53 protein-coding genes and 1 pseudogene (1 of these 54 running past the window's edge) are annotated in these 57,671 nt (G+C 46.2%); 42 read left to right on the top strand and 12 right to left on the bottom strand.

The features are described 5' to 3' along the window. Both purL and purF read left to right on the top strand, forming a co-directional pair. On the top strand, positions 1 to 2,084 hold the 3' portion of the coding sequence (gene purL / locus ACQQ6X_RS12765) for a phosphoribosylformylglycinamidine synthase subunit PurL (protein WP_305165624.1). Its footprint begins 160 nt before the window's first position; the window shows 2,084 of its 2,244 coding nt (coding positions 161–2,244); the start codon falls outside the window, past its left edge; the stop codon is at positions 2,082 to 2,084. Then, positions 2,069 to 3,550 carry an amidophosphoribosyltransferase gene (gene purF, locus ACQQ6X_RS12760; protein ID WP_305165623.1) on the top strand — a complete coding sequence of 494 codons (1,482 nt, stop codon included), beginning with the start codon at positions 2,069 to 2,071 and terminating at the stop codon, positions 3,548 to 3,550. The genes purL and purF overlap by 16 nt, the downstream gene beginning before the upstream one ends. A gap of 392 nt (positions 3,551 to 3,942) precedes the next feature. Here purF and ACQQ6X_RS12755 read toward each other — a convergent pair whose 3' ends face one another. Next, complete coding sequence (locus ACQQ6X_RS12755; RefSeq protein ID WP_305165622.1) at positions 3,943 to 4,209, bottom strand: hypothetical protein; 267 nt, start codon at positions 4,207 to 4,209, stop codon at positions 3,943 to 3,945. 59 nt (positions 4,210 to 4,268) lie between these two features. Here ACQQ6X_RS12755 and purM point away from each other — a divergent pair, with 59 nt between their 5' ends. The 9 genes from purM to ACQQ6X_RS12710 all read left to right on the top strand — a co-directional run bounded on the left by purM (position 4,269) and on the right by ACQQ6X_RS12710 (position 12,674). Further along, positions 4,269 to 5,309 carry a phosphoribosylformylglycinamidine cyclo-ligase gene (purM, locus tag ACQQ6X_RS12750; protein WP_305165621.1) on the top strand — a complete coding sequence of 347 codons (1,041 nt, stop codon included), beginning with the start codon at positions 4,269 to 4,271 and terminating at the stop codon, positions 5,307 to 5,309. Further along, positions 5,309 to 5,923, top strand: coding sequence for a phosphoribosylglycinamide formyltransferase (gene purN, locus ACQQ6X_RS12745; RefSeq protein WP_305165620.1), 615 nt, complete (start codon positions 5,309 to 5,311; stop codon positions 5,921 to 5,923). The genes purM and purN overlap by 1 nt, the downstream gene beginning before the upstream one ends. Positions 5,924 to 6,053: 130 nt before the next feature. Then, positions 6,054 to 7,601, top strand: coding sequence for a bifunctional phosphoribosylaminoimidazolecarboxamide formyltransferase/IMP cyclohydrolase (gene purH / locus ACQQ6X_RS12740; protein WP_149035446.1), 1,548 nt, complete (start codon positions 6,054 to 6,056; stop codon positions 7,599 to 7,601). 64 nt (positions 7,602 to 7,665) lie between these two features. Continuing rightward, entirely contained in the window at positions 7,666 to 8,931 is a 1,266-nt protein-coding gene (gene purD / locus ACQQ6X_RS12735) for a phosphoribosylamine--glycine ligase (RefSeq protein ID WP_305165619.1), read from the top strand. A gap of 124 nt (positions 8,932 to 9,055) precedes the next feature. Then, positions 9,056 to 9,733: a TetR/AcrR family transcriptional regulator gene (locus tag ACQQ6X_RS12730; RefSeq protein ID WP_305165618.1), complete on the top strand. Its 678-nt coding sequence runs from the start codon at positions 9,056 to 9,058 to the stop codon at positions 9,731 to 9,733. A gap of 107 nt (positions 9,734 to 9,840) precedes the next feature. After that, the gene (locus ACQQ6X_RS12725; protein WP_305165617.1) at positions 9,841 to 10,698 is read left to right on the top strand and encodes a transporter substrate-binding domain-containing protein; all 858 of its coding nucleotides are present in this window, start codon (positions 9,841 to 9,843) and stop codon (positions 10,696 to 10,698) included. A gap of 85 nt (positions 10,699 to 10,783) precedes the next feature. Continuing rightward, complete coding sequence (locus ACQQ6X_RS12720) at positions 10,784 to 11,431, top strand: amino acid ABC transporter permease (protein ID WP_305165616.1); 648 nt, start codon at positions 10,784 to 10,786, stop codon at positions 11,429 to 11,431. A gap of 14 nt (positions 11,432 to 11,445) precedes the next feature. Further along, on the top strand, positions 11,446 to 12,195 hold the full coding sequence (locus ACQQ6X_RS12715; protein WP_305165615.1) for an amino acid ABC transporter ATP-binding protein: 750 nt from the start codon (positions 11,446 to 11,448) through the stop codon (positions 12,193 to 12,195). 53 nt (positions 12,196 to 12,248) lie between these two features. Next, complete coding sequence (locus ACQQ6X_RS12710; protein ID WP_305165614.1) at positions 12,249 to 12,674, top strand: OsmC family protein; 426 nt, start codon at positions 12,249 to 12,251, stop codon at positions 12,672 to 12,674. A 295-nt stretch (positions 12,675 to 12,969) separates the two neighbouring features. Here the strand turns inward: ACQQ6X_RS12710 and ACQQ6X_RS12705 are convergent, their stop codons facing one another. The 5 genes from ACQQ6X_RS12705 to ACQQ6X_RS12685 form a co-directional block, all read right to left on the bottom strand. Continuing rightward, positions 12,970 to 13,947, bottom strand: a complete 978-nt coding sequence (locus ACQQ6X_RS12705; protein ID WP_305165613.1) for a FecCD family ABC transporter permease — start codon at positions 13,945 to 13,947, stop codon at positions 12,970 to 12,972. After that, a complete protein-coding gene (locus tag ACQQ6X_RS12700; protein WP_305165612.1) occupies positions 13,944 to 14,948 on the bottom strand; it encodes a FecCD family ABC transporter permease in 1,005 nt (334 codons plus the stop codon). The genes ACQQ6X_RS12705 and ACQQ6X_RS12700 overlap by 4 nt, the downstream gene beginning before the upstream one ends. Then, positions 14,945 to 15,925: an ABC transporter substrate-binding protein gene (locus ACQQ6X_RS12695; protein WP_305165611.1), complete on the bottom strand. Its 981-nt coding sequence runs from the start codon at positions 15,923 to 15,925 to the stop codon at positions 14,945 to 14,947. Before ACQQ6X_RS12695 ends, ACQQ6X_RS12700 begins: the two co-directional genes overlap by 4 nt. Before the next feature lie 203 nt (positions 15,926 to 16,128). Beyond that, positions 16,129 to 16,857, bottom strand: coding sequence for a response regulator (locus tag ACQQ6X_RS12690; RefSeq protein WP_305165610.1), 729 nt, complete (start codon positions 16,855 to 16,857; stop codon positions 16,129 to 16,131). Next, positions 16,850 to 18,505 carry a sensor histidine kinase gene (locus ACQQ6X_RS12685; RefSeq protein WP_326403071.1) on the bottom strand — a complete coding sequence of 552 codons (1,656 nt, stop codon included), beginning with the start codon at positions 18,503 to 18,505 and terminating at the stop codon, positions 16,850 to 16,852. Before ACQQ6X_RS12685 ends, ACQQ6X_RS12690 begins: the two co-directional genes overlap by 8 nt. A gap of 182 nt (positions 18,506 to 18,687) precedes the next feature. Between ACQQ6X_RS12685 and ACQQ6X_RS12680 the strand changes: the two genes are divergently transcribed. Together ACQQ6X_RS12680 and ACQQ6X_RS12675 are read left to right on the top strand one after the other, a co-directional pair. Continuing rightward, on the top strand, positions 18,688 to 18,981 hold the full coding sequence (locus tag ACQQ6X_RS12680; protein ID WP_017426184.1) for a putative quinol monooxygenase: 294 nt from the start codon (positions 18,688 to 18,690) through the stop codon (positions 18,979 to 18,981). 46 nt (positions 18,982 to 19,027) lie between these two features. Beyond that, the gene (locus ACQQ6X_RS12675) at positions 19,028 to 19,852 is read left to right on the top strand and encodes an aldo/keto reductase (protein ID WP_142611436.1); all 825 of its coding nucleotides are present in this window, start codon (positions 19,028 to 19,030) and stop codon (positions 19,850 to 19,852) included. Positions 19,853 to 19,943: 91 nt separating this feature from the next. Here ACQQ6X_RS12675 and ACQQ6X_RS12670 read toward each other — a convergent pair whose 3' ends face one another. Together ACQQ6X_RS12670 and ACQQ6X_RS12665 are read right to left on the bottom strand one after the other, a co-directional pair. After that, a complete protein-coding gene (locus ACQQ6X_RS12670) occupies positions 19,944 to 20,597 on the bottom strand; it encodes an SdpI family protein (RefSeq protein WP_305165608.1) in 654 nt (217 codons plus the stop codon). Then, the gene (locus ACQQ6X_RS12665; RefSeq protein ID WP_305165607.1) at positions 20,594 to 20,905 is read right to left on the bottom strand and encodes an autorepressor SdpR family transcription factor; all 312 of its coding nucleotides are present in this window, start codon (positions 20,903 to 20,905) and stop codon (positions 20,594 to 20,596) included. Before ACQQ6X_RS12665 ends, ACQQ6X_RS12670 begins: the two co-directional genes overlap by 4 nt. A 213-nt stretch (positions 20,906 to 21,118) precedes the next feature. Here ACQQ6X_RS12665 and ACQQ6X_RS12660 point away from each other — a divergent pair, with 213 nt between their 5' ends. From ACQQ6X_RS12660 to ACQQ6X_RS12615, 10 genes are all read left to right on the top strand, one after another. Beyond that, positions 21,119 to 21,730 carry an alpha/beta hydrolase gene (locus ACQQ6X_RS12660; RefSeq protein WP_305165606.1) on the top strand — a complete coding sequence of 204 codons (612 nt, stop codon included), beginning with the start codon at positions 21,119 to 21,121 and terminating at the stop codon, positions 21,728 to 21,730. A gap of 73 nt (positions 21,731 to 21,803) precedes the next feature. Continuing rightward, positions 21,804 to 22,028 (top strand): small acid-soluble spore protein Tlp, encoded by a 225-nt coding sequence (tlp, locus tag ACQQ6X_RS12655; RefSeq protein WP_013369497.1) that lies wholly within the window; start codon positions 21,804 to 21,806, stop codon positions 22,026 to 22,028. A 236-nt stretch (positions 22,029 to 22,264) separates the two neighbouring features. Next, positions 22,265 to 23,557, top strand: coding sequence for an ABC transporter substrate-binding protein (locus ACQQ6X_RS12650; protein WP_305165605.1), 1,293 nt, complete (start codon positions 22,265 to 22,267; stop codon positions 23,555 to 23,557). A gap of 27 nt (positions 23,558 to 23,584) precedes the next feature. Continuing rightward, the gene (locus ACQQ6X_RS12645) at positions 23,585 to 24,547 is read left to right on the top strand and encodes a carbohydrate ABC transporter permease (protein ID WP_305165604.1); all 963 of its coding nucleotides are present in this window, start codon (positions 23,585 to 23,587) and stop codon (positions 24,545 to 24,547) included. Between the two features lie 3 nt (positions 24,548 to 24,550). Continuing rightward, positions 24,551 to 25,390: a carbohydrate ABC transporter permease gene (locus ACQQ6X_RS12640; protein ID WP_013369500.1), complete on the top strand. Its 840-nt coding sequence runs from the start codon at positions 24,551 to 24,553 to the stop codon at positions 25,388 to 25,390. 208 nt (positions 25,391 to 25,598) lie between these two features. Then, complete coding sequence (gene ilvA, locus ACQQ6X_RS12635) at positions 25,599 to 26,885, top strand: threonine ammonia-lyase IlvA (protein WP_305165603.1); 1,287 nt, start codon at positions 25,599 to 25,601, stop codon at positions 26,883 to 26,885. Positions 26,886 to 27,082: 197 nt separating this feature from the next. Beyond that, positions 27,083 to 28,057: a glycoside hydrolase family 43 protein gene (locus tag ACQQ6X_RS12630; protein ID WP_142611444.1), complete on the top strand. Its 975-nt coding sequence runs from the start codon at positions 27,083 to 27,085 to the stop codon at positions 28,055 to 28,057. 208 nt (positions 28,058 to 28,265) lie between these two features. After that, the gene (locus ACQQ6X_RS12625; protein WP_305165602.1) at positions 28,266 to 29,351 is read left to right on the top strand and encodes a FecCD family ABC transporter permease; all 1,086 of its coding nucleotides are present in this window, start codon (positions 28,266 to 28,268) and stop codon (positions 29,349 to 29,351) included. Beyond that, positions 29,351 to 30,376: a FecCD family ABC transporter permease gene (locus ACQQ6X_RS12620; RefSeq protein ID WP_305165601.1), complete on the top strand. Its 1,026-nt coding sequence runs from the start codon at positions 29,351 to 29,353 to the stop codon at positions 30,374 to 30,376. Before ACQQ6X_RS12625 ends, ACQQ6X_RS12620 begins: the two co-directional genes overlap by 1 nt. A 128-nt stretch (positions 30,377 to 30,504) precedes the next feature. Continuing rightward, a complete protein-coding gene (locus tag ACQQ6X_RS12615) occupies positions 30,505 to 31,452 on the top strand; it encodes an ABC transporter substrate-binding protein (RefSeq protein ID WP_305165600.1) in 948 nt (315 codons plus the stop codon). Positions 31,453 to 31,617: 165 nt separating this feature from the next. Here the strand turns inward: ACQQ6X_RS12615 and ACQQ6X_RS12610 are convergent, their stop codons facing one another. Further along, entirely contained in the window at positions 31,618 to 32,049 is a 432-nt protein-coding gene (locus ACQQ6X_RS12610) for a DUF1129 domain-containing protein (RefSeq protein WP_149035466.1), read from the bottom strand. Positions 32,050 to 32,245: 196 nt separating this feature from the next. On the opposite strand from ACQQ6X_RS12610, the gene ACQQ6X_RS12605 reads away from it, so the two are divergent. The 3 genes from ACQQ6X_RS12605 to ACQQ6X_RS12595 all read left to right on the top strand — a co-directional run bounded on the left by ACQQ6X_RS12605 (position 32,246) and on the right by ACQQ6X_RS12595 (position 34,529). Then, a complete protein-coding gene (locus ACQQ6X_RS12605) occupies positions 32,246 to 32,545 on the top strand; it encodes a hypothetical protein (protein WP_305165599.1) in 300 nt (99 codons plus the stop codon). 275 nt (positions 32,546 to 32,820) lie between these two features. Continuing rightward, the gene (locus ACQQ6X_RS12600) at positions 32,821 to 33,645 is read left to right on the top strand and encodes an alpha/beta hydrolase (protein WP_305165598.1); all 825 of its coding nucleotides are present in this window, start codon (positions 32,821 to 32,823) and stop codon (positions 33,643 to 33,645) included. A 92-nt stretch (positions 33,646 to 33,737) separates the two neighbouring features. Continuing rightward, complete coding sequence (locus ACQQ6X_RS12595) at positions 33,738 to 34,529, top strand: dioxygenase family protein (protein WP_305165597.1); 792 nt, start codon at positions 33,738 to 33,740, stop codon at positions 34,527 to 34,529. 500 nt (positions 34,530 to 35,029) lie between these two features. Here ACQQ6X_RS12595 and ACQQ6X_RS12590 read toward each other — a convergent pair whose 3' ends face one another. Further along, on the bottom strand, positions 35,030 to 35,545 hold the full coding sequence (locus ACQQ6X_RS12590) for a DoxX family membrane protein (protein WP_063209786.1): 516 nt from the start codon (positions 35,543 to 35,545) through the stop codon (positions 35,030 to 35,032). A 251-nt stretch (positions 35,546 to 35,796) separates the two neighbouring features. Between ACQQ6X_RS12590 and ACQQ6X_RS12585 the strand changes: the two genes are divergently transcribed. The 6 genes from ACQQ6X_RS12585 to corA all read left to right on the top strand — a co-directional run bounded on the left by ACQQ6X_RS12585 (position 35,797) and on the right by corA (position 42,607). Beyond that, complete coding sequence (locus ACQQ6X_RS12585; RefSeq protein ID WP_305165596.1) at positions 35,797 to 36,891, top strand: DUF3048 domain-containing protein; 1,095 nt, start codon at positions 35,797 to 35,799, stop codon at positions 36,889 to 36,891. A gap of 188 nt (positions 36,892 to 37,079) precedes the next feature. Beyond that, the gene (locus ACQQ6X_RS12580; protein WP_013369515.1) at positions 37,080 to 37,694 is read left to right on the top strand and encodes a DUF47 domain-containing protein; all 615 of its coding nucleotides are present in this window, start codon (positions 37,080 to 37,082) and stop codon (positions 37,692 to 37,694) included. Between the two features lie 14 nt (positions 37,695 to 37,708). Further along, the gene (locus tag ACQQ6X_RS12575) at positions 37,709 to 38,698 is read left to right on the top strand and encodes an inorganic phosphate transporter (RefSeq protein WP_305165595.1); all 990 of its coding nucleotides are present in this window, start codon (positions 37,709 to 37,711) and stop codon (positions 38,696 to 38,698) included. Between the two features lie 241 nt (positions 38,699 to 38,939). Next, positions 38,940 to 40,388 (top strand): amino acid ABC transporter substrate-binding protein/permease, encoded by a 1,449-nt coding sequence (locus tag ACQQ6X_RS12570; RefSeq protein WP_305165594.1) that lies wholly within the window; start codon positions 38,940 to 38,942, stop codon positions 40,386 to 40,388. Then, entirely contained in the window at positions 40,381 to 41,109 is a 729-nt protein-coding gene (locus ACQQ6X_RS12565; RefSeq protein WP_025677319.1) for an amino acid ABC transporter ATP-binding protein, read from the top strand. Before ACQQ6X_RS12570 ends, ACQQ6X_RS12565 begins: the two co-directional genes overlap by 8 nt. Positions 41,110 to 41,647: 538 nt before the next feature. Next, the gene (gene corA, locus ACQQ6X_RS12560; RefSeq protein WP_305165593.1) at positions 41,648 to 42,607 is read left to right on the top strand and encodes a magnesium/cobalt transporter CorA; all 960 of its coding nucleotides are present in this window, start codon (positions 41,648 to 41,650) and stop codon (positions 42,605 to 42,607) included. A gap of 6 nt (positions 42,608 to 42,613) precedes the next feature. On the opposite strand, the gene ACQQ6X_RS12555 is transcribed toward corA, so the two are convergent. Further along, entirely contained in the window at positions 42,614 to 43,129 is a 516-nt protein-coding gene (locus ACQQ6X_RS12555) for a tyrosine protein kinase (protein WP_305165592.1), read from the bottom strand. Between the two features lie 229 nt (positions 43,130 to 43,358). Between ACQQ6X_RS12555 and ACQQ6X_RS12550 the strand changes: the two genes are divergently transcribed. From ACQQ6X_RS12550 to ACQQ6X_RS12515, 8 genes are all read left to right on the top strand, one after another. Then, positions 43,359 to 43,649 carry a YerC/YecD family TrpR-related protein gene (locus ACQQ6X_RS12550; RefSeq protein WP_007428885.1) on the top strand — a complete coding sequence of 97 codons (291 nt, stop codon included), beginning with the start codon at positions 43,359 to 43,361 and terminating at the stop codon, positions 43,647 to 43,649. Beyond that, positions 43,649 to 44,437, top strand: coding sequence for a sirohydrochlorin chelatase (locus ACQQ6X_RS12545; protein ID WP_305165591.1), 789 nt, complete (start codon positions 43,649 to 43,651; stop codon positions 44,435 to 44,437). Before ACQQ6X_RS12550 ends, ACQQ6X_RS12545 begins: the two co-directional genes overlap by 1 nt. A 173-nt stretch (positions 44,438 to 44,610) precedes the next feature. Further along, positions 44,611 to 45,492, top strand: coding sequence for a diacylglycerol kinase (locus ACQQ6X_RS12540; RefSeq protein WP_063209803.1), 882 nt, complete (start codon positions 44,611 to 44,613; stop codon positions 45,490 to 45,492). Positions 45,493 to 45,710: 218 nt separating this feature from the next. Beyond that, positions 45,711 to 47,483, top strand: coding sequence for a 23S rRNA (uracil(1939)-C(5))-methyltransferase RlmD (rlmD, locus tag ACQQ6X_RS12535; protein ID WP_305165590.1), 1,773 nt, complete (start codon positions 45,711 to 45,713; stop codon positions 47,481 to 47,483). After that, positions 47,484 to 47,753: a hypothetical protein gene (locus ACQQ6X_RS12530; protein ID WP_305165589.1), complete on the top strand. Its 270-nt coding sequence runs from the start codon at positions 47,484 to 47,486 to the stop codon at positions 47,751 to 47,753. Positions 47,754 to 48,265: 512 nt separating this feature from the next. After that, positions 48,266 to 50,308 (top strand): HsdM family class I SAM-dependent methyltransferase, encoded by a 2,043-nt coding sequence (locus tag ACQQ6X_RS12525; protein ID WP_305165588.1) that lies wholly within the window; start codon positions 48,266 to 48,268, stop codon positions 50,306 to 50,308. Continuing rightward, positions 50,305 to 51,654, top strand: coding sequence for a restriction endonuclease subunit S (locus ACQQ6X_RS12520; protein ID WP_305165587.1), 1,350 nt, complete (start codon positions 50,305 to 50,307; stop codon positions 51,652 to 51,654). The genes ACQQ6X_RS12525 and ACQQ6X_RS12520 overlap by 4 nt, the downstream gene beginning before the upstream one ends. Beyond that, positions 51,651 to 54,863, top strand: coding sequence for a type I restriction enzyme subunit R domain-containing protein (locus tag ACQQ6X_RS12515; protein ID WP_305165586.1), 3,213 nt, complete (start codon positions 51,651 to 51,653; stop codon positions 54,861 to 54,863). The genes ACQQ6X_RS12520 and ACQQ6X_RS12515 overlap by 4 nt, the downstream gene beginning before the upstream one ends. 159 nt (positions 54,864 to 55,022) lie before the next feature. Here ACQQ6X_RS12515 and ACQQ6X_RS12510 read toward each other — a convergent pair. Next, positions 55,023 to 55,142: pseudogene (locus ACQQ6X_RS12510) on the bottom strand (IS30 family transposase); the annotation flags it as partial. 639 nt (positions 55,143 to 55,781) lie between these two features. Here ACQQ6X_RS12510 and ACQQ6X_RS12505 point away from each other — a divergent pair. Both ACQQ6X_RS12505 and ACQQ6X_RS12500 read left to right on the top strand, forming a co-directional pair. Next, positions 55,782 to 56,771 (top strand): tRNA dihydrouridine synthase, encoded by a 990-nt coding sequence (locus ACQQ6X_RS12505; protein WP_305165585.1) that lies wholly within the window; start codon positions 55,782 to 55,784, stop codon positions 56,769 to 56,771. Between the two features lie 53 nt (positions 56,772 to 56,824). Beyond that, on the top strand, positions 56,825 to 57,394 hold the full coding sequence (locus tag ACQQ6X_RS12500; protein WP_305165584.1) for an SF0329 family protein: 570 nt from the start codon (positions 56,825 to 56,827) through the stop codon (positions 57,392 to 57,394). The last annotated feature ends 277 nt before the right edge of the window (positions 57,395 to 57,671 follow it).

The raw sequence follows: 57,671 nt of genomic DNA, 5'->3' as shown, positions 1-57,671 counted from the left end.
GGTCAGAGCATTGTGCTTACAAAAACTCCAAGCCGTTGCTGAGACGTTTCCCGACGAGCGGTCCGCGAGTTCTGATGGGACCCGGTGAAGGAGCAGGGATTGTAGATATTGGAGACAACCAAGCGGTTGTATTTAAAATCGAAAGTCATAACCATCCATCTGCTGTAGAGCCTTTTCAAGGGGCAGCGACTGGGGTAGGCGGCATTATCCGTGACATTTTCTCCATGGGTGCAAGACCTGTTGCGGTGCTGAACTCTTTGCGTTTTGGCAAGCTGGAGAGCGACCGTGTGAAATATCTGTTCGAGCATGTGGTATCCGGTATTGCAGGCTATGGAAACTGTATCGGTATTCCGACCGTAGGCGGCGAGGTTGTATTTGATGAAAGCTATGAGGGTAACCCACTCGTTAATGCCATGTGTGTCGGACTGATTGACCATGATAAAATCCAGCGTGGTGTGGCAAAAGGGGTCGGCAATCCGGTGTTTTATGTGGGTCCGCCGACAGGTCGTGACGGGATTCACGGAGCAACCTTTGCCTCTGTTGAGCTGACCGAGGAATCCGAAGCGAATCGCACTGCAGTTCAAGTAGGCGATCCATTTATGGAGAAGCTGGTTATGGAATCATGTTTGGAACTGATCGACAGCGGTATTGTGCTAGGTATTCAGGATATGGGCGCAGCGGGACTTACCTGCTCCAGTGCGGAAATGGCAAGCAAGGCGGGCAACGGTCTTGAGTTGTATCTCGATCAGGTACCACAACGTGAAGAGGGCATGACCCCTTATGAAATGATGCTGTCTGAATCACAGGAAAGAATGCTGTTCGTAGTGGAGCCTAAGGATGAAGCACAGGCGCTTGAAATTTTCGAACGTTGGGGCGTGATTTGTGCCAAGGTCGGCAAGGTAACGGATGATGGACGTTTGCGTTTGTTCCATCACGGTGAAGTGGTGGGTGATATGCCAGTGACGGCGCTGGTAGATGAGTGCCCGATCTATGACAAGCCTTCCGAAGTTCCTGCTTATTATGAGCAAAATGCTGCGGTTGACACATTGCGTTACCCAGAAGTGACCGATTTGAACGGTGCGCTGAAAAAGGTGCTTTCATCGCCAAGTGTAGCCAGCAAGAAATGGGTATACGAGCAGTATGATTACATGGTTCGCACCAGTACGGCTGTTCGTCCGGGCTCAGATGCGGCTGTAGTGACTGTACACGGCACGCGCAAGGGACTTGCGATGACCACGGATTGTAACGGACGTTATGTATACCTGGACCCTGAGGTAGGCGGACGGATCGCAGTCAGCGAAGCCGCACGTAACATTGTATGCTCTGGCGGCGAACCGTTGGCGATTACGGACAATCTCAACTTCGGTAACCCTGAAAAGCCGGATATTTTCTGGCAAATGGAAAAAGCCGTTGACGGTATGGCAGAAGCTTGCCGTGTGCTGGATACTCCTGTCATCGGCGGAAATGTCAGCTTGTACAACGAGAATGCCAAAGGTGCAATTTATCCAACGCCTGTAGTCGGCATGGTCGGTCTGGTACATGATACTGATCATATTACGACACAAGGCTTCAAAGCCGAAGGCGACGTCATTTTCCTGGTGGGAGAAACGAAGGCTGAGCTGGGAGGCAGTGAGTTTCAGGCTGTCGTGCACGGTGTATCCGAAGGACGTCCGCCTGAGCTGGATTTGAATGTAGAGAAAAAACTGCTGAACGCAGTACTGGGAGCGATTCAGGCTGGATTGGTACAATCCGCACATGATCTCGCAGAAGGCGGATTGGCTGTAGCGCTTGCCGAATCTGGAATTAGCGGCGGATTGGGAGCACAGGTCAACGTAGAAACGTCTTTGCGTCCTGACCATGCGTTGTTCAGCGAAAGTCAATCCCGCATTTTGTTATCCGCATCGCCGGATAAAGCGTCTGCGCTGGAGGCACATCTCCGTGGTTTGGAAGTGCCAGTTACCGTATTGGGAAAAGTTGAAGGATCACAATTGACAGTTGAGGTGAACGGACAACCCGCTTTGAACGAGGCAGTTGCTAGTTTGAAGCAAATCTGGGAGGATGTCATTCCATGTCTGATGAAATAACAGCACGGACGTTGTGGACTGGAGATTATTATAATGAGGGCTCTGGTAAAGAGGGGCTGTTTGATAAATTAAAGGAGGAATGCGGCGTGTTCGGGGTGTACAGACACTCCGATGCCGCTTCCTTAGCTTATTACGGCTTACATGCGCTTCAGCATCGTGGTGAGGAAAGTGCAGGGATCTGTGTGAGCAGTGGCGACGAGTTCCATTATCATCGTGGAATGGGACTTGTCAAAGAAGTATTTAATAAAGACCTGCTGGCTTCGTTGACAGGCGATATTGCCATAGGGCATGTGCGCTATTCGACAAGTGGAGATAGTAAGCTGACGAATGCACAGCCTTTGGTGTTCAAGTATCGTGATGGTGATCTGGCGGTAGCGACAAACGGTAATATCGTGAATGCTTTGCAAATCCGGCATGAGTTGGAGCAGGGTGGGTCTATTTTTCAAACGACCAGCGATACCGAAGTAGTAGCTCATTTGATCGCACGGTCGTCCAAGGATTTAGTGGAGGCTGCCAAGGATGCATTAAAACGTATTGTCGGTGGGTTTGCATTCCTTATTATGACCAATGACAAGCTGCTTGTGGCTTCTGATCCCAACGGCTTGCGTCCATTGACGATGGGCAGATTGGGAGATGCATATCTGTTTGCATCCGAGTCCTGTGCTTTGGAAACGATTGGTGCAGAGCTGTTGCGTGATATCGAGCCAGGTGAGCTGCTCGTTCTGGATAAAAATGGACTGCATGAAGACCGTTATACCGAAGAGAAGCAGCGTAAAGCGCTGTGTGCGATGGAGTATATTTATTTTGCTCGTCCTGACAGTGATTTGAACGGGGCTAATCTTCATGCTGCACGCAAACGGATGGGTAGCCAACTGGCGTTGGAGGCTTTTGTCGATGCTGATTTGGTTACCGGTGTACCGGATTCCAGTATTTCGGCTGCAATTGGTTATGCAGAGCAAACAGGTATTCCTTATGAACTGGGCATGATTAAAAATAAATATACCGGTCGTACCTTCATTCAACCGAGTCAGGAGCTGCGCGAGCAGGGTGTGAAAATGAAACTGAGCGCCGTACGTCGTGTGGTTGAAGGTAAGCGGGTCATTATGATCGACGACTCTATCGTTCGGGGCACCACGTCTCGTCGAATCGTAAATATGCTGCGGGATGCGGGCGCGTTGGAAGTACATGTACGTATTACCTCGCCGCCTTTCAAAAACCCGTGCTTCTACGGGATCGACACGCCGGACCGTCGGGAACTGATCGCTTCGTCCAAAACCGTTGAGGAAATTCGCCAAGAGATTAACGCTGACTCGCTTTACTTTATGAGCGCCGAGGGGTTGATTGCCGCAGTAGGCGGACATAACGAACAGGATTACAAAGGCGGTTTGTGCCTGGCTTGTTTCGATAACGATTATCCGACTCAGGTAGATTTCAAAGGTGAAGAAAAGTTCGGGTGTAGTTGTTAGTATAGGGAACAAAAGAGGTACAGTCGGTGCATGGTGTAGGTGAAGGTGGTTCTGAGGGGTTGAGGGGGCCACTCCGCGTATGGAAGGTTCTTACGATCGCTGTTGCCGCTGGATTCTTGGACTGGAATGACCCCTTACAGGGTTAGAATCCAGCGGCAAAGGCGAACGCTGCGCTTCTCCAGAATCCTTCCACCCGCTGCGTTCCTCAGGTGTGCATCACTTTACAGCAGTGCCTGTACCTCTTCTGTTCCCACGGAGAAGAGGATAGGTAAGGCAGTTAAAAACTCATGGCATAACTATTTCATGCCATGAGTTTTTAACGGGCGGCTGTAAAGCCGCCCTTGAGCCAGCGAAGCGAGGCTCAGGCAGCAGGCTGGGCGAAGCGGCCTGCCTCAAGGGGCAAAGAAGTAAGCCACCCGTTGGCGTTGCTCACTTCTTTGCCCAGCACGTTCCCGCCTTTGTGAAGCAAATAGCCCGGGACGTGCCCTCGCCGCCATTATCAAAGGCGGCCACGCACCAAAGCGTGTCCTTGTCATTTGCGGATATGACCCGCGAATGACAATGGAAAACACGCGACTCACAGCACGAACCACCACCAAGCAGCACCCAATCCTACGCATCTGACCGACTCTTGAGGGGTCCAGGGGGAGCAGCCCCATGGAATCCTCCCTGCTAGGGAGGACTTAGGAGGGTCAATCATTTGAAGGAGTGTTCATGAATGTCCGAAGCATACAAAAACGCAGGGGTAGATATCGCTGCCGGTAATGAAGCAGTAGAACGGATGAAAAAGCACGTCAAACGTACCTTCCGTCCGGAAGTGCTCACGGACTTGGGCGGATTCGGTGCGTTGTTCGGTTTGAATAAAGATAAGTACGAGGAGCCTGTACTCGTTTCCGGCACTGACGGTGTCGGCACGAAGCTGAAGCTTGCCTTCGCAATGGATCGCCATGACACCATAGGTATTGATGCAGTTGCGATGTGCGTAAACGATATTGTCGTCGGGGGCGCGGAGCCACTCTTTTTTCTCGATTATCTCGCCTGTGACAAGGTTATACCTGAGAAAATCGAAGCGATTGTCGCGGGTATTGCAGAGGGCTGCCATCAATCGGGGTGTGCATTGGTCGGTGGTGAAACTGCAGAAATGCCGGGGATGTACAGTGAGGGCGAATATGATATTGCCGGATTCACTGTCGGCATTGTAGATAAGAGCAAAATCATTAACGGCAGTTCCATTGCTCCTGGAGATACTGTAATCGGACTGGCTTCCAGTGGAGTTCACAGTAATGGCTTTTCCCTGGTTCGCAAGCTGTTATTGGAACAAGAAGGCTATGATTTGCATGATGAAATCGAGGGCTTGAACGGCAGACTGGGCGATGTATTGCTGGAGCCGACGAAAATTTATGTAAAATCTGTGTTGGCACTGCTGGATAAAGTAAAAGTAAAAGGCATGGCGCATATCACGGGTGGCGGTTTTATTGAAAATATCCCTAGAGTGTTACCGGATCACGTTAATGTGGATATACAGTACGGCACTTGGCCGATTCTGCCGATCTTCCAGCTCATGCAGGAAAAAGGCCAAATTTCCAACAAAGACATGTTCACGACCTTCAATATGGGGATTGGAATGGTGATTGTTGTCGGTGCAGAGCATGCACAGACCGCACTGGAAGTTCTGAAGGAACAGGGTGAAGCTGCGTATGTGATCGGAAAAGTAACGGAAGGCAGCTCTATCGTGACCTTTACGGGAGCCGAGGTATAATGAGCAATTACCGAATTGCTGTTTTTGCATCAGGAGAAGGGACGAACTTTCAGGCTTTGGTGGATGCGGCTGCGCGGGGTGAACTGGGCGGGGCCTCGGTAGAACTGCTCATCTGTGACAAGCCTGCGGCTCCTGCTGTAACTAGAGCACAGAAAGCTGGAATTGCCTGTCATACTTTTCGCCCTAAGGAATACCCTACCCGAGAAGACTATGAGCGTGAATTAGTGGCTTTGCTGGAGCAGAAATCGATTGATCTTGTCGTGCTGGCAGGCTACATGCGTTTGTTATCCAGTGTTATGGTTGATGCGTACGCTGGGAAAATCATTAATATTCATCCGTCCCTGCTACCGGCATTTCCAGGCAAAGATGCTGTTGGACAGGCATTGGCCTATGGGGTGAAGGTAAGTGGAGTCACCGTCCATTTTGTGGACGGGGGGATGGATACTGGGGCGATTATTGCCCAACGTGTCGTGGAGGTTCACGATCATGATACAGCGGAATCCTTATCCGCAGCCATTCAATCCGTGGAGCGTCAGCTATATCCAGAGGTAGTTGGCAGACTGGCCCAAGGCAAAATCCAATTGAATGGCCGCAAGGTGAGCTCACTTCTCTAAAGATAACTGTAATTTGTCATATCATTGTCCTAACAAGGATACTGTACAGGCATTTTCCGATATTTCTCGGGAAATAAATTAATAGAAGAGAAATTTGCGAAATTCTGAAAGAGCTAAAGGAGGAGACAGGGTGAGTATTAAAAGAGCGCTCGTCAGCGTATCAGATAAACGGGGAATCGTAGAGTTTTGCCGTGAGTTGTCCAAATTGGGTGTGGAGATCGTTTCGACAGGGGGAACGAGCAGCTTGTTGTCGAAGGAGGGCATTCCTGTCATCGGCATTTCAGAGGTAACAGGATTTCCAGAAATTATGGATGGACGTGTTAAAACACTCCACCCTGCGGTACACAGCGGTTTGCTGGCTGTTCGGGATAATGAAGAACATCAGCGTCAGATGAAGGAACTTGGATTGGATTATATAGACCTGGTCGTTGTGAATCTGTATCCTTTTGCGGAAACGATCGCCAAACCCGGTGTAACCTATGAGGATGCGATTGAAAATATCGACATCGGCGGTCCAACGATGCTCCGTTCAGCGGCAAAAAATCATGCTTTTGTCAGTGTAGTGGTCGATGCGGATGACTATAGCACTGTACTGGAGGAAATACGTAAGGATGGAGACACAGAGCTAAATACCCGTAAACGTTTGGCTGCAAAAGTGTTCCGTCATACGGCGGCATACGACGCTTTGATTTCCGATTATTTGTCGAATGTGACAGGTGATCCGTTGCCTGAGCGTTACACTGTAACCTATGAAAAAATTCAGGATTTGCGTTATGGAGAGAATCCTCATCAACAGGCGGCATTTTACCGTGAGCCATTGGCGGCCAAGGGTACATTGACAACTGCGAAGCAACTTCACGGCAAAGAGTTGTCTTACAATAATATCAATGACGCTAATGCAGCCCTGCAAATTGTCAAAGAATTCAGCGAGCCGACAGTAGTCGCAGTTAAGCATATGAATCCTTGCGGTGTAGGGATTGGCGGCAGTATTTATGAAGCGTACAGCAAAGCTTACGCAGCAGATCCGACCTCGATTTTTGGTGGCATCGTCGCGGCTAACCGGATTATAGACGGCGATACGGCGAACAAGCTGAGTGAAATCTTTTTGGAGATTATACTGGCACCGGGCTTCACTAAAGAAGCATTGGAGATTTTAACGAAAAAGAAAAATATTCGTTTGCTTGATCTGGGTGAGCTTTCCCCGGCTGAGCAGGCAAAGAGCCGCTACGTCGTGACTTCTATTGAAGGTGGTATGGTTGTCCAGCAAAATGATGTTCACGCTGTAGACCCGGATGCACTTACGGTTGTAACTGAGCGCGCTCCATCCGAGGAGGAACTGAAACAACTTTTGTTTAGCTGGAAAGTGGTTAAGCATGTGAAATCCAACGCCATCGTACTGGCGGCAGATAATATGACCATTGGCGTAGGCGCAGGACAAATGAACCGTGTCGGAGCGGCCAAGATTGCGATTGAACAGGCTGGTGACAAAGCAAAAGGTGCCGTACTGGCATCGGATGCATTTTTCCCGATGGGCGATACGTTGGAGCTAGCAGCTAAAGCGGGCATCACGGCAGTCATTCAGCCGGGCGGCTCCATCAAAGATGAAGAATCCATCAAAGTTGCTAACGAATATGGCATTGCTATGGTCTTTACAGGCGTACGCCATTTCAAGCACTAAGTTGCGTGAGTTGTAAATGCAGCACACCTGAACGATCATACTGGGAGCGGGAGGAATCACCTGAATGGATATTTTGGTTATCGGCGGGGGCGGCCGCGAACATGCAATTGTGTGGGCGCTGAAGAAAAGCCCAAAGGCCGGACGAATCTATTGTGCGCCAGGCAATGCTGGTATCGGACAATTAGCGGAGTGTGTGCCGATTCCGGTGAGTGAGTTTGACGCATTGACAGAACTGGCTGAATCCAAAAAGGTCGGACTTGTCGTGGTGGGTCCGGATGATCCGCTGGCAGACGGCATTGTGGATGCCTTTGAAGCTAAAGGCATTCCAGTATTCGGACCGCGTAAAAATGCGGCGGAAATCGAAGGCAGCAAAATCTTCATGAAGGATTTGCTGCACAAATATCACATTCCGACAGCAGCTTATCGCAAATTTTATACCTATGAGGAAGCACATGCCTATTTGAAGGAACAGTCTATTCCGGTGGTCATTAAGGCGGACGGATTGGCAGCAGGCAAAGGCGTGACAGTTGCTTACTCAATGGAAGAAGCGGAAAAGGCGCTGTCCGATATTATGGTAGCGAAGGTTTTTGGTGAAGCGGGTGCACAGGTCGTGATCGAGGAGTTCCTCGCTGGACAGGAAATGTCGATTCTCTCCTTTGTGGATGGGGAAACGGTTCGTCCAATGGCAGCGGCCCAAGATCACAAGCCGGTATTTGATGGTGACAAAGGACCGAACACAGGTGGCATGGGCACGTATTCCCCACTGCCTCACATAGCTGATTCTATTATTGAGGAAGCCATTGAGACGATTATTAAGCCGACGGCCAAGGCGATGGTTGCTGAAGGACGCCCGTTCCGTGGGGTGTTATTCGCCGGGCTGATGATTTCGCCAGACGGCAAGCCGAAGACGATTGAATTTAATGCACGTTTTGGTGATCCAGAAACACAAGTCGTATTGCCTCGACTGAAATCCGACTTGCTTGATATTTTCCTCGCTGCCGTGAACGGCACGCTGGATCAGGTGGAGATCGAGTGGAAGGATGAGGCCGCAGTGTGTGTGGTGCTGGCATCCGGAGGTTATCCTGCAGCTTACGCCAAAGGGATACCTATCCATGGACTGGATCAGGCAGACGAAGCTATCGTGTTCCATGCTGGAACAGGTATCAACGAACAGGGTCAGTGGGTCACGAACGGCGGACGCGTGTTAGGCGTGGTGGGCCTGGGACGTGATATTGCCGAGGCACGGGATAAAGCTTACGAACAAGCGGCCCGCATTACCTTTGAAGGCAAGCAAAACCGTACAGACATTGCAGCAAAAGCGTTGCTATAACAGCAATATGTAGGAAAAAGAGGACCTCTGCGGAGGTTCTCTTTTTCGTTTGACAAAAGTATACTTATCCTATAGGATTAAAAATACAAAACTGACTGACTGATCAATCGGGAGGAGGAAACCGATGCAGCCACGCAAGGCGAAACAACCCAAAACCCCTTCGAATGAACCACCTGTTGATCACGGTGGAGAAGAAACAGACCGCAGAACACAGCTACTTCACATTGCGTTAAAGCGGTTCGCCGAGCAGGGTTACCACCAAACGAAGATTTCAGATATCGTGGTGGAGGCAGGAGTAGCTCAAGGCACATTTTATTGGCATTTTAAAAGTAAAGAAGCCTTGGCGCTGGAGATTATCGCAACAGGTCGTGAACAACTGCTGTCAGCGATCGGGCAGGGGTATCGCCGTGATGCGGGAACGCTGGCTGATATGGTTAAGGCATCAGAAGCACTGTTTGTTCGGCTATTTCATTTTGCCTTGGAGAACCGTTATCTGATGGGTTTGCTGCTAATCGGCAGTGGTGTCGATGAACCCGTGCGGCAGAGCATCCGTGAGACCAGAACTGCGATGGAGCTTGCATTCCGGCGCAATATGGAGCGAGCGATTGAGCTGAACATGCTGCCTGCCGAATTAGATGTCGAATTAAGGGCAGCCCTACTTATGAGCATGATTGAAGGTGTCATTATACGCTGGCTATTCGGTTCAGAGGGAACACATGACCACATCAAGCAGGTATCGGCTACAAGATTGGCAGAAGAGGCTGCTAATTTTGAATTTTACGGACTACTAGGCCAAAGCTAGTAGACGGTCAACATCGCATCGCATGAATGAGTAGTTGGTAACAAATAATATAGCCAAATTACACATATATACTTAAACATTTACATCTAGACAGGAGAGAACGACATATGAAAACACGTAAAAAAGGGTTCTTGGTGACCACACTCATGGCTCTGGCATTGTTCAGCCTTGTGCTGAGCGCTTGTGGGACAAAGCCAGAAGCTTCTAATACTAGCAATGGAGCAGGCAGCAGTAATGAGGCAGCCGCCAATCAGCTAGAGGCCATCAAGAAGGCCGGTGTAATGAAGGTTGGGATGATGGGGACTTATCCGCCGTACAATTTTTTGAACGACAACAAGGAATTGGACGGGTTTGATGTAGATATTGCCAAAGAATTGGCGAAACGAATTGGAGTAAAAGCGGAGTTCACGGCCCAAGAATTTTCGGGACTGATTCCAAGTTTGCAAAAGAAAAAATTCGATGCAGTGGTTAGCCAGGTGGCGATTACAGGGGATCGTAAGAAGGCCATTGACTTCACAGATCCCTATATCACCAATAATGTGAATATTATCGTGAACAGCAAAACAAATGACATTACGAAGCTGGAAGATTTTAAAGGCAAAACGATTGGTGTCGGCCTGGGGACGAATGATGAATCTTACCTGCGCAACGAGGTGTTGCCGAAGGTAGGCGATTTTGAGATCAAAACCTATGATGATGTCATTACTTCATTGAAGGATCTGAACTCTGGTCGTATTGATGCAACCATTAACAATCTGTATGCTCTCAAGCCCATCATCGACAAAAACGGGTTCCAAATTAAAGCCGTAGGTGAACCGGTTAAATCAGATCAAGCGGCTGTAGCTATTAACCAGAATACTCCTGAGCTCAAGGAAGCCTTGAACAAGGCTCTGAAGGAAATGAAGGCAGACGGCACTTACAAAACCATTTTCAAAAAATGGTTTGGCGAGGAGCCAAAAGAATAACGTAAGCTTGTTACAGACGTCTGGCTCCAGTCTTGGCTTTTATGCTGACATGGGGCCACTCGTCTGAAAGAAGGGAATATAACCGATGCTTGAATTAATGTGGGAGAACGTCCCCTTTTTATTGAAGGGTGCTTATTATACGCTGTATATAACGATTGTTTCTATGCTTTTTGGTCTAATCATCGGTCTGGTTGTTGCTGTAGCCCGACTGAAAGGCAATCGACCTATTCGTTGGCTGGCCCGTATGTATGTATCGCTCATCCGGGGAACGCCGGTTTTGGTGCAGATTGCAGTCATTTATTATGGATTGGATGATTACGGAATATCATTCGGATCGCTGACGGCTGCTTGTCTTGCACTTAGTATTAATACAGGGGCGTACTTATCGGAGACGTTCCGTGGAGCTATTTTAGCCGTACCGAAGGGACAGACTGAGGCCGCTTATGCTACGGGAATGTCGCCTGGTCAAACGATGTGGCGTATCATTCTTCCTCAGGCATTACGCATTGCAATTGCACCTATGGGGAACACGTTCGTGGGTATGCTAAAAGAAACGTCGCTTGTGTCGGTTATCGGGGTCAGTGAATTGATGCGACAGGCACAGCTTTTACAGGCGCAGTATTTGCGCTACATGCCGTTTTTGCTCGAAATTGCCTTGATGTACTGGATTATGAGCATTGGATTCTCCGCTATACTGGAGCGGGTGGAAAAGCGTCTGGCTCGAGCTTACTAAGGTGGAGATGATAGATGATGATAACAACAAACGGATTAGGCAAACGATTCGGACAGGTAGAGGTTCTGAAAAGCATAGATTTGCAGGTTGCCGCTCGTGAAATCGTCGTATTGCTTGGTCCCAGCGGATCTGGTAAAAGTACCCTGCTGCGTTGCCTGAACGGACTGGAAGAGCTGTCTTCCGGCAAGTTTGAGGTGAACGGGATTGAGGTTGATGCTACGGCTTCCCCACGTGTCCGTCAAGCAGCCATTCGTGGTATTCGCAAGCAGACGGGAATGGTGTTCCAGCAATTTAATCTGTATCCGCACAAAACAGCAATCGGCAATGTCATTGAAGGACTGCTGACAGTAAAGAAAATGCCACGTGACAAGGCTATGTCTATCGGACAACAGCTACTGAAGCGGGTGGGATTATTGGATAAGCAGGATGTACATCCAACTCGTCTATCCGGTGGACAGCAGCAACGCGTAGCTATTGCACGTGCACTGGCGATGGACCCGGCGATTATGCTGTTCGATGAGCCGACTTCAGCGCTTGATCCCGAACTTGTGGGTGAAGTGCTGGGGGTTATGCGGGAGCTGGCTCAAGACGGAATGACGATGGTCGTCGTGACTCATGAAATGAAATTTGCCCGCGAGGTGGCGGACAAGGTTGTATTTATGGCAGACGGAATCATTGTGGAGGAAGCTGCGCCACAGGCGTTTTTTGATGCTCCCCAGCATGAGAGGACACAAAAATTTCTGCGTCAAATTAGCGAGTTTTAAGTTAGATCGAGAATAAATTATAGATTACGAAGATGGAAAGAAGGCAATTGAACATGAAAGTATCTACAACTTGGCACGGCAAACGCGCGTTTACTTCGGAAGGACCATCCGGTTATTCCGTAGGGATGGACGCTACGGCAGCTTATGGCGGTGATGGTAAAGGAATGACACCGATGGAACTGCTGCTGGCGGGTCTGGCGGGATGTATCGGTATCGATATTACGATGATTTTGGATCGTTTTTTGTCAGACATTCAACGGATTGATATTGATGCAGAAGGTACACGCAAGGAACAAATGCCAACGGGTTTTACAGCGATTGATCTGACGTTCCACGTAGATGGAAATATTCCGGATTACCGTGTATGGAAAGCGATTCAGATGGGTAAGGAAAAATATTGTGCTGTATCGGACTCCTTAAAAGCGGAAATTCGGATGCACCTCATTTTGAATGGAACAGAAGTACCCTATCCAGCGTAAGTGTTGATGGGTGAGGAGAGTCAGCCTGACTAAGTGTACAGGAGGGCTCTCCTTTTTTATGAAATATAAAAATATGGTATATAATGAATCTTCTGTACTTTAGTTTCGACTGAAACAAAACTCCGATTATAAAGCGGGAAAATAAACTTGTGTGTGAAATGTGGCATATAAAAGTTGCTGTAGGATGAATCGTTTAGAAAAGAAATGAATCAGCGGTTCGGTGTACAGATGGGAGGTAATCCAGCTAAACGCTACGGTATAGTGCAGCATTTAGCTGGATTGGAGAGCTTGTCCTTTATCCGCTGCTTTTTTGCTTGCGCTCCCGCAGCAAGAGATACAGGAAATAGGGCGCGCCAATCACGGCTGTCACGATGCCAGCGGGAATTTCGAGCGGCGGCTTCAGTCCTCGTCCGAGCGCATCGGCAAGGACGAGAATCAAGGCACCGATCATGGCCGCGCCAGGCAGTAAATAGCGATGGCGATTGCCGAACAACCGCCGAGCCAGATGTGGAGCCAGCAGTCCTATAAAGCCGATGGAGCCGATGGCAGCGACACAGGCAGCAGCTAAGGCCACGGATACGGCCAGCAATCCTGTGCGCATACGCTTCACGCTAAGGCCCAAGCCAGCAGAGCTTTCCTCATCCAGACTCATAATATCCAGCTTGAGCTGTAGCGTATAAGCGAGCGGCAGCAATACAATTAACCACGGCAAAAGCCCGTATACTTCATCCCAGCCTTTGCCCCACAGACTTCCAGCTAGCCAGGTCAGCGTATCACTGGCTTCGAGTGGATATTTGACCAGAATATAATCGGTTGCAGCCTGAAAAATAGCACCCACCGCCAGCCCGGTTAAGGCCAGCATGTTAGGACGCATGCCTCCCCTCATCGAAAGCTGTACAAGCAGTAGTGCAGCTAATCCGGCACCGATAAAGGCAGCGAGCGGCAGCAGCGCCACGGGGGATGAGGGGAGCAGCACGATGACGAGAACCGCCGCAAAGCCGGCTCCCTTGGACACACCCACTACATCTGGCGAAGCCAGTGGGTTGCGGATCATGCCTTGCAGCAGCACGCCGGCTACTGCAAGGCCAGCACCAGCCATAACGGCCAGCAGGCCACGAGGCAGCCGATAATGATGAACGATGAACCAGGAAGAGGCATTCCGATCAGTCAGCGCCATGATCAGCTCAGAGGGTGCAATGTAGGTGCTGCCCACGCCAATAGCAATAAAAGAAACACCCAGCATAAGCACGAGTAAAATCCACAGCTTTTTCATCGTGAAGCCCTCCCGTTCTTGTGAGCCAGATATAAAAAGAAGGGCGCGCCAACCAGCGCAGTTACAATACCAACAGGCGATTCATAAGGGAAGGCAATAAAGCGCCCAAGCACGTCTGCATATGTCAGCAGCAGAGCTCCGCAGATTGCAGACAAGGGGATAACCCGTTTGTAATTGTCGCCTGTAAACACTTTGATGATATTTGGCACCATCAAGCCCACAAAGCCGATGGACCCGGCTACCGCTACAGCAGAGCCTGCGAGCAGAATGACTGAGACTGAGGCTAGTAAGCGGACAAGACGTACATTTTGCCCCAGACCCTGTGCGACTTCTGTACCGAGGCTAAGCACAGATAGCGAGGGGGCCAGCGCCAGTGCAAGGATCATACCCACGGCGAACCATGGCAGCACCAGCCGCGTGTCGGCCCAAGTGGACCCGTCGATGGCTCCGGCTAGCCAATACAAGACATCAGATATTTGCTCATTGAACACGAGCAGTCCCTGAGTGACAGAGGCCAGCAGCAGGTGTACAGCCATCCCTGCAAGGGCCAGCTTGACTGGCGTCATGCCTGCCGTTCCGGCCAACGCGTATACGAAGGAACCGCCTGCGATCGCTCCGGCAAAAGCAAAATAAATGCTGCCGGACGACCCGATATTCGGCAGCAGCACGACCGACAGGACGACAGCCAGCGAAGCGCCTGAGCTGACCCCAAACACCTGCGGCGAAGCCAGCGGGTTGCGTGTGATGGCCTGCATCAGCGCTCCGGCCACGGCAAGCCCGGCGCCGACGATCAGGCCAATGACGGCACGTGGCAGGCGTATCGTCAAGATAATGAGCTGATCCTTGGACGGATGCTCGGTGAACAGTGCAGTCAGCATGGTGGGGATATCCATCCTGACTGGGCCAATCGCTACGCTCAGCAGCAGTCCAGCTAGCAACGCGAATAGAAGTGCAAAGAAGACCGGCTTATTTAGCCGGTCGCGTAAGGCTTGTCCGATCAACGGGAGCCGTCTCCTTTATTGTGCGCGGGATACAGAAGCGAAATCGCCTGCTCCAGTATTTTCTCGGCAGAGCCGAGTCCACGGTACCGAGTCCACAGTGCCCGGTTTACTTCGTAAATTTCCCCTTTTTTCACGGCCGTAATGTTTTGCCATAACGGATTTTGCTTCCATTCCGCAAGCAGCTTCTCATCGGCTTCCACCAAGAAGATCACATCTGGATCAGCTTGTGCAATTTGCTCCAGTGTCAGCTTGACTGTGGGCTCGCTTGTATTTTGAAGGGCGTTGTGGATACCTGCTTGCTCCAGCAGTTGTCCATCAAAAGATGAAGCGCCGTGAGCCGATAGTGAATCAGAACGGAACACCCCAAGCAATACGCTGCGGGACTCACCAGCTTGAATGCCTTCTTTCAGCTTGGCCATGGTAGCCTTATGTGCAGCGAGAATTTGCTCGCCTTTTTCCTTCTCACCCAACGCATCAGCAATAACGCTGAAGGATGCCAGATTTTGTTCATAGGAGGAATTGCGGCTCTTTAGAACAATGGTCGGAGCAATTTCGCTTAGTTCTTTATATATGCTTTTATGACGGTTCAGATCAGCAATAATCAAATCAGGCTTCAAGGAGCTGATCGTTTCCAGGTTCGGCTGTTTGCGTGTACCCACAGGTGTGAAGTCGATTTTTTTGCCAAGCAGTCCATCGATATCATCATCATTTTCCTGAGCAATGCCAACAGGTGTGATGCCCAGTTGAGTAGTGGCATCGACAAAAGAGAACTCCAGCGTTACGATTCTTTTGGGCTTACCTGTAACTTTGGTTTCTCCCATCTCATGTTTAATGATTCGAGTGTCGCCTGTGGCTTGAGGAGTTGCTGCGTTATTATTTTGTGACTGGCCGCCACATCCCGCCATTATGACGGTCAGTAGTACCAGAATCACCGCAAGCAGCATGCCTGTGCGTAATGTCTGTTTCGGTGTTGCCATATGTTGTCCCCCGTTCCCAATATACTTGCTATAGAAACTGATAATCATTATCAATTAACTAACTGTTGACCATTCTAGCAATCGGGAAGAGGGACGTAAATAATGTGATCATTTAAACCATTTTAGACTATTAAATGAATTAAGTTCATAAAAGTCACAAGCAACGAGGAGCGCGGAACAGACCTGGCAGCAAAATTCGGGGATTATGCATTTTCCTGCCGTCTGCGATAGATACGCTCCGGTCTGCCGACGGTTCCGTACACCTGATCGTGATGAGCGTCGCCGCTTTCCACTAAATACTCCAGATACCTTCTGGCTGTAGATCGGCTCATGCCTAGCTCAATTCCCACAGTCCCCGTAGTTACCTCACCTCGTCGATTCAGAAGATCAAGTACCTTTTCGCAGGTTACTTTATCAATCCCTTTGGCCCATAGTTCTCCGGCTCCGTTACTCGCCATACGACCGGTACCCGCGCTTTGAAGCAGACGGTCAATTTCCGATTGCTCCACGGTGGATTGTTCCGCTTGCCATGTTGTGACTTGGCGCCGAAAACGGGCATATTCCTCTAAGGTCGCACGCAGTCTCTCGAATACGAGCGGCTTTACGATAAAATCAAATACGCCTGCGCGTACTGCTTGTACCACCGTTTCAGCTTCCTTGGCGGCGGTCAGCATAATGACATCTGTCCCCGGATAGTGCTGTTTGATGAACGATAGCAGGGTTAGACCATTCGTATCGGGAAAATAAACATCCAGTATGGCTAAAGATGGCCGCAATACATCCAGTTGAAGCTTTGCCTCAAATTCGTTCGTTGCTATAGCACATACAGTGAACCCGTCCACCTTTTCAATAAATCGCCGGTTAATCTCCGCAATTCGCGGATCATCTTCAATAATAAGAACCTCAATGTCCGATAATACCTGCTCATTCATGGACGTAACCTCCTGTTGCATTATTGCTTCTCGTGTCTGTCCTATTTAAAGGAACGTATACTTCAAAAATGCTACCCCCACCAGGCCGTTCCTGTATTTTTATGGAGCCACGCATTCGTTCGGTGTACTCCTGCACGAGAGCAAGGCCATATCCGTGTCCGGCCTCTGCTTTGGTTGATGCACCCTTAACGAACAGTTTTTCCTGGATATCTTCCGAAATACCTGAACCATTATCCGCAACTTCGACGATGATCGCTTCAGTTATTTCTTCAAGCCGGAACCAGACTTGTCTGTCAGGTTTGGGGCCTATCATAACAGCTTCCATGGCATTATCCAGCAGGTTTCCGGCAATGGTAGCAAGGAGCGACCACTCCAACGTAGCAGACGGAGTTGAAAATACTCCTTTAATATACGAATGGAGTACAACCCCTTGTTCCAACGCCTGTTTTTTCTTGCTGATCAGCAGGCTGGCTATGATTGAATCGGCTGAAAGAGAAGAGGAAACGGAACGATGCATACGATAATCCTCCGATTCCTGAGTAATAAAATTCACTGCTTCGTCATAACACTCCAACTGAATCAGCCCGGATATGAGATACAGCCGATTGGTATATTCGTGTGTTTGTGATCGCAGCACATCCGCATAATCTTTGACCTCCGTCAACTGCCGTGTCATGCGAAGCAGCTCTGTTTTGTCGCGCAGACTGGCAACGGTGCCCAGCATTCGTCCGAATCGATCCTTGATCGGCACACGGCTGACGACTACGATTCGTTCTTGAATCTCAATTTCCTTATTGAATACGTCCTGTTCCTGATCGGGCTTCTTACTTGGATCTTCCTCGATAATATCTGCAGCAAGTATATCTACCAGTTGATCTGCGGTATCTGCCAAGTGACGAAGCTCGTATCCATAGAGGCTAGTTTCCGGGGGGAGGCCCAGCAAACGGACGGCTTGTGGATTGGCAAGTGTGACTTGCCCATTGCTATTAACCGCGATAATCCCTTCGCCTATGGATTCGAGAATGGCTTGCTTTTCCTGATACAAACGTCCAATCTCCACGGGTTCCAGCTCATGCAGTTCGTGCCGTACCCGTCGTGCTATGACCAGACTTCCTACGATGCCGATCATCAATGCACCTACCATGAACCACAACCATGTATATGTGTATGTACGAATATTTTGCACGACATCTGTCATCAAGAAACCTACAGAAACAAGCCCGATGGCTCGACCTTGTTCATCATAGACTGCGGTTTTAGCTCGCAGAGACGGTCCGAGAGAGCCGGTAGACTGTGTTATAGAGGGCTGCCCTTGCAGCACCTTATTATTTAGTGGGTCCATCATAGGCTGTCCGATTCGCTCCGGGTTAACATGCCATTGACGAATGAGATGACGGTCTGCAATCGTAATAAAATCAGCGCCGCTACTGGCTTGGACGGGCTTCACTGCCTCGTTGATCTGCGCACGTAATTGCGTTGTATCGGTTTGTTCTAGAGCATCCCTGACCTGTGCATCTACCGCAAGCGTATTGGCCACGGTCAGCGCCCTTTTCCCAATCTCTTCATACAAGGCGGAGGTAATCATAAAGCGCAAGGATAATCCCAACAGTCCGGTAACGACCAGCACTAAAAGGGATATGAAAACCATTAATTTTGTCTGAAAACGCACATGCCTTCACCGCCATTAAACAAAATATAGGAGCAGTAGATCAGCTGATCAACTCCTCAATACCATTCATTTTACTGTATTCGAGAAACGACCGCACTTTTAATCTATCGAAAGAATGGTCTATAATAGAAATAGTTACATAATGTGAGGAGGAAAATATTGTGATTATTATTCATGCTGATATGAAAGTTTTACCTGAAAAAAGAGAAACATTTCTGCAACAAACTCAAGGATTGATCAGTGCTTCACAAGCTGAAGAGGGCAATGTACGCTATACATTAATGCAGGATTTGAATGATCCCAACGCATTTACAATGGTGGAAGAGTGGAAGGATGCTGCTGCTGTAGATTTCCATAACAAGTCTGCCCATTTCCAGGCATTTGTTGCTGCAGCGAAAGAACTGTTGGCTGCTCCGCTTGAAGTGAATGCTTTTCAGGATGCGACTAAACTGTAATCATCCTGCTGGGATAATTTATAACTAAGAATAGGAGGAGATAGACATGGGGAACATTGCGGATACAGCTTTACTAAATAACGGAGTTCAGATGCCTTGGCTTGGTTTTGGTACGTACAAGGCGGAAGGTAATGAGGTCTACGAAGCAGTCAAAACAGCCATTGAGGTCGGTTACCGTCACATTGATACGGCGGCGATCTACGGCAATGAGGAACTGGTCGGACAAGCCATTCGTGACAGTGGAGCGGCCAGAGAAAATCTGTTTGTGACCACTAAGCTTTGGAATCAAGATCAGGGCTACGATTCAACACTGCGTGCCTTCGAGGAAAGCCGCAAACGGCTGGGCCTGGACATTATTGATCTGTATCTCATTCATTGGCCTGGCAAGGACAAGTACAAGGAAACTTGGAAGGCGTTCGAGCGGCTGTATGAAGAAGGAAGCGTACGCGCAATTGGAGTGAGCAACTTCCAAATCCACCATCTCGAAGACCTCCTTAAAGACAGCAACACTGTGCCTGTCATCAATCAGGTGGAGCTTCACCCGCGTCTGACACAGCAAGAGCTGCATCAATACTGCCGGGAGCACCAGATTCAACTTGAGTCGTGGAGTCCATTGATGAAGGGGAAATTAACCGAGCAGGCGGATATCGTTGAGATTGCTGCCAAATACGGCAAAACGACTTCTCAGGTTATTTTGCGTTGGCATCTGGATCGGGGGATTGTGACGATTCCCAAATCGGTAACCGCACATCGTATTCGCGAAAATGCCGATTTGTTCGATTTTGAACTGACGGCTGAGGATATTGACCGAATCAATGGTCTTCATCTGGATGAACGTGTAGGCACCCATCCCGATAAACTGTTGTTTTAAATAAATATTCACTTGTACAAAGAACCTCCCATCCTACGTTTACCGCGGTTTGGGAGGTTCCTTTTTTAGGTTCAAATATAGCTTTGTCTAATTATTTGTTTAGCTTACGATACAACAAGAAAGAATAGAGCACAGGAGAGATAACGGATATGATCAGTACGGTTAGAAAAATGACTATTCCCGCCATTCCACCGATCCATGCCGCCACCAAAGCTGAAGCACCGCCGAGCATCATCATGGGCCCACCGAAACGATGCGTTTTACGCCATACCTCAGGATTAGACAGAGTCCACGGGGTGCGGATACCGAAGGTATAGTTCGGCTGTACCTGAGTCATATAATTTCCCATTACCATCAGCATCAGGCCGATTAACCCTAAAATTATAGCATTCATTTGCACTTGTATATTCAGGTTGTACAGCAGCATTCCCCATCCAGCTACAGCGAGAACCACAGAAACACCTGCACGCGTAACTTCATAGGCTTTTGAAAATTTCTCATAATTAGCTCTGTTGGGGTCCATGTGGCGTGCCAATCGAATGACCAGCGGGACTAGACCCAACAGCACGAGCATGATCATAGCGCCACTTTTGCTCATGTACCTGTCTGCTGTATTGTTAAAGGTAAAATGCGAGGCTAGAACATTGGGAAGTTGGTCGTACAGCAATATAGCGCCTATGGCGGGTGATAAGGCAATCAAAGTTGTCAAAAGATCCATCAAGCTCCAAGGTGTTCGCAATTTCATTCAGATTCCTCCGCATCCTTAATAGGTTTTCCATTTTTCTTCGCAGGGGTATCGGAGTGGGCGATGCTAAACATCCAACCGATCACATCCGCTACAACCGTTGTATGCAGGGTGTAGATAATGTTTTGTCCCTGTCGTTCATCCAGCACCAGCCCAGCCTGTTTCAGGATATTGAGATGGTGGGAGATGCTGGGTTTGCTAATTTGAAAATGTTCAGCTACTTCGCCCGCGCTCATGCTTTTCTCTTTCAAAAGCTGCAATATTTTGCGCCGGGTCGGATCAGCCAAAGCTTTAAAGGCATCATTCAAAATAAATTTCCTCCTTTAGATATTTAGATAATATTCTAAATGTCTAACACCATAATAAAATACAGCTATACTACATGTCAATGGAACAAGACATCATTTTATAAAAAATGAACGAGGTCAATTATGTTTGTATAAAGCAATGAAATGGGCTATAATCAAATTATACAAAAAATAAGATTCTTAATTTAAAGTTAATTGAGGGAGGGAATAGATATGAAACACGTCTTTCGTAAAGGAAATGATCCGCAAGCCCCGGTTATTTTGCTATTGCATGGTACCGGCGGGAATGAACAAGATTTGCTACCCTTGGCTGATATGGTAGCACCGGGAGCTTCTGTGCTCGGCGTGAGAGGGAATGTATTGGAAAATGGGATGCCACGCTTCTTTCGCCGTTTGGCAGAGGGTGTGTTCGACATTGAGGATCTCGTATTTCGTACCAAAGAACTAAGCGAATTTGTGGATTCAGCAGCAGAGCAATACGAGTTTGATCGTAACAATGTGGTGGCTCTGGGCTATTCCAATGGAGCGAACATAGCGGCCAGTATGCTCTTTCATGACGCCAAAGCGCTGCGTGGAGCCATTCTCCATCATGCCATGGTGCCATTGCGAGGGCTGCAACTGCCAGACTTGAACGATGTCCCTGTATTTCTGTCTTCCGGTGAAAATGATCCGATTGTTCCGGCTGCGGAATCGCGTGAGCTGCAAGCTTTGCTGGAAGGGGCCGGGGCGCAGGTAGAAGCCTACTGGGAGCGCAACGGTCATCAATTGACCCGTACGGAAGCCGAAGCGGCCGGTCAGTGGTTTAGAAAGCATTTTAATGTATAAAACAACTCGATAACGATCAAGCTACGGTTTAGCGCTCTAGTGAGCGATTCTAAGATTAGGAGGCGTCAAACCGATGGCAAAACCGGATAATCGAGCAGATAATGTGGAGCATTTGCAACAAAATATTCAGAATACATTGCAGAATCTTCATGAGGCCGAAGGATACTTAAATGAATTCTCCTCTGAAATTAGCAATGAGGAGCGTAAGCAAATCGAAGAAAAAAATAATCGTCGTAAACAAAGTATTAGATCATTTCGCGAAGAAGTGAAAGACGAAGCAGCACATTCGCAAGAGTAGTTAAAATAATGCGGCCCGACTCCGAGTTTCAATGGAGTCGGGTCGTTTTTTTATGCAGAAATGATCATAATCCCATTCATTTCATTTTCCCTCTATAATGCATTGAGGTCTGTTTTACACAAAATCGAATTTTTTTTGAATAATGTTGTTGTAAACTAATTTGTATTGATGTTAAATAATAAAAGAAAGCGCAATCATTTACGAATTAGGATTTCATCATGCGAAGGGGGAAGGATATGCTGCTGCGAAGAAAAAGCATGGCTGTGATGCTTATGGTGGTGGTTTTGATGGCTGGACTGCTGCAAGGCTGTTCTTTCAAGAACGATGAAAAGGATGGGCCGGGAACAGAACTTGTATTGTGGACATTCAATGAACTGCATGAGAAGTTTTTTCTGCAAATGGCTGACCAGTGGAACCAACAGCACCCTGATGAATTGATTAATTTGAAAGCGAATACATTTCCTTATGACAATCACCACAGCAAGCTTTCGATTGCGTTGCAATCAGGGGTTGGAGCGCCGGATATCGCGGATATCGAGGTGAACAAAATTGGTAATTTCCTCAAAGGAATACCGCAATTGGTCCCGCTCAATCCGGTGATAGACCCTGAGCTCAAGAACATTGTGCCTTCCAGAGTGCAGATTTACGGCAAAGACGGTAAGTATTACGGCATTGACTTTCACGTTGGAGCCGAAGTGATGTATTACAACAAAGAGATCATGGATCAGGCGGGAGTAAACCCGGATTCCATCGTTACCTGGGCAGACTATGCTGCGGCTGGCAAGCAAGTGCTGGCAAAAACGGGTAAGCCGATGGCAACCTTGGAAACGAATGACCTGTGGAGCTACTGGCCGATGATCTCCCAGCAAAATTCGGACTTTCTGGATGATAAGGGCGAGTTGACGCTGGATAATGAGACCAATATTAAAACACTTGAGTTTATCCAGCAGATGATAAAAGACAAAATCGCTATTCCTGCACCAGGCGGCGGACATCATATGGAGGAATACTACGGGTTTATGAACAAGGGCGGGGCTGCTTCGGTGTGGATGCCGATGTGGTACATGGGACGTTTTACGGATTACATGCCTGACCTGAAAGGGAAGATCATCATTAGACCGATGCCGGCGTGGGAAAAAGGCGGCTATCGCTCAGCAGGTATGGGCGGCACCGGAACGGTAGTTACGAACCAATCCAAACACCAGGATTTGGCGATGCGGTTTCTAGCCTTTGCCAAGCTGTCCAAGCAAGGGAATGTGGAAATCTGGAAGCAGCTAGGTTTTGATCCCATCCGCAGTGAAGTGTGGACCATGCCGGAAGCCAAAGCCAAAAATAAATTTAAGGATTATTTCGGAACGAATATCTTTGACACGCTGATCGAAGTCAAAGATGAGATCAATGCGGTGCATATCGGACCGAAAACGCCTGACATCGCCAGTGCTGTACGTAATAAAATACTTTACCGGACACTACAGAGTGGCGAAGATCCAGCTACGGTGCTGCATGAGCTGGCAGATGAACTGAGATAGACCCCAACAGGAAAGGGAGTGAGATTCATGGCAACGCCCGTTCATACGAACGCTAATGTAACGACAGGTCAGCCGCCACAACCTCAGCGTCCGACCAGAAGTCGATGGAGCCGATTTATTCATTCCAGTCGTACGGCACCGTATGTATTTGTCCTTCCATTTTTACTGTCCTTTGCACTGTTTTTTGCGTATCCGGTCATCTCGACGGTCATTATGAGCTTTCAGGAAGTCCTACCAGGGATCACAACTTACGTTGGCCTGGAAAATTATAAGGATTTAATGAATCCTACCTTTGGAAAAGCGATATTGAATAGCGTCCTATATACGCTGCTTACACTGGTCGTGCTGATTCCTCTGCCGCTGGTACTGGCGGTATTGCTGAATTCACCTAAAATGCCAGGTAGAGGGCTGTTTCGCTCCGTGATGTTTATACCCGCACTGACCTCAGTAGTGGTGGCAGGAACAATCTTCCGACTCATGTTCGGGGAATTAGATGGCTCGCTGATGAACTCCCTGTTGGGGCTATTCGGTTTTGAGCCTTACAAATGGCTGATGAATGCGAACACCGGATTTTTGGCGTTGATCGTGCTGGCCCTGTGGAGATGGCTGGGTGTGAATATGCTGTACTACATGTCAGGGCTACAGAATATTCCTCCCGAGTTGTATGAAGCAGCTCAGATTGATGGAGCCAGTCGTTTCGAATCATTTTGGCGGATTACGATTCCTATGCTGAAACCAGTGACGATTTACGTATTTACGATTAGTATTTATGCCGGGTTGTCCATGTTCACCGAGAGCTATATGCTGTGGAACGGAAATAACTCCCCGAACGATATTGGGTTAACGATTGTTGGGTATCTCTATCGTCAGGGTCTGGAACAGAACAGCATGGGCTTTGGAGCGGCGGTGGGAATTGTATTGCTCGTATTTACATTGGTACTGAACCTGATCCAGCTCAAATTTTTTGGCATGTTTCGGAAGGAGGATTAAGCGATGGCTCAGAAACAAAAAGGCCCGTTGTCTGCATTTCTCGTTGTCCTGTTCATCCTGTTTGCCGGGTTCGCCCTGTTTCCGCTATTTGCCGTGACGCTGGCCTCGTTCAAGCCATCAACGGAGCTGCTGCGCTACGGCTTGAATCTCAAGCTGGAGTGGGCCATCATGTCCTTGAAAAACTATGCGTTCATCTTTCAGGGGACGACGGATTATTTTCAATGGTACTGGAATAGCCTTGTCATTACCGTCTTGTTTACAGTGTTATGTCTGATATTGTCCGCGATGGTCGGGTACGGTCTGGAGATGTATCGTTTTAGACTAAAAAATGTGATTTTTACACTGGTGCTGGTCGTGATGATGATTCCGGTAGAAATTATCATGCTGCCCCTCTACAAACTCATGATCGGCATGAAGCTGATCAATACGGTATGGGGTGTGATTTTACCGTTTGTCGTTGCACCGATTCCGATCTTTTTCTTCCGTCAATATTTGAGCGGAGTACCTAAGGACTTTATGGATGCGGCACGGGTCGACGGCTGTTCGGAGTATGGTATTTTTGTGCGGATTATGATGCCTCTGATGGCGCCTGCCTTTGCGGCAATGGCTATTTTACAGGCTATGAACAGCTGGAATAACTTCCTGTGGCCGATGATTGTACTGCGTACCAACGACATGCTGACACTACCGATCGGTCTGTCCAGTCTGCTGACGCCATATGGCAACAACTATGATGTCCTAATTGCCGGTTCGGTTCTGGCTATTTTGCCGATTCTCGTCGTGTTTCTGTTCTTCCAGCGTTACTTTATTGAAGGGATGACGGCAGGCGGGGTAAAAGGGTAACCATTACGGTGCTGAATGAGTCGATTGAATACAAAAAATGTGTAAAGTCAGTGAAGGCGGGTCGGGCATTGTCTCGACCTGTTTTTTTATGGATTCAGTGATATTCATTCTCATTTTCATGGCTATCAACTGCACAAGCTATAGGTAAACGTGGTATGATGTTTGAAAGATTTCAAATACAGAAATATAGGCGGAGCGTGGAGAAGCTATGGAACCAACAGAAACCCAGAAAACCGAACCGACCACGGCATCAACCGTTGGCATGGAGGATATTGTACGAGCGCATCATATGCTGCGTGAGGTGATTGTTCGTACACCTTTACAGAGGGATGCCGTCCTATCGGCTAAATATAACTGTAATGTGTATCTGAAGCGAGAGGATCTCCAGGTTGTGCGGTCCTTTAAAATCCGTGGAGCTTACAACATGATTCGCAGCTTGACTCCTGAGCAAATGGAAAAAGGGATTGTGTGTGCGAGTGCGGGTAATCATGCACAAGGCGTGGCTTTTTCATGTAACGCGCTTGGCATCCACGGTAAAATTTTTATGCCGAGCACAACGCCTAATCAGAAGGTGAAGCAGGTACGTCGCTTTGGCGGAGACAGTGTAGAGGTCATTTTGACTGGGGATACGTTTGACGATGCTTATGACGAGGCCATGAAGGTATGCAGCGAGCAGGAAATGACCTTCATCCATCCATTCGATCAGCCGAAAATTATTGCAGGCAATGGTACGATTGCCATGGAAGTGATGGAAAGCCTGGATACACCTATGGACTATGTATTCGTAACGATTGGCGGCGGCGGTTTGGCGGCAGGCGTAGGTACGTATGTTAAAACGGTGAGTCCGACCACCAAAGTCATCGGCGTAGAACCCCTGGGCGCAGCATCGATGACGGAAGCGATGCGTTTGAACAAGGTCGTTACACTGGAGAAAATCGACAAGTTCGTTGACGGAGCTGCGGTGAAGCGTGTGGGGCAGTTAACGTATGACATTTGTAAACATACCTTGGATGATATTGTGAAGGTACCGGAAGGCAAGGCATGTACAGCGATTCTGGAGCTGTATAATGAAAATGCGATTGTTGTGGAGCCTGCGGGCTCGCTGCCTGTAGCAGCACTTGATCTGTATCGTGAGCAGATTCAGGGCAAAACAGTGGTCTGCATCGTCAGTGGTGGCAATAACGACATTGATCGGATGCAGGAGATTAAGGAGCGCTCCCTGATTTACGAAGGGCTAAAGCATTATTTTATGGTGAATTTCCCGCAAAGAGCAGGGGCACTGCGTGAATTTCTTCAGGAAGTGCTTGGACCAGACGATGACATTACTAGGTTTGAGTATACGAAAAAGAATGATAAGGAAAACGGACCAGCACTGGTCGGCATAGAGTTGTTCCACAAGGAAGACTATTTTCCTTTAATTGAACGGATGAATCGCAAAGGGCTTAACTATACGGAATTGAACAAAAATGAGAATCTGTTTAATATGCTAATCTAGCAAGGAGCCTACGGGCTCTTTTTTTTATATGCGCAATGTTATGCGTAGTTTATAAATTTCTTTTTATTTGAAATAAAGCGTTTACAAAACTGAAGTTGATAGGTTAATATATGGGTAACTTCATAAGTATAAACACTAACGTAATGGGCGTATCACCCGATTTTCATTATAAGATACTAATCCGGAGGTGCGAAAGAATGTTGAAAGCATGGAAAAAATCAGTACGGGGTAGATTCGCACGAACAGCGTTTGCTGCCGTAACTTCGGCTGCTTTGTTGCTGTCCGTGGTACCGTCCACATCAGCCGAGCATTGGGCGTTAACAGGCGATGTGGCAGTACATGATCCGTCCATCACCAAGGAAGGCAATGCATGGTATATTTTCTCCACAGGGCAGGGGATACAGGTCCAAAGATCGGATGACGGACGCAATTTTTACAGATTGCCGCAAATTTTCTTATCGCCACTACCATGGTGGAAATCGTATGTTCCTAAACAAACTCCAAATGATGTGTGGGCACCGGATGCTCAAAAGTACAATGGACGTGTCTGGGTTTACTATTCCATTTCTACATTCGGATCGCGCACTTCGGCCATTGGCTTAACTTCAGCAACGAGCATTGGTGCGGGAAGCTGGAGAGATGATGGATTAGTGCTGCGGACGACGGATTCTGACGATTACAATGCGATTGACCCGAATCTGGTTATTGATGCTTCTGGTAACCCATGGCTTTCCTTCGGTTCATGGAATTCGGGATTGAAAGTGACTCGCCTGGATAAAAATACGATGAAGCCTACGGGCCAGATTTATTCTATTGCTAAACGTACGGCTGGTGGTTTGGAAGCACCGCATGTTACTTACCGCAATGGCTATTATTATCTGTTTGCATCCATCGATAACTGCTGCAAAGGCGTAAACAGTAATTACAAAATCATATATGGTCGCTCTACCAGTATTACCGGACCGTATGTGGACAAGAGCGGAAAAAGTCTGATGGACGGTGGTGGAACCATACTGGATGCGGGGAATGACCGCTGGAGGGGACCAGGTGGACAATCTGTCTATAACAACAGCGTGATTGCACGTCATGCCTATGACGCCACCGATGGCGGAAATCCAAAGCTTCTCATTAGTGATTTGAAATGGGATTCAGCAGGTTGGCCTACCTACTAAATAAAGGTTGCTTGAAATCATCCGTGTAGTCATCTCACATAGATATACCTAAAAACTGTTCCTCCCACGGGGGAACAGTTTTTGGCTTGCAATGTCGTAGAAACATGCTATTATGAATCAAGTTGATAATCATTATCATTATCAATGGCGTTTTATTGTAATGAGAGTCGTAATAGCTTTCAGGTATGGAGGGAGTGACCTCATCGAAATGCAGTCTAAAGACAGCATGGACAAACATACAGCTTCGACAGAAAGGACAGCTCCGGAAGTAGCCCTTATAGCCCGTCCAGTGCTCCGAGGGGGAAGGATTCGGCAGGCGTTGTTGTTCACAGCTTCGGCTGTATTGCTGGCCTTGGCCATGTTCGCTGCCATTTCATTTGGAGCCAAGGATCTGACCCTAAGCACGGTATGGTCGGCAGTGTTTCACTATGATCGTTCGTTGACGACCCATCAGATTATTCATGAGCTACGTTTGCCGCGTGTGCTTGGTGCAGCTATCATTGGGGCTGCGCTAGCGGTTGCAGGCTCTCTGATTCAAGGCATCACGCGCAACCCGCTGGGGGATACAGGTGTGCTGGGCATTAACGCAGGTGCGATGTTTGTAGTTGCAGTGAGTTTTGCCTTTTTCCCTGATCTGCCTTATGGGACGTTAATTATTTTGTCGTTCCTGGGGGCACTGATGAGTACCTTGCTGGTATTCGGACTGGGAGCTTCCGCGCCGGGAGGATTGACACCCATGAGACTCACGGTGTCTGGGGCTGTGACAGCAGCCTTGTTAGGTTCCATGACTTCGGGAATTGCGATTTACTTTGATCTAAGTCAGGATTTAGCCTTCTGGTATGCAGGAGGTGTAGCTGGAATCAAATGGTCGCAGCTTGAGATGCTTGCCCCGATTTTGCTTATTGTGATCGCTTGGTCTATGGGGCTTGCACGCTCCATTTCATTGATTTCAATGGGGGATGAGGTGGCACTGAATCTGGGGTTAAATCTCAGGCGTATCCGGCTGTTGGGGCTGCTGACTGTGGTGGTTCTGGCTGGACTATCCGTATCGGCTGCGGGAGCCATCGGCTTTGTAGGCCTGGTCGTCCCACATATTGCTCGCAAGCTGATCGGTGTGGATTATCGCCAGATCGTACCATTGTCTGCATTATTGGGAGCCATACTGCTGGTGCTGGCTGATTTGGGAGCGAGAATGGCGAATCCGCCAGAGGAGCTAGCTATTGGAATTATGGTGTCTTTTATCGGAGTGCCCTTTTTCCTCTTTCTCGCCCGTAAGGAAAGGAGGGAATTATAGTGAGACGCTCTCTAGGGACAGGGGATATAAGAACGACCAAGGCTTGGCTCGTGTGCTTAGTATTGGCTGGAATCAGCTTTGCTGTCCTTGTTCTCGGTTTGAATACCGGAACGATTCGAATTCCACCGCTGCGCGTGCTGGACACACTGTTTGGCGGGGGCAGCGGTCGTGATCATATGGTCCTGTTTGAATATCGCCTGCCGCGGATTGTTGTAACCGTGCTGGCTGGAGCGGGACTAGGTGCAGCCGGTGCGGTCATGCAAGGCTTATCGCGAAACGCACTCGCAGATCCGGGGGTACTAGGGCTGCATGCGGGGGCTGCTTTGGGACTCGTAATGTTTGTCAGTTTTTTTCGCGATCTGGAAGGATCGGCAGCTTTGCTCATTCCCTTGTTTACCTTTGCAGGAGGTGTCGTTGCGGCGGTGCTGATAGTTATGCTGTCCTATCATGGCAGCAGAGGAATCGTACCTGTGCGGCTGATCCTGTCCGGTATCGGTGTAGCCTCAGGGCTCAGCGCCATAACGCTGTATTGGTCGTTGCGGCTGGATGAGGATACATACGCATTTACCGCACGTTGGCTGGCTGGCAGCGTATGGGGACGGGACTGGATACATGCAGCGGCTTTACTGCCGTGGATTGTCATTATCCTGCCGTACGTTTTATCACAGACACGCAGCCTGAATAATCTGTCGCTAGGTGATGAGACCGCAGCTGGAATCGGCACAAGCGTAAAGCGCCAGCGTCTGATACTGCTGGGTGCGGCGGTGGCTCTATCGAGCGCCAGCGTATCCATGGCCGGAGGGATTGGCTTCATTGGGCTGATTGCACCTCATCTGGCTCGCCGTCTGGTAGGTCCGATGTATCAATATTTGCTACCAGTAGCCGCTTTGGTCGGGGTCGTTATTCTGGTCATTGCAGATACGATTGGTCGTTCGGTATTTCAGCCGAATGCGATTCCAGCAGGGGTAGTGGTTGCTGTAGTAGGCGCTCCGTATTTTTTGTTCTTGTTGTCCCGAACCAAGTGACAAGAGGAATAGGTTACATATAAAGTCCAATGCTGCATCTGATGCAGCATGCGGAATAACAACGAAGTAGAAGCCTTAAAGATTGAACATAAAAAATAGAGCTTTTATAAGTATGGGAGGGAATATTTATGAGAAAAAATAAATTTGAGGGTTCGAGGTTTAAACGTTCATGGGCAGCCCTGTCTCTTGTTGCATGCATGATCCTGCTGTCCGCTTGTGGACAAACAGCAGACAAACAAGCTAGCGATACGAAAGCGGCCGATAGTGCGCAAACTACCCTGAGTGCGGATTCGCGTATTGCTTCAATGTCTATTCATTTGACGAACAACTTGCTAGCACTAGGCATTACCCCGGCGGGTTCAGTTATTGGTGGAGATGTGAAGGATTTTCTGCCCCATGTAAAAGATCGTCTTCAAAATACCCGTAAGCTGGGGGTCGTCACAGATCCCGATATGGAAGCAGTACTGGAGCTTCAACCTGATCATATTTTCCTCGACAAAAAATATTCGGGAACTGATGTAGCCAAGTTTGAAAAAATTGCACCGACCGAGGTTTTTGATCTGGATGAAGACACCTGGAAGGATCAGTTGAAAAAAATAGCTACTATGGTCAAGCATGAAGCACAGGCAGATGCTTTTCTAAAAGATTATGACGCACAGAGGGAACGGGTTAAAAAGCTCATTCATTCCAAAATCGGAGACGGGACGGTCATGGCTGTACGTGTCACAGCGAAAGAAGTACGTGTCATGGGGATGAAGCGTCCCGTAGGACCGCTGCTGTATCAGGATTTGGGCTTAAAGCCAGCCAAAGGTGTGGAAAAGATCAATAAGGCCTATCAGGTTGTATCCCAAGAGGTTTTACCGGATTATGATGCCGATGCCATCCTGGTTATTATTAGTAAAGGTGCGGATGCCCAAAAGGTATACAAGCAGCTGGAGGGAAATACAGTATGGCAAGGACTAAAGGCCGTGAAGCAGGGTCATGTCTATATGCTGGACGGACAGCCTTGGCTGGACTATTCCGCGATGGGGCACAAAATTGCTCTGGATAATGCAGAACAACTATTTTCCAAATAAGTGCTAAAGTAAATGAAGCCGTATTCCCTATGCATCTTCTTGCAGGTGAGGAATACGGCTTTTCTGGCGGTCACCCAAGCTTCGAATCGGATGGTTGATTGTAAATGAAATGGAGTTGCAACGATCCGTGATGAAGGGCAACTCCAGTGTGATAAGGTATGCTGGTTAAGAACGTTTTTTACGCAGAAAAATCGGTTTGAGTCCAATAAAGCCGATGGCTGCGAGCACTAAATTCATCCAAGGTGAGATCCTGAATACCGGCAACACACTGCGTAGCGCCAGTCCGGCGACAAGAATGATAACAACCAGTATGACATACATCAAGATGGATTTGAAATTTATCTGGGGCTTCACGGGAGCATGGTCTGGTTGTTGAGTCTCCTCGCCTTCTTCCGGGCGATCCATGAAATTCATCAATGCTTCAATCAGCAAAATAGCACCTGCAGCGATAATGATAAGGGTGGAGAGGTTAATTTTTTCAAAAGGTTGGATATCCCCGCCTGTAAAGGTGATAAACCAACCGATAATCGCCTGTGTCAAGAAAAACATGGACAAGGCAATCCATGCAATAAGCGTATAATTTTTTGCTTTATTCATTGCTTCCTCCTGCTTTATGATCGTATTCCGGGCTGATAAAATCGCCATTTTGTAACAAAGACAGTATACGTGAGGAAACGCCGGATGGCAAAAGGCTTTATCCTTTATGTATATTACCGCTGCATTCTCCTCAAACTGGATAAAGGGTGAGCACATGGAGCAACCTGATTATAAAACGTTGAGAGGATGTGGCATCATGGAACTGGAGAAACAGGCAGATTATTCAGTCCAAAAACGACTGACAGGTGCTACGAACGGGAACAATGGGGGAGCCTTGCCTGCAATCGTGAGTCACCGGAACGTTCAAGGGGCATCTCCAACGTACCGTATATTGGACGATGCTGAGATGGCTGAGGATACAGAGTTTGCAGGTGAACTAGGTGAACAAAGCTTCCGCAGTCTGTGGCATGAGGATCAGAATAGCGGCGCCTCTTGTAAACTGGAGTGGGAGGGACGAATCGAAACCCACCAAATGTTCAGGCACAGCTACGAGTAGCAAGCCGTCTACTTTAATGCAGCGGATACAATCTAATAAGCGAGTAGTATGGCGTTCTCCGGCATCGCATCGGGGAGCGCCATTTGTTTACTTCTGTATCCGTATGAACTGACAGGTTGACAAGGACGCAGGGCGATGATAGACTGACTTTACAATAAAACTTATTAAACTTATCGGAATTAAAGTGAATGAAAATTCTGGATGGATATTCCACGTTACTATATGAGTTTGAACAATTAAATGCTGAAGTGAAGTTTGAAACAGGGGGGATCAGGATGGAACGGCAAATTGGAATTCGTTATGAAAATGAAGAACTGGCCGCAACAATTCATTATCCAAACCGTACGAATGAGGGAGAGCGTCAGAGACGAGTTCCGCTTGTTGTCATTTGCCACGGTTTTGTGGGCAATCGTATCGGAGTAGATCGATTATTCGTCAAGACGGCGCGTGAATTGGCCGAAGGGGGATATTTTGTACTGCGCTTTGACTTTGCTGGTTGTGGAGAAAGCACGGGTGAATATGGCAAGCAGGGTCTAGATTCTATGATCAATCAGACACGCACCGTATTGGATTACGCCGTGAATTGCGCGGACATTGACCCGACTAAGGTAACGCTGATCGGTCACAGTTTGGGGGGCGCGGTTGCCCTTCTCACAGCTGTTCGGGATAAAAGAGTACAAAACCTGGTCCTTTGGTCAGCCGTTGGCTATCCGTTCAACGATATTGTCAAAATAACGGAGCGAAGCGTGTATGATGAGTCTGTTAAAACCGGTCATGCAGACTATTTGGGATATAAGTTCACACCTGCTTATTTTGAGTCGTTAGCCCAATTCCAACCGTTCCAAGAGGCCGTTAAATTTAACGGTGATGTGCTTGTTATTCATGGCACTTCGGATGATATCATTCCTGTGGATTATGCATTTCTGTTTCAAAAGGTATTCTGGATGCGTCCAGAGGGACGCTGTGATAAGGAGATTATTTTCCAGGGAGATCACACGTTTTCATCGGGTAAAGAGCGGCAACAGCTAATTGACCGCACACTGGAATGGCTGGATGAACAGGAACATATTCAACGGGATTGGCAGCACTGGATGATCTGATTTCATGGTGTAACGGATTGGATTGGAAATTGCGCCTCCGCCGGAGTAAAATAAAAGAGTAACACTATACTGGCGTGTGGAGGTTGGCAGCGATGACATTACCCTCAATTTTTGTTGCGCATGGTTCACCGACACTGGCTGTAGAAAATAACGCATATACCAGCTTTCTTGCAAAGCTGGGCGCGAGCCTGCCCCGACCCAAAGGAATTGTTATTTTTTCCGCGCATTGGGATAGCCCCGATCAAAGTATTGGCGCGGATGATCAGCATGCAGCGTTGCACGATTTCTACGGCTTTCCCGAAGAAATGTACACTCTTGATTACCCTGCACCAGGCGATCCAAAGCTGTATGAGGAGATAGGGCATCTGTTCAGTCAGCATAACCTGTTCCACCAGCCGGTTCGGAACCGGGGACTGGATCATGGAGCATGGGTGGTTTTGCGGCATATATATCCTGATGCGGACATACCGGTCGTACCCTTGTCTATTGATTCACGGCGCGATCCTCAGGAGCAATACGAGATTGGGCGTATGCTAGCGCCACTGCGTGAACAAGGGATCTTGATTCTAGGTAGTGGAGGTTTGGTTCACAACTTGCGGACACTCAAGCAGACGAGTGAGCCAGCCGATTGGGCGGTTCAATATGATGACTGGATCGCACAGCAGCTTCAAGACTGGAATTTGCGTCACCTATTCCAATATGACAAGAAGGCTCCATATGCCAAGCAGGCGGTTCCTTCGTATGGAATAGAGCATTTTTCTCCTTTGTTTTACGTGATGGGGGCTGCGGATCATGATCGCTCTGCGCGTAAGCTTTTTCAGTCGTATGTCCTTGGCTCATTAAGTCTCAATTGTTGGGCTTTTGGTCAAGAAAGTGGTCTGTAAATGTAGAAAAGAACTTCCGAAACCACATGGTGTGTGGGGTTGGAAGTTTTTTTGCTGTATGCTTCTTGATTAATTAGCAGGCACGTTCTTTTTTAGCCAGGTGGATACTTGCGTAGTACGCTTATCTTCATTTTGATTCAGTAATGTCATAAATGCCTGCCGTAGATCCCAATCCCATTGTCTGGACTGTAAAAGTTACTGCTGCGAGCATGAGATAGGACTTGGTGATTTTTCCTATATTATAACCCTCTATTACGTTCTGTGATGTAACTGTAGTGTATAGGGTAAATGTATCGGTAGCATTCCATGTCGTATCCAACTTGTAAACGTTTAGGGGGGAAATGAATCCGAAAAAGGAGTCCCCAAGTCAGGATGGACTTGAGGGCTCCTTTGTTACTTCAAACAGAGGAGGAGCAGGAGGGGCATACATTAAGAGAAGCAGCATAGCTGCACAAAAAAACAACCATTAGCCGGAGGATAACGGTTGTTTTTTTGGATAGTTAAGCTATTTTTCGAGTGGGGTCTGCAAAGGTATCCTTATTTTTACCAAACAGTCCACGCAGGAAGGGCAGTACCCAACGGTCAAAGCCGATTCTACCGGCATTTGCACCAGCAACGATAAGGAAGATTTCAACCAGCAGGTAGATTGCATTGGTGCTTACAGTACCCGAGAACAGGAACGAGAAGTTCATGACCATAGCCATCAAAGTAGCCAGTGTAGTCAAGGTACCAAGCAGCAGGCCAACGCCGACCAAGAACTCACCCAGTGGAATCAGGACATTGAACAAACCAACATTCGGCAGGGCAAAGGCTTCAAGGAACGATCCCCACCAGCCTTGTACAGCGGGATGTTCCCCACCTGTTTTGGCAATAGCCCCCGAGATAAATCCGCCTGCATCGAATCCGCCAGTCAGCTTCTCAAGTCCGTGGGTCATCCATTCATAACCTAGGTAAACCCGTACTACAGTTAGCAACCACATTGCAACCTTGTTCTCACGTAACCAGTTGTTAAACATTCAAACCACTCCTCTTTCTTAATCTATAATGATGGGTTGTATTTCAGTTTGTTTGGGATGATCATCTTTGCTACACCTTTATTGTATTAGGTTCAGTTACAGTTATTTGTGATAAAAATCACAAAGTATGAATATTTTTTAAATTTTAATGTCTTCAGATAAGTATTCTATAGAGAGGTCATGCTTCAATCAAGACAAAAACAGGAAGAAAAGCTTATAATGAGAAAAATAAACGAAGTGGAGGGATGAACGTGTCCGGGCCCATTTCCCAACGAAAGTATTGGTTGCGTGTGATGGCCTCAGCTCTGTTATGCATGACAATGGTGTCTTGTTCTGCTATGTCTAGTAAGGGGGAGTCTGAATCCGTTCCCCAACCGACCCAGCAAGAAACAGAGAAGAAGGCGCTTGAACAGCCTAAGGAGCCTGCTGTTCCGGCATTTACAGCTCCACTTACGGGGCTTCCGGTGGAGAAGCCAGTTGTAGAGCGGCCGCTGGCTATTATGATCAACAATGCTCCAGCTGCGCGTCCGCAGGCAGGGCTGAGTCAGGCAGATATGGTATATGAAGTTCTTGCAGAAGGCGGAATTACCCGTTTGGTAGCTTTTTTCCAAAGCCATGGTGGTGATGTGAAGATTGGTCCGGTCCGGAGCATTCGGCCGTATTTGATTGAACTGGGCGAAACCTATGGTGCGTTGCCGATACATGCGGGGGGAAGTACAGATGCCTATGCGATTTTACAGCAACAGCGGAAGGAACATCTGGATGAGATTTCAAATGGAGGGGCTTACTTTTGGCGAAGCAAAGATCGTCGACCTCCACATAATTTATACACAGATGTAAACAGGCTCCGCAAAGGAAGTGAAAGCAAAGGGTATACCAGACAGACGGAAGTTCCAGCATATCCTTATCTTAAAACCGGCGAAACTCCAGTTATGGTGGACGAGAGTGCTGCATCTGTGCATATCCGATTTTTGCTGAAAAGCTATCGCGTATCTTATACCTACGATCCAGTGCATCAACGATATAAGCGTTTTGTGAACGAAAAGTCACATTTAGATCAAAATAATAACCAACAGCTCTCAGCGGCCAATGTTATTGTGATGAGCACGAGGCATCGAACGCTGGATGATGTAGGCAGACTAAGTGTTGAACTGGATGGTAGTGGAGAAGCGATGGTGTTTCAACAAGGAAAGCTAATCCGTGCTGAGTGGCAGCATACATCTGGCAATGCGATACGTTTTATGAAAAATGGGGTTGAAATCCCGTTAACACCGGGTACATCCTATATACATGTGGTACCTGCAGATACTCCACTAGCGGAACATGTAACGTTTGAAGCGAATTAGAAAACGTAATACACCTTTTTAGGGAAAAAATGTCGGATAATGACTCTCCATGTCGGGCATTGTATACGTATATCTTGAAATTTGCTTTTACAAACATTACAAAAACATTGATGAGTGTGATAAGATAGCAAAGGTTGTCTATTGCAGTCGAAATAGGTTGCGGATATTTTCGTAAAGGGGTAATCGTTATGAGATTGAAGAAAAAGGATATATTCTTCGAGACGTTGGAAAATATGGCAGATACGATCGTGCAAGCAGCCGATTATTTTGCCCAACATACTTCAAATTTTCAAGATGTGACTTTGTTTACCAATGAGATGAAGAAGTATGAAAATAAGTGTGATGATTACACACACACGATTATTACTGAGTTGAACAAGACCTTCATTACGCCGCTGGAACGCGACGACATCATGGAACTGACAACGACCATGGATGATGTGTTGGACGGTCTTGAAGCGACAGCCTCTCGTTTTTATATGTACAACATTACAGAGCCGGACGAGTATATTGTGCAGTTTGCTGATATTTTGCGTCAATCAGCTTATGAAATTCAGAAGGCTGTACATTTGCTTTCACAGAAAAAATTGTTGGCTATTCGCGAATACACCATTCGCCTGAATGATCTGGAAAATCAGGGGGATGAATTATTGCGCATTTGCATCAAAAACCTGTTTGCAACTGTAACTGATCCTATTGAGCTGATTAAACGTAAAGAATTGTACGAACGCCTTGAAACGACAACGGATTCATGCGAGGATGTTGCAAATATGCTGGAATCCATCATTATGCGTAACTCGTAAGGGAGTCCTTTTACATGGATACAAGTTTACTGGTATTAGGTATTGTTATTTTTCTTGCTCTGGCATTTGATTTTATCAATGGGTTTCATGATACGGCGAACGCGATTGCGACTTCGGTCTCGACCCGTGCATTGACGCCGCGACGTGCGATTATTATGGCGGCGGTTATGAACTTTCTTGGGGCCATCATGTTCACTGGGGTTGCCAAAACCATTGGTGGAAGTGTTGCTGACCCTACCAAACTGACCAACGGTATTGATATCGTCATTGCGACGCTGATCGCTGCGATTATCTGGAATCTTCTAACCTGGTGGTTCGGTATTCCTTCCTCTTCTTCCCATGCACTGATTGGTGCGTTGGCCGGAGCGGTGTATGTAGGTGCGGGACAGGATAAATTAAATTGGAGCGGCTTCATCGGGATTGTTGAGGGGCTAATTTTCTCCCCGTTGATTGCCTTTGTTGTCGGTTACATCGTGATGATGATCTTGAAATACATCTTTGCTTATCGCAGTCCACATACGGTGAACAAAGGTTTCCGCACCATGCAGGTGATTACGGCAGCTATTCAGTCGTTCACGCATGGTACGAATGATGCTCAGAAGGCAATGGGGATCATTACATTCGCACTTGTCTCGGCCGGGTATCAAGACCATTTGGAAGTACCTATGTGGGTGAAAATTTCAGCGGCAACCGCCATGGCGCTTGGTACGTCCATTGGGGGTTGGAAGATCATCAAGACGATGGGAACCAAAATCTTTAAGATCGATCCGATTAATGGATTTGCAGCCGACGTTTCGGGGGCTTCCGTTATATTCACAGCTACTTTGCTGCATTTACCAGTAAGTACCACCCATGCCATAACTTCGGCAATTTTGGGTGTAGGCTCTGCCAAGCGTTTTAGTGCGGTTCGCTGGTCATTAGCTGGTCGTATTATCATAACCTGGGTAATAACGATTCCGATTGCAGCGGTGTTGTCAGGTTTGATTTTCAAAATTCTCTTCTAGTTTTCATCATGTTTTCTTGAAAAAGAACATACAATATAAGATACACAATAAGCTTCCGTCCGCTTTTTGCGGCAGGGGCTTATTGGCATTCCAGGGCAAAAATACATCTCCAAAGTTCACACATCCAGATAGTTCCATGAGATGTTTTTAAAAAAATACCTGACATCAAAGTAGTCAATTTTTAATAACTCCTGTAGAATAAACAGAAAACTTTGAACCGTTCAACTGACTGGAGGATCTTATGCAAAAACCAAGAAAACTAATAGCACTCATGATTTGTTTGTTTTCTGTGGTTGCCCTGGCCGGTAATTTCGGTGTAGTGGCTCACGCAGAAAATAAAACAAAATATGATATCGGCACGGATACAACGTTCGCGCCTTTTGAGTTTGAAGATGTTAATGGTAAATTTGTCGGAATCGACATGGATTTACTGGCAGCTATTGCTAAGGATCAGAATTTTGAGTATACCATTAAGCCACTTGGCTTTAACGCGGCAGTGCAGGCCCTTGAAACGAATCAAGTGGATGGTGTCATTGCCGGGATGAGTATTACCGATGAACGCAAGCAAAAATTTGATTTTTCCGAGCCCTATTTTGACTCGGGTGTTGTCATGGCGGTCCGTAAGGATAATGATACGATTAAACGCTATGAGGACTTGAAAGGACAGCGTGTCGCTGTCAAAACAGGAACACAAGGCTACACGTTCGCAGATTCCATTAAGGCTAAATATGGCTTTACTTTAGTTCCATTCGACGATTCTTCTCAAATGTATGATGAAGTTAAAACAGGTAATTCGGCTGCCTGCTTTGATGACTTTCCAGTACTGGCCTATGGTGTGACTCAGAATAATGGTCTTAAGCTGGTGACCGATAAGGAAAAAGGCGGTTCTTACGGTTTCGCTGTCAACAAAGGCAAAAATGCGGAGCTGCTGAAGAAATTCAATGCAGGGCTTGTGAATCTTCGCAATAGCGGGGAATATGACAAGATCATGTCCAAATACCTTGGAGAATCCGGCAAAGGCGTGGCTCCTGTAGAACGCAGCCGCTGGGAGCTTATTTCAGCTTCACTGCCTGCGTTGATTAAAGGGATGGGAAATACGCTGTTGTACACCCTGGTATCCTTGCTCGTAGCCTTTTTGCTGGGACTGGTGTTTGGCTTTATGAAGGTAAGCCATAACAAGGTGTTCCGTGGGATTGCAACGGTTTTCGTTGATGTATTCCGTGGTATTCCACTGATCGTACTTGCATTCTTTATTTACTTCGGTATTCCACAGGCACTCGACTTTAAAATGCCGCTTTTTGTCGCTGCGGTATTGACGTTATCCCTGAATGCTGGTGCCTATGTGACCGAAATTATCCGCGGGGGTATTCAGTCCATTGATCCGGGACAAATGGAAGCAGCTCGTTCGCTTGGTTTACCGTACCGGACAGCCATGCTGAAGATCATTTTGCCACAAGCCGTGAAAATCATGATCCCGTCATTTATCAATCAGTTGGTTATTACGTTGAAGGATACGTCCATTCTGTCGGTTATCGGTCTGGTCGAATTGACCCAATCGGGTAAAATCATTATTGCGCGGACGTTCCAATCCTTTGATATTTGGCTGGTCGTTGCGGTGATGTATCTTATCGTCATTACAGTCCTGACCAAAATTTCCAACCGTCTTGAAGGGAGAGTTCGCCGTGGGTAAAATTATCGTTAAAAACCTGAAAAAAAGCTATGGCAGTAACCAGGTGCTGAAAGGCATTGACATGCAAGTACGCGAAGGCGAAGTTGTATGTGTCATTGGACCTTCAGGTTCAGGGAAAAGTACGTTTTTGCGTTGTATGAACATGCTAGAGGAAATTACGGCTGGCGAAGTCATCGTCGATGACTACAAATTGGGTGATAAAAACGTGGACATTAACAAGGTCCGTGAAAATATAGGTATGGTGTTTCAACACTTCAATCTGTTCCCGCATATGACGGTGCTCAAGAACATTATGTTCGCACCGACTGAGCTGGGCAAACAGACGAAGGCACAGGCACGTGAGACGGCGATGAAGCTACTGGATCGTGTAGGTTTGGCCGATAAGGCAGATGCATTGCCAGGACAGCTTTCCGGCGGTCAGAAGCAGCGTGTGGCGATTGCAAGAGCGCTGGCAATGAATCCCGACATTATGCTGTTCGACGAGCCAACCTCGGCGCTTGATCCTGAAATGGTCGGCGAAGTGCTCGGCGTAATGAAGGATCTGGCTCGCGAAGGTATGACGATGATGATCGTAACGCATGAGATGGGCTTTGCACGGGAAGTAAGCGACCGTGTCGTGTTTATGGACGGTGGCTACATCGTAGAAGAAGGAACGCCACAAGAGGTATTTGGTAATCCGAAAAACGAGCGGACCATTAGTTTCTTGGAGAAGGTTTTGTAAATGGGCAGGGTTTACTTTGAGCGCAGATAGAGATGTGTGTGACGCTCCGCGTTCCATTTGATCTTCCGATCGCTGTTGCCCCTAAATTTTTTTGGATTGTATAACACATGAAAAGGTTAGAATTCAGGGGCAAAGGCGAGCGCTTCGCTTCTCCAGATTCAAATGTACCGCTCCGCTACTGCCCACTGAATCTGCTCCTTTCTTCGCAAAAGCTGCCCCACTTTTAAATGAGTGGGGATAGGCAGAGGCCAATTGGCGGCAGCGCTTTGCTTGCTGTGCCGAAGGGGATATAGCGAGTAAGCATCATTTGATTTGAATGGTGGAACCCGGGCATCCCCCAACTGTATAAGAAATGAAAAAGGATTTAAGTGATAACGATCAATTATTTTAAGGATATGTTAGGGGGAATTGAACCTGGCATATCCTTTTCTTATTAGTGTATGGAAATATAGAACTTGAGATTTGTATAATGTGGAATGGCTTATATAAAATATAAATGACCTATAAGAAGGCAGTATTTAAGCGAGGGGGACATACGGTGATACGTACATTGACTATAGATCATGATCATCAGGTGACGGTGGGACAACCGTTAGAGCAGATTGTCATGGAAGATTACATATGGATCTGGGCCGACTTTAACGAGCCTACAGAGAGCGAGTCAGAGCTGCTAACGAGTTATTTTCATTTTCATCCGCTGGCTGTGGAGGATTGTATGCATGTTCTACAACGTCCCAAACTGGATTATTATGAGGATGTACAATTTCTGGTGGTACATGCACTTGATGAAGATACATTAGAGGCGGAAGAGGTAGATATATTTATTAACAGCCGTTTTTTGGTTACCTATCACCATCATGAACTAGAGGAGCTGGATCAAGCCTGGGAGCGGATTGTAGAGCATGCGCATGAACGCAAAATATGGTCTCGCGGACCGCTGGCTGCGGCTTATACGGTGATGGACAAGCTGGTAGACAACTATTTTCCGAGCCTTTTTATCATTGAGGATGAACTAGCCGAGCTGGAAGGTTTGGGCGCACATGAATCGGTAGAGGAATTAATGAAGCAGGTGTTTGACCTGCGTGGCAGATTGCTCAAGCTGCGCCGTACAATCGTCCCGATGCGTGATCTGATGTACCGTGTTTTAAATTCGCAGCATGTGCAGGGTCAGGGAGATCATATGGCTTATTTTACTGATATCTATGATCATTTATTGAAGCTGACAGACATGCTGGAGGCCGACCGCGAGATGACAGCCGACCTGAGAGACAGTTACATATCGCTTAATTCCAATCGCATGAATTCAATTATGAAGACGCTGACTGTAATTACGACTATTTTTATGCCCTTAACGTTGATTGCAGGAATCTATGGTATGAATTTTTCGAATATGCCCGAGTTGGGCTGGAAATATGGATATTTTAGCGTAATGTTCTTTATGTTCTTATTGAGTGTTGCGATGGTGGTGTGGTTTATTCGCCGAGGCTGGTTTAAATAAAACAGCCTACTTTCTTGTGCGCTTGCGCGGACGTCTGCGCGGGGTAGTGGTGCTTTTGCGCTGTGTCTTTTTCCGGCGTCGGCGTGGTGGTGTATATTCATCCAGTTCCTCAGTAAACTCTGTTTTAGAATTTTTGCTTGCATTTTTGTTGAATGCGGGGAGTGAGCCCATAATCAGTTTTGCCATCGGAGCAAATTGCTGCACGCTAGACATGATCTTTTGTACCTTGCCGACAGTAGCAACAATCCCGTCAATACCGCCCATACGGTCAATTAAACCCTTAATATCGTTGAGATTACCAAGACTGCCAAGACCGCCAAGCAGTCCTCCTTTGGCCGGGGCGGGGTCTGGCGTGATCACGGTGGAATCTGTTACACTCGCTGGTGCCTCATAAGGTACCACGGCGGAGGAATCGGCTTGAGGAACCTCGCTGTAGGGATCGAGTCCAGGATACGGAGTTGAATTATACGGATCGGAAATGGAACGCGTTTGCGCTCTCCGATGGTAGTAATGTCCAGGCATGAGATCACATTCCTTTGCAGATTGATACTCTACTGTATGTAGCAAACGCACAGTGGGTTTAGGCACGTGTCCTGAAATCAGGTATAAAAGCGGATTTGGGCATTCGTACGGTATGCTTCTGTGGTCATGTAATGTTGTTCTGTGATGCGTGAAACCGTTAATGCTTGAAAAACTAACTATTTCTCAGGTACAATGAGGAGAGATTGTAACCTTTGGGAGATGATAATCTATGCAGCTCAAAAAGCTTAATGATAAAAGTATTGATCAATTATTCGAAGCTATTTTAACTCTTAAAAATTTGGAAGAGTGCTATGTATTTTTTGATGATCTGTGCACGATTAATGAAATCCAATCCCTCTCCCAGCGTCTGGAGGTTGCCCGTATGCTTGGCAAAGGCAGCACATATAATCAGATTGAAGCTGAGACAGGCGCCAGTACAGCCACCATTTCACGTGTGAAGCGTTGTCTGAACTATGGGAATGACGGGTATAAAATGACTCTGGAACGTTTGGGTCGCTAATGCGGAACCCTGGGATACTGGTCATCAGCCATGGCTCTAGGGAGCCATATTGGGTGGAACAGGTGGATCAGGCAGTTGCAAAGCTCAAATTGCTGGAGGAAATGCCGGTAGAGGTTTCTTTTTTGGAAACGGTTAAAGGAAGATTGATTCAAAATGGCATTGATCGTCTGGAATCCTTGGGGGTAACAGATATACTGGTTATTCCTTTGTTCGTGTCGTCAGGCAGTACGCATGTAGATGAAATAAGCTATGCGCTGGGAGTCAAGGCTGCACCAGACAAAGAAACAGATCTGGAACCCTTTCGAATAAAGGCACGTGTACATTTTGGCAGTCCATTGGATGACGGCGAAGATGTTGCCCGCATGGTGTGGGACAAGGTTCGCCCGTTGTCGGTTGATCCTGCGAGAGAGGTCATTTTACTCGTAGGACACGGGAGCGCGCACAATGGCTTTCTTCAGCGCTGGGAGCGGGGGATTTCCTCGTTGGCCCGTACGGTGCAGGACGTGAGTGGGATCATCACAGACCACGCTTTGCTAAATCCCGAGCGTGTGCATGATAAGGCAGCGTATTGGAATCAGGAGCGGGGTCATGATGTTATTGTGGCACCGCTGTTTTTGAGTTCGGGATATTTTACAAGTCATATGATTCCTAAACGCTTACAGGGGCTGGATTACCGTTATTCAGGAGATCCTTTATTACCGCATCCTTTGCTTACAAGCTGGATGGACAGACAAATCCGTGAACTGTTACAGAGCATGGAGAAGCAAGCGTGGATCGATAATAAATAATCTGAATTTGGCGATGGTAGCTCCCGCCCTGAAATTCCCTTATTTGGATAGTGAATGGCTTCTTTTATTGTAAAAGAGGTCTTTTTCCAGTATGATGATATTTTGTACAGACTGAATGTGATGAATTGCGATGTGAATATAAATATCATTAAATATACGGGTGGCGTAACGGAATGAAAAGAGCTAGATTAATCTACAACCCGACCTCTGGGCGTGAGGAAATGAAGCGTCGCCTTGCGGATGTCCTGCAGCGCCTGGATGAAGGTGGCATTGAGGCTTCTTGCCATGCAACTACAGGGGAAGGGGACGCAACGCGTGCTGCAACAGAGGCCATTGAGCGTGGGTATGATATGATCATTGCCGCGGGTGGCGATGGTACATTGTATGAGGTTATTAACGGGATGGCTGAAAGGGAAAACCGCCCACCTCTGGGTGTGTTTCCTCTAGGGACAACGAATGATTTTGCCAGAGCACTGGGCATTCCCAGGCATTGGGAGGATTATTGTGACCTCGTAATTCGTCAAAATCCGAAGCCGCTGGATATTGGAAAAGCTAATGACCGCTATTTTATCAACATCGCAGGCGGCGGTACTTTAACCGAGCTTACGTATGAAGTTCCAAGCAAGCTCAAAACGATGATTGGCCAATTGGCCTATTATTTTAAAGGTATGGAGAAAATGGTCAGCCTTGCTCCACAGGAGCTGATCATCAAGGCATCGGGGCAGGAAGTGATCCACGACGAGTTTATGCTTTTCCTGATCGCGAATACAAATTCGGTCGGCGGGTTTGAAAAGCTTGCTCCTGGGGCGACAATAGATGATGGACTGCTCGATGTCATCGCTGTGCGCAAATGCAATCTGGCGGAAATGATCCGCTTGGTTACACTTGCGCTGCGCGGGGAGCATTTGCAGGACAAAAAAATCGTTTACTTCAGAACAGATTACATGGAAGTGACCTCACCTGGCTATGTTCAGCTTAATCTGGATGGCGAATTAGGGGGTACCCTGCCAGCGACCTTCCGGAATTTGCCGCATCATTTGAATGTGTTTCGGTAAGGAAACGAGCGGGAACGGTTCTATTCCCGTTGGTTTGAGCAGTTCGATATACAGGGGTGAGTAGATCGTTGTTTTTTGTAGGAAACATATCGGTCCTTGCCGTTCTCCGTGGGGAGTAACGGCATTTTCGGGTTGGTGTTAAACGTTGGGATGACGATTCGAATGATACGGCTGAATGAAGATAAGTATGAAAAGAAGAACAGAAAGAAGTGACAACCATGACGAATAACCGTAGCGGACGTGGAAAAAGCCGCCGGAATACAGCAGCAGCAACTCCAGTTCAAGGAAAGCAGCACAACAAGACCATGCAGGCAAAAAAAGACAGAGAACTGGAACAGCCACGAGTTGGAGCTGGGAATAAGATGCTTCAAGTCGAAAGAAGAAATGGGAATAGCAATGGAAATGCGGATGGAAATGTGAATGATTCGGATCGGAAGAAAAGGAGCGAACGAGGTTCCCGTCGCTCTTCCAGCGTTAGACAGACTCAAGCAGCTTCCAATCGCAACCGGCCTAGTGCACAGCATCTGGATCTGCCTGTGCAAAAGAACGATGAGGTCGTAATAGACATCATCGGCATGAACCACGATGGCGAGGGTGTGGGGCGTGTCGAGGGTTTTACGCTGTTCGTTCCGGGTGCGTTACCGGGTGAAAAAGTACGGGTCAAGGTGCTGAAAACGAAAAAGCAGTATGGCTATGCCAAGCTGCTGGATATTGCGCAGGCTAGCCCGGATCGAATTGTAGCTCCGTGCGCCATCTATGACCAATGCGGCGGTTGTCAGCTCCAGCATATGAGCTACGAAGCGCAGCTGGGCTGGAAGCGTCAGCATGTGGTGGATGTGCTGGAGCGTATCGGGAAGCTGAGTGTGGCTACGGAGTCCAGTGGGCATACTGCAGAGGTTTTGGCTGCATCTGCAGATGGAAATGCAAACAGCATGCCGCGTGTTCCGCGCGTACAAGGTGTAGCGGTGCATCCTACGCTTGGTATGAGTGAGCCGTGGCGGTACCGCAACAAAGCTCAGGTTCCGATTGGTGTCACTGAGGGCGGACTTGTCGGTGGCTTCTACGCACGTGGCAGCCATCGCATCGTGGATATGAACACTTGTCTCATTCAGGACGAGCGCAATGACGAAGTGGTCGCACGTGTCAAAGAGATTGGCCGAATGCTGGGCATCAGTGCATATAATGAAGAAACCGGACGCGGGCTGTTGCGTCATGTCGTTGTGAAGACCGCTTTTCGCACAGGTGAAATGATGCTGGTGCTCGTCACGAATGGACGAGATATTCCGCACGCAGATGCGTGGATCGGCAGTATTCGTGAGCACATCCCACACGTGGCAAGCATATGCCAGAACGTGAACACGAAGCGAACGAACGTTATTTTTGGCGACGAGACTCGCGTTCTGTGGGGACGTGACGTGATCTACGATTATATTGGAAACGTACAGTTTGCGATTTCCGCACGATCCTTTTATCAGGTGAATCCTGTACAAACCGAAGTGCTGTATAGCAAAACCGTCGAATATGCGGGTCTCACGGGCAAAGAAACGGTAATTGATGCGTATTGCGGCATCGGCACGATCTCTTTGTTCCTCGCTCAGCATGCAGATCAGGTGTATGGGGTGGAGATCGTCAAAGAAGCCATCGACGATGCACGAAGTAATGCGCTATTGAACGAAATGCGTAATGTAAAGTTTGAGGTAGGCGCGTCCGAGGACGTCATTCCTACATGGAAAGAGCAAGGTATCACCGCCGACGTTATTGTCGTAGATCCGCCTCGCAAGGGCTGCGATCCACGCCTGCTCGACACCATTCTGGAGATGAAGCCAGAGCGCGTGGTGTATGTATCCTGTAACCCAAGCACACTGGCGCGGGATTTAAGGATACTGGAGGATGGCGGGTACAGTACAGCGGAAGTACAGCCTGTAGATATGTTTCCGCATACGGTGCATGTGGAGAGTGTGGCGTTGCTGGTACGACGGGGTTTGAAGTAGATGAATCGGTTAGTTGGGGACGAGCGAGCTCGCTGGCATTACCGTCGAGGCGGCGCAATCCTTCTTGCATCTTTCAGCAGTTCCAAATCTAGCGATTCGCTGCTCGAAGTTAAGGATGAAATCATTCAACGTGTGAAAAACGAAATAGATGAATACTTTGAACTCGATGCGTTAGACGCTTTTAAGTTGATACTTTTTCAGTTAGAGTGCGTGCAGAAAATTACGGAAGCAATAGCAAAGTGTAATCGTAAGATTCGTGTCAATCTTTGAAAATCGTTTCTGCAATTATTGAAATTTTACTATCAGGAAGGTTGTCTAGAAGGTGCTATATGTCACGGATAGTGCTTTGCTTGCTTAGTAAAAGGATGAGCTGATGCAATAAACCGCAAAAAATGCTTTTCCGAAAAATCAAGTAATCAGATCAAACAAGGCTTTAAGGCCAGATCGGTCCAGAAGCTGCGGGCGGTTCTAGATGATGCTGTTCTCGTAGTGCTTCATAACGTAAACAAGTCTAAATTGCTAGACTTAGAGTTAGTGAAGACAGAAACAAAATTCACCTTGCGTTCACGCTATTCGAAAGTAACGGTCTATAAGAAGATTTGGGATGGTGCCCAATTTTACGTTTGTGTCGAGTAGCTGCGCATAGATGAACTTATAAATTACGATGTCGAAAGGAATACGCTCATCTTGTTAAAATGTAGCATAATCTGAGTCTAAGTGTTTAATAGATTGCTATTACTCTGATCAATAAACCCAAAAATGAAAAGAGAGAAAATACAAAAATGAACATTCTACAATATGAATCTAAAATATGGGCTACTGCCGACCTACTTCGAGGAAGTGGGATCAAAGAATCTGAATGGCCGTCTTATATGATGCCTTTTTTTGCACTAACTATGATCGAAAGTCGACTTGTTAGGATGTTTGATAATTTAAAAGCTGAAATCGGCGAAGAAGCTTTCTTAAACATTAATAAAGCTGATCTATATGAAATGATTAAAGATAAAGGTCAAGGCTACAATATATACATTTTTGAGAAGAATCAAACCTTAACTGATATCTGTAGGAACGATAAATCCTTTGAAATTGATTTTGACGCCTACCTGCATGGATTTGATGGCGAAACCAAAGACTTGCTTGGTGTAGATGCTACGGAAGGAGAAAAGTTTCTTGATATTAAAGGGGTTATTTCCAATCTTAGAGCAAAGAAAGTATTAATGGGATATACCAAGTTATGGAGTGAAGTTGATCTTAAACCGTTTAATAACTCGGAGATTACCACACTAGAAGAGCACATTAAGCGCAAATGGGCAGATATTTCGGCGGAAACGGCAGGGGAGCAGTATACTCCAGACGACGTAATTGCACTTATTGCCGAAATCATTGCTTCCAAAATTGAAGAATCCGATAAGCTTTTGAAGATATACGATTGTACCTGCGGCGGTGGAAATCTACTATTTGGGGTGGAAGACCGTATTAATGCTAAATTCAAACGTCTTACGCAAACCTTTGGACAAGATTGGAATGACGCACTTTATGCTCTTGCTAAAATTGAAAGCCGTTTTCGACCCGATTCAAAGATTGAGCATGGAAATACTTTAGTGGAAGATAAGTTTTACAATGAAGAATTTGATATTGTCATTGCCAACCCTCCCTATGGGGTAAGCTGGAAGGGTTATCAGAAGGATATTGAAAATGATAAGACAGATAGGTTTAAATTCCTACCCTCTATATCCGATGGTCAATTGTTGTTTATGCAGCATTTGATTTCCAAACTCGATTCACTAGGTATGGGTGTTGTGGTGCATAACGGCTCAACCTTGTTCAGTGGCGACGCTGGCTCATCTGAAAGCAATATTCGCAAGTGGATGCTTGATAGCGACATTGTGGAAGCGGTCATTCAATTACCAACGGACGAGTTTTTCAACACGGGTATATACACCTATCTCTGGGTTTTAAATAAAAATAAGAAGCTACAGCAAAAAGACAAAGTGATGCTTATTGATGCCAGTGAGAAATTCAAACCATTGATGAAGAGCAAAGGTTCTAAACGCAAAGAAGTGGATGAAATAAGTCGTTTAGAAATTGTTAAGACTCTAACACAATACCAAGATACTGATTACGCCAAAGTATTCAACAAGGAATTTTTCTATTTTAACAAACAAGCAATTATGCTTACTAACGTAGATGTATACGGAAAGAGTTTTGAAGAGAAGCTTAAAGAAGGTAAGAAAAGTGAAAAGCTGATACCTACGAAACTTAGCAATGGAGAACGTGAGCTCAACGAGTTTTCAATTACTACTTTTGATGCTGATCAGTTTACCTCGTTAACAGATGCTTTTGAGCAAGATATCAAGAAATTTATAGCCTCCTTAGATTATAAGGAACAGCCGTTGGTAATCAGCACTGATTTAGCGAAATATTGGTTTGATTCTGAAAAAGAAACTTTAATTAAAGAAGTAAATGGAAAACAAGAAACTCTAGGCAATGGCAGAATTGTTGTAAAATCTGTATTTAAAAAAGCTAGTAAAACACAGCCAGAACGAATTGAAATCAATGTGGAGCTTACACCTGATTACCAGAAGGATTACGAGATTATCCCCTTTCATAAAGACGAGATAGCCAACAAGAAGGGAATTGTATCTTTTATGACTCAATACATTACAAAACCATTCAACTATTTAGAAAACATTGTAGGCGTTGAACTGAACTTTAATAAAGTCTTCTATAAGCAAGAAAATTTGCGATCAGTCGTGGATATTTTGGCTGAGATTGACGTGATAGAGAATGAGTTGAAGGCTCTAGAAGCGAGGCTAATACTATGAGAGATATAAAGTTTATTAGTCATGATATTTATAAAAGAAGTAGCGTTGCTTTTGCTGAATATATTCCCTCACATTGGTCTATCCATCGAATTAAGGATGTAATTCATGGTATTGATCAAGGTTGGAGTCCGAATGCTGAGAATAGAGAGGTTATTGAGAATGAATGGGGTGTACTTAAACTATCTGCCATTAATAACGGGAAATATAATGAAAACAAGCATAAAGCATTACCAATTTACGAAGTTCCGAAGCATCAATACTTAGTAAAACGTGGTGATTTTCTTTTAACAAGATCAAATACCCCTGATTTAGTAGGTGAGTGCTGTTTGGTTACGGTGGAGCCTACTCTAAAAATGATGTATTCGGATCTTATTTATAATCTTAAAATTAACAAGAGAAATTCATCGGATAGATACTTAAATTATTTTCTTTCCTGTGAATCTTTTAGATGGCTCAAAAGAGTTTCTGCTAGAGGATTAAACGAATCTATGGTGAAAATTTCACAAGGGATTATTCGTGGGTGGAATGTATTTTTGCCTCCTATTTCAGAGCAGGAGGACATCGCTGATTACCTCGATAATAAAACTGAGCAGATTGATCGGAAAATTGATCTGCTCACACAAAAGGCGAGACAATACGGCAATCTCAAACAATCTCTCATCAACGAAACTGTCTGTCGCGGATTAGATAGATCTGTTGAAATGAAAGAGAGTGGCATTGATTGGATCAGGAAGATGCCTAAACATTGGGACTTAGTACCAATTCGTTCATTGCTTGAAAATCGCATCAATAAGAATGTAGGAAACTTGCATAGTGACTATCTTTCACTTGTTGCTGGGATAGGTGTGATTCCGTATGCTGAAAAGGGAAATGTTGGTAATAAAAAACCTGAAGATCTTGAGAAGTGTAAACTTGTGCATCCAGGTGATTTAGTTCTAAATAGTATGAATTTCGGTATAGGTAGTTTTGGTATATCAAGATATAAAGGTGTATGTAGTTCTGTGTATATTGTAATGAGACCCCAAAATAGTGATTTGGGCGAATATTTATACCGAATATTTCAAATCAAACCATTTCAAATGCTGGTATCATCTTACGGAAAAGGTATTATGGACATTCGTATGGCAATCAAATGGACTGATTTGAAAAATATTTATGTACCGTACCCTCCAACTCAAGAACAAAAAGCCATTGCCTGTTTTCTAGACGAAAAAACAGCGCATATAGACCTTATAATCGAGGCTATCCACACTCAAATCTACAAGCTTAAAGAACTTCGTAAAACCCTAATTAACGATATAGTTACGGGTAAAATCAAGGTCCCAATTGAAGGAGTAACAATATGAACGAACTCCATTTACAAGATAAATTTCTGTTGCCCTTCTTTTGGGATGACCTTGGTTACCGCGATGTGAAGGCTAACACAGTGACAAACGAGCTAATTATAGAAGAAGATTTGCAAGAGTTTATTTCTCAGACCGAGTTAAACAAGAAACCTTACGAAACCTTACTAAGAAAATACAAGGGCGACAAGGGTAGGTTGCTCAGAGATTTGATTGAACTCATCAAGGAGCGCAGCGGCAGTAGCCGCAATATGGCGTTATTTATCAACGCGAATAAATCAATTACTCTACAGGGTATAAAGCTGCACCTCTTCTACACGGGAGACAGTGTAATCCATAACAATATTCTGTTTGATGAGAATATCTTTTCCGTAGTACAAGAATTGCCTTATAAATTCCATTATCAAGGGACTCAGATATTCTCCTTCCGTCCGGATCTTGTGCTATTTGTGAACGGGATATATCTGGGATACAGCGAACTGAAGTCTAATTACACTAACCAGAGCGCCAGCAAGAACGGACGTGGCAAGGTAATTAAAGACTATTTCGAAGCGGTCAGAGTCTATCATCAAAAAATTGATAGTAGTTATATGTTAAGTGATAAGGAGAAAGAGTCATTCCGTAAAGACTTCTTGAAAATCTTCGAAAAAGCCATTCATATCACCACGACAGATATTGGAGAAACATTCGTTATACGAACGCTTTCTGACTATTTTGAAGAGATTCTTGCGACTTGCCGCGAAGGTAAATTTGATCGTGAAGAGATTGAGAAGAAAGCCAAAAGCGTGTTTAAGCCGTATCCACTTCTGAATCCCGATGCAGAAAAGAAAGAGAAATTGAAAGAGTTGTTTACTGCTCTCTACGGGAAGGCATTTATTGAAAAAGAAATTCTCTACTACAATTTTATCGAGCGCGATGTCTACGTTACGAATAATGGCAAAGAGCTAAAGAACGAGCAAGGGGTTCTAATTTCTCCACGGCCCAAGCAGAAATTCGGAACGGATAAAATTATGGCTAAGATTGATGAATTTCTTGCGCATGAACAGGATGATCAATATTTTGAAAAGTTGTTAGAGAAGCAGCTTGTCGGCGTATCAGAAGCCAAGAAGAAAGAATTACTTGAGAAACGTAAAGCTTATTCAAACAATAAAAATGTATACTCCCTGCTGATGCAGTATGCTGCTGGATTTGGTAAATCCAATATTATTGGATGGTCCGCTTTACAGCTGAAAGACTTGCGCAGAGATGGGCAATATGTATACGACAAAATCATGATTGTGGTGGATCGCTTACAGCTTCGTGGACAAATTGATTCTAAGATGCTTAACATGAACATCGATAATCGGATGTACATGGAAGCAAACAACAAAAAAACATTTTTAGAGGCGTTGGCTTCCGATACTCGCCTAGTTATTGTAAATTTACAGAAGTTTGGTTCTGTACGTGAGATGCTCGATACTGAGGTTATAAATAAGCTTGCTCATATGCGTATTGTCTTCCTAATTGATGAAATTCATCGATCCAATAGCGGCGACCAGCATGAAGAGATGATAAGTATATTTGATGAGTTACAATCCCCGTTCGATAATCATGTGCAGGTTGCTGGGGCAACTAAAAAGAAGAATTTGATCATCGGATTTACAGCTACACCTGACGATCATACGCTTGCGCGTTTTGGAGAATTTAGCGGTTATGCGGAAAGCGAGAAACTGTGGCGACCGTTTGACTCCTATACGATGAAGGAAGCGATTGAGGACGAGTTTATTCTTAATCCGCTCAAGAATATTGTGCCAGTAGCGTCCAAGATGTTGTTTGATCTGCCAAGCAACCTACTGGAAGGCTTTACGGAGAAAGAATATAAAGACGCTCAGAAAAAGCAAGTTTATGAAAATCGTGAACGAATAGATGCAATCGCTAAATATATAGCAGATTTGCTCGTTAAAGATGTATATCGTCAGATCCGTGGAACAGGTAAGGCTATGTTAGCAGTGCATTCCATAAAAGCTGCAATAGCTTATCAGCAAGCAGTGACCAAACATTTTAGTGCCTTGGTTCAAGAGGACAAATATAAAAAGTACGCTGAAGCTCCGATTCACGTAGTTTATTCTAACAACCAGGATGAACAAAGTGCATCGAGTCTTAATGGAGGCTTAAGTGAAGAAAAGGTGTTGGAAAGTTTTGCGCTGAAAAAGAATGGTCTGATGATCGTAGTGGCCAAGCTGCAAACGGGATTCGATGAGAAGAAGCTACATACGCTATTCTTGGATAAAGAGATTAAAGGCATCAGTGCAATTCAGACGATCTCCCGCGTAAACCGGACCGCCAAATATAAGAATGACTGCAAAATTGTTGACTTCTCCTACAACAATGTAAATGTGCAAAATATTAAAGATGCATTCGAGCATTTTTCGGATGTGGTCGTTAGTGATTTCGACCCCTTTAGCGACAAAAGAGTACTAGATATTTTGCTTGTCGAGCTAAGGAAGTCAGATATTTATGACAAGTTCTTTACCGTGTTCACCTTAATTTATAAAGATCTATTCAAAAGGGATGATCCACAGAGTTATCTGGATTTGGAAAGTAGCTTAAAGAAGCATATTGATGCAAATCCTCAGCGTACGGCTGACACCAAGGCTAAGGCAGCACAGTATTTTACCATTCTAAATCGAATTGAATATGTAATTGATATAGATGCTAAATATAGCGAGCCAATATTTTTGCTGTTCTGGCGAAAGTTTAATATGCTTTATAACATGCTGCATCGTAGTGAAGATATCAAAGATCCGATAGAAGTTTATTTTGACAATCAAATTGGCATTATTGAAGTTGAGACTGTAGCATCAAAAGAAAAGAAGAGTAAGCCTACCAAAGTAGCTGAAGGTAAGGTGGGTTATAACTCTCGTCAATTTGATATTTTGGCTATTATTGAAGCACGTAATGAGCTAGAGACGAAAAAAGGCTTTCTTATTCAAGATTTTGAAACAAAGATAAAAGACTTTTTCGAGTATGTACAAAATACTAATGAAGGCTTAAGGTTAATTGTGAAAATTAACTCTCACGTTTCTGAAGAAGAAATCTATCATGACTTTGCTGTGATTTATCGCCGATACAGAGCGCTAAACCGACAAAAAGTGGGAGACTATTTCTTTAAAGAAATGGATGATTTAGTAGAGAAACTTTGTGATGATTTTGAAAAGGCAGTTTCTAAATGAAGGATTGTCAATCCAAGTACAGCAATTTGTTCTAAAACGTTTAGTCTATAGACTCCCAGCTTAGATATTTGCGGAGGTTATTGATCAAATGGGCGCTCGTTCCAGTTCGTTATTGCTCACTGGAGCAAAGTCATGACCTTTGGAGAAAAACTCCTAAAGCAGCCTATTGGCATTTTCATTGGAGCCACGCTGCCAAGGCGAGTACGGATCAGCAAAATAGACGCCTACGCCGTGCAGACATTCCAGGGCTCTGTGGCAAGCAAACTCTTTACCGCGGTTACCTTTGCGGTTTGAATCGCCGACTTGAGATACTGAACGCAATTTACATGAACAATGCCGTCTAGTTCGAGATCTTGATCGCTTGGTAAAAGTGCATTTTGCACTCTACAAAAGTAGCGATATAGGCTTCGTTTTTCTTCTAACTAGAGACGAACATATTAAACTCTCAATGGCCAAAAGTTTCTCAGCTGCGGACATCCTTTGGATGCTGCCGGATCGACTTGTCGAAAGTAAAGCATCCCCGTTTCTCAAGCGGTCTCTGGCGCTTTTCTTTGTGCCGGAGAACCTGAAAATTCTCTCGACTTACTCGACCGGTATAGAGCCACTTTAAGCCATTCGCTTGGAAACGGCGTAAGCTGGGGAAGTTATGCCGTGCAGTATTTCTATGAACTGCGGCGCAGTACGTTATAGAAGATGGCAGGGAGGGGCGGCGCTCTTCCTTTTTTGAGTCTTTTGGGGAGTATGCTCCTCTATTGAGTATGATATACTCATTTAGATGTCTATGCTTAACATATACTGCCGTTTGAACTACGTTGCTTAAACATGTTATATGTGAAGAAGAAGCAAGGACATGAACAGGTTAGCATTACCATTTTGGGACCAAAGAATTGTCCTGGTATGTATAGAGGAGTTTTTGATATGACGAATAATTTTTGGCGTGATTTGCCACGTCCTTTTTTTATACTGGCACCGATGGAAGATGTGACGGATGTTGTGTTTCGCCATGTTGTAAGTGAAGCAGCCAGACCGGATGTGTTTTTTACGGAGTTTGCGAATACAGAGAGTTATTGTCACCCGGAGGGGAATAAAAGTGTACGCGGGCGTTTGACTTTTACAGAGGATGAACAGCCCATAGTGGCCCATATCTGGGGAGATAAGCCGGAATATTTCCGTGAAATGAGCATCGGTATGGCGAAAGAAGGCTTCAAAGGCATCGATATTAATATGGGTTGTCCTGTAGCGAATGTAGCCGAGAATGGGAAGGGAAGCGGCCTGATCTGCCGTCCCGAAATCGCAGCGGATATCATTCAGGCCGCCAAAGCCGGGGGACTGCCCGTCAGTGTAAAAACAAGGCTCGGTTTCACTGCCGTAGACGAATGGCGCGACTGGTTAACCCATATTTTGAAACAAGACATTGTGAATTTGTCCATTCATCTGCGGACAAGAGAGGAAATGAGCAAAGTAGACGCTCACTGGGAACTGATTCCAGAGATTAAGAAACTTCGTGATGAGGTGGCACCAGATACACTGCTGACCATTAACGGAGATATTCCGGACCGTCAGACCGGCTTGAAGCTCGCTGAGCAATATGGAGTGGATGGCATTATGATTGGGCGTGGTATTTTCCAGAATCCATTTGCATTTGAGAAGGAGCCGAAGGAACACAGCAGTGAGGATTTGCTTGATCTGCTGCGGCTTCATCTAGATCTCCATGATCATTATTCAGCGCAGGAGCCACGTTCGTTCAGCCCTCTCGCCCGCTTTTTCAAAATATATGTCCGTGGATTCCGAGGGGCAAGTGAACTCAGAAACAGCTTAATGAACGCCAAATCAACAAGTGAAGTGCGTACATTGCTTGATGAGTTTGGAAGCAAGGATCATGATGAGGTAGAGGACCGTGCAAATTAAATTGCCAAGTTGGGGATGGGCTGTTAGTAGGCATTGAAAACATAGGAGGATATATGTCCTGGAGTAAATTGAAGCAACAACTGGAGAGCTTCCGCTGTCCTGCGTTAGACGGAAGGGTCGAATACCGAGCTACCAGTTACCGTTATTTGCCTGATAAATCTGGAGTTTGTTATATAACTGTAGATAAGAAGAACATACTCAATATGAATGATATCACTAGTCCAATCAAATGGTATCAGACGGAGTTGGAAATCAAGAATGATCCAGAGATCCAAGTTCCTATCAGCAAAGAAGAAATTGAAACGATCAGAAAAGATACTAATGGGAACGTTCCGGAGGATCGTCTACAAGTAATAGCAAGAGGTAGAAAAATATCAGAACATGCAAAGGAGCTTTTGTCAGCACAGGCCTCATTAAGCAAGTCTAATTTTAATGTTGTAGCTAATAAATTTTTAACTACTTCTATAGAAGACAGCTTAGAGAGTAATGATATCTTATTGAATATTCTAGCTTTAGTGGACAGACGAGTAGGAAAAAAGAGAATTTTAAACATGTCTGAGAAGGTGAAGTTAAAACATCCCATTGTGCAGTATTTTTATGAACTACGGCGTAGTACGTTATGAAAAAAATTAACTCTTCATTGAATGTATTCTTTAGCCAAAACCGGATTCTCCCTGAAAATAAAGGTAGTATGATAAGAGGTTACTGTAATATTGGACAATAATGGTTATATCTAGACTAATTATCGAATTGAAACGCTTAAAAACTCTTCATTCTCCTTTAGGCAGGATGTTAAGCTATTTTTTTGGGGAATTATATACAAATTAAAAAGGGAGAGAGATATAAAGAACACAACGGAAACGATAACCAGATGAATGAATTATTAAGTTTATTCTTACC

The sequence above is a fragment of the Paenibacillus ottowii genome, from assembly GCF_050516475.1.
GTDB classification, from domain to species: Bacteria; Bacillota; Bacilli; order Paenibacillales; family Paenibacillaceae; genus Paenibacillus; species Paenibacillus ottowii.
Note: the sequence above shows the minus strand (reverse complement) of the source record. Positions and strands in the feature narration are given on the sequence as shown.

Bases quoted from the DNA above. Each gene is read 5' to 3' on its own strand.
- purF (WP_305165623.1), top strand. From the start codon at position 2,069: ATGTCTGATGAAATAACAGCACGGACGTTGTGGACTGGAGATTATTAT.
- ACQQ6X_RS12755 (WP_305165622.1), bottom strand. From the start codon at position 4,209: ATGGGGCTGCTCCCCCTGGACCCCTCAAGAGTCGGTCAGATGCGTAGG.
- purM (WP_305165621.1), top strand. From the start codon at position 4,269: ATGTCCGAAGCATACAAAAACGCAGGGGTAGATATCGCTGCCGGTAAT.
- purN (WP_305165620.1), top strand. From the start codon at position 5,309: ATGAGCAATTACCGAATTGCTGTTTTTGCATCAGGAGAAGGGACGAAC.
- purD (WP_305165619.1), top strand. From the start codon at position 7,666: ATGGATATTTTGGTTATCGGCGGGGGCGGCCGCGAACATGCAATTGTG.
- ACQQ6X_RS12730 (WP_305165618.1), top strand. From the start codon at position 9,056: ATGCAGCCACGCAAGGCGAAACAACCCAAAACCCCTTCGAATGAACCA.
- ACQQ6X_RS12725 (WP_305165617.1), top strand. From the start codon at position 9,841: ATGAAAACACGTAAAAAAGGGTTCTTGGTGACCACACTCATGGCTCTG.
- ACQQ6X_RS12720 (WP_305165616.1), top strand. From the start codon at position 10,784: ATGCTTGAATTAATGTGGGAGAACGTCCCCTTTTTATTGAAGGGTGCT.
- ACQQ6X_RS12715 (WP_305165615.1), top strand. From the start codon at position 11,446: ATGATGATAACAACAAACGGATTAGGCAAACGATTCGGACAGGTAGAG.
- ACQQ6X_RS12710 (WP_305165614.1), top strand. From the start codon at position 12,249: ATGAAAGTATCTACAACTTGGCACGGCAAACGCGCGTTTACTTCGGAA.
- ACQQ6X_RS12705 (WP_305165613.1), bottom strand. From the start codon at position 13,947: ATGAAAAAGCTGTGGATTTTACTCGTGCTTATGCTGGGTGTTTCTTTT.
- ACQQ6X_RS12695 (WP_305165611.1), bottom strand. From the start codon at position 15,925: ATGGCAACACCGAAACAGACATTACGCACAGGCATGCTGCTTGCGGTG.
- ACQQ6X_RS12690 (WP_305165610.1), bottom strand. From the start codon at position 16,857: ATGAATGAGCAGGTATTATCGGACATTGAGGTTCTTATTATTGAAGAT.
- ACQQ6X_RS12685 (WP_326403071.1), bottom strand. From the start codon at position 18,505: ATGGTTTTCATATCCCTTTTAGTGCTGGTCGTTACCGGACTGTTGGGA.
- ACQQ6X_RS12675 (WP_142611436.1), top strand. From the start codon at position 19,028: ATGGGGAACATTGCGGATACAGCTTTACTAAATAACGGAGTTCAGATG.
- ACQQ6X_RS12670 (WP_305165608.1), bottom strand. From the start codon at position 20,597: ATGAAATTGCGAACACCTTGGAGCTTGATGGATCTTTTGACAACTTTG.
- ACQQ6X_RS12660 (WP_305165606.1), top strand. From the start codon at position 21,119: ATGAAACACGTCTTTCGTAAAGGAAATGATCCGCAAGCCCCGGTTATT.
- tlp (WP_013369497.1), top strand. From the start codon at position 21,804: ATGGCAAAACCGGATAATCGAGCAGATAATGTGGAGCATTTGCAACAA.
- ACQQ6X_RS12650 (WP_305165605.1), top strand. From the start codon at position 22,265: ATGCTGCTGCGAAGAAAAAGCATGGCTGTGATGCTTATGGTGGTGGTT.
- ACQQ6X_RS12645 (WP_305165604.1), top strand. From the start codon at position 23,585: ATGGCAACGCCCGTTCATACGAACGCTAATGTAACGACAGGTCAGCCG.
- ACQQ6X_RS12640 (WP_013369500.1), top strand. From the start codon at position 24,551: ATGGCTCAGAAACAAAAAGGCCCGTTGTCTGCATTTCTCGTTGTCCTG.
- ilvA (WP_305165603.1), top strand. From the start codon at position 25,599: ATGGAACCAACAGAAACCCAGAAAACCGAACCGACCACGGCATCAACC.
- ACQQ6X_RS12630 (WP_142611444.1), top strand. From the start codon at position 27,083: ATGTTGAAAGCATGGAAAAAATCAGTACGGGGTAGATTCGCACGAACA.
- ACQQ6X_RS12625 (WP_305165602.1), top strand. From the start codon at position 28,266: ATGCAGTCTAAAGACAGCATGGACAAACATACAGCTTCGACAGAAAGG.
- ACQQ6X_RS12615 (WP_305165600.1), top strand. From the start codon at position 30,505: ATGAGAAAAAATAAATTTGAGGGTTCGAGGTTTAAACGTTCATGGGCA.
- ACQQ6X_RS12610 (WP_149035466.1), bottom strand. From the start codon at position 32,049: ATGAATAAAGCAAAAAATTATACGCTTATTGCATGGATTGCCTTGTCC.
- ACQQ6X_RS12605 (WP_305165599.1), top strand. From the start codon at position 32,246: ATGGAACTGGAGAAACAGGCAGATTATTCAGTCCAAAAACGACTGACA.
- ACQQ6X_RS12600 (WP_305165598.1), top strand. From the start codon at position 32,821: ATGGAACGGCAAATTGGAATTCGTTATGAAAATGAAGAACTGGCCGCA.
- ACQQ6X_RS12595 (WP_305165597.1), top strand. From the start codon at position 33,738: ATGACATTACCCTCAATTTTTGTTGCGCATGGTTCACCGACACTGGCT.
- ACQQ6X_RS12590 (WP_063209786.1), bottom strand. From the start codon at position 35,545: ATGTTTAACAACTGGTTACGTGAGAACAAGGTTGCAATGTGGTTGCTA.
- ACQQ6X_RS12580 (WP_013369515.1), top strand. From the start codon at position 37,080: ATGAGATTGAAGAAAAAGGATATATTCTTCGAGACGTTGGAAAATATG.
- ACQQ6X_RS12575 (WP_305165595.1), top strand. From the start codon at position 37,709: ATGGATACAAGTTTACTGGTATTAGGTATTGTTATTTTTCTTGCTCTG.
- ACQQ6X_RS12570 (WP_305165594.1), top strand. From the start codon at position 38,940: ATGCAAAAACCAAGAAAACTAATAGCACTCATGATTTGTTTGTTTTCT.
- ACQQ6X_RS12555 (WP_305165592.1), bottom strand. From the start codon at position 43,129: ATGCCTGGACATTACTACCATCGGAGAGCGCAAACGCGTTCCATTTCC.
- ACQQ6X_RS12550 (WP_007428885.1), top strand. From the start codon at position 43,359: ATGCAGCTCAAAAAGCTTAATGATAAAAGTATTGATCAATTATTCGAA.
- ACQQ6X_RS12545 (WP_305165591.1), top strand. From the start codon at position 43,649: ATGCGGAACCCTGGGATACTGGTCATCAGCCATGGCTCTAGGGAGCCA.
- ACQQ6X_RS12540 (WP_063209803.1), top strand. From the start codon at position 44,611: ATGAAAAGAGCTAGATTAATCTACAACCCGACCTCTGGGCGTGAGGAA.
- rlmD (WP_305165590.1), top strand. From the start codon at position 45,711: ATGACGAATAACCGTAGCGGACGTGGAAAAAGCCGCCGGAATACAGCA.
- ACQQ6X_RS12530 (WP_305165589.1), top strand. From the start codon at position 47,484: ATGAATCGGTTAGTTGGGGACGAGCGAGCTCGCTGGCATTACCGTCGA.
- ACQQ6X_RS12525 (WP_305165588.1), top strand. From the start codon at position 48,266: ATGAACATTCTACAATATGAATCTAAAATATGGGCTACTGCCGACCTA.
- ACQQ6X_RS12520 (WP_305165587.1), top strand. From the start codon at position 50,305: ATGAGAGATATAAAGTTTATTAGTCATGATATTTATAAAAGAAGTAGC.
- ACQQ6X_RS12515 (WP_305165586.1), top strand. From the start codon at position 51,651: ATGAACGAACTCCATTTACAAGATAAATTTCTGTTGCCCTTCTTTTGG.
- ACQQ6X_RS12505 (WP_305165585.1), top strand. From the start codon at position 55,782: ATGACGAATAATTTTTGGCGTGATTTGCCACGTCCTTTTTTTATACTG.
- ACQQ6X_RS12500 (WP_305165584.1), top strand. From the start codon at position 56,825: ATGTCCTGGAGTAAATTGAAGCAACAACTGGAGAGCTTCCGCTGTCCT.